Raw genomic sequence first — 57,671 nt, forward strand, 5'->3', positions numbered from 1 at the left:
AGAAGATGTCATTACCTGGGGAGGTCTCTGTAATCACGAGTTGATAAAGCAGAGAAGTCAGCAGAAGTCATAGTAGTCAGAAACCTGATAAACTGATGAAGGACAGAACGATAATGGTCTTTAATAGACAAAGGAGCGGTTTTATACCACGGATAGTTTTCCATTAAAATAGTAGCCTTTGATTAAGCGAGACAACAAGTCAATTATAGTATTAATGATTAAACAATTAACAAGTAAAAAGAATCTAAACGAAGCCTATTTGCAGGTGTATCGTAACAAAGGAGCAACAGGAGTAGATTGTATTGGGGTAACCGAGTAGAAATCTACTTTAAAAGCTCACGCAAGTTACTATACCTATCAAATAGAAAGGGAGCGCTATCAGGTGTCTCCAATACTAGGAGTTGAAATACCAAAGAGCAACGGGAAAACGAGGTTACTCGGTATTCCTACGGTTGTAGATAGGGTATTTCAACAAGCATTACATCAAGTATTGCAACCTGTATTTGAGCCAGACTTTCAAAGGCATAGTTACGGATTCAGACCAAACCGTAATGCTCATGGAGCTATTACACAAAGCCTAGAAAATATTAATTCAGGATATCAAGATATTGTAGATATCGACCTTAAATCATTTTTTGATGAAGTCGAGCACTATGTTTTACTAGAATTGATATACAAAAAGGTAAAGTGTAAAGCTACTTTGAAGTTATTGCGTTGTTTTCTACGAGCACCAATATTAATAGGAGGTAAATTACAAAAGCGAAGAAAAGGCGTTCCGGAAGGTTCACCGTTAAGCCCATTACTTTCTAATATTCTACTCAATGAGTTGGATAAAGGGTTAGATGTCCGATATTTAAGTTCTGAAACAAATGGAGGTTTTACGGGTGTATATTTAGGCCTATATGCAACTTCTAAAAACAAGACAACCAAAACATACGCCGATTTTGACTCATTTAATTACGTTCCAAAAATATAATTAAAACATTTTTAAGAATTAAAAAACCGTAATTAGCTTAAACTAGTTACGGTTTTTAAATGAAATTGTGGAACAGTTATTTCTGCATCTTTATCTTCTTTCAATAATTAAGAATTAGTATTCTATTAGATTCAACATGAAGCGCTGTCTCTATTTTTGTCACATGGCATGATTTAATAATTGGATTTATTACACCATACAATAGCGTTCATTTATCCGCCATTTATTAATAATTATTGAATTTTAAAATATGCGGTTATATACTTAATTGATCAAATAATTCTACTAATTCTTTTTCAGAAGGTCTAGGCGCATTTGCTTTAACAATTTTACCTTCAGGGTCTAAAAGAATAAATTGAGGAATACCCATGATTTTATACTCGCTAATAAAATCAGTGTTAAAATCGTTATCGGTTATTAACTGAATACCTCCTAATTTTTCATCGGCAATCATTTTTTTCCATTTATCTTTATCCTTCTGTTTATCTGTTGAAATACTAACAAACTGAATATTTTTTCCATGGTATGTTTCTTCTATTTTCTTAAGAAAAGGTATCTCAGCTTTACAAGGACCACACCAAGTTGCCCAAACATCTATATATACATACTTCCCTTTTAAATCATCTAAAGAAGTGGTACCTCCTGCATAATTCTCATAATTCTCAAATTTAGGAGAAGGCTGACCAGCATCTAATACTTTTAAAGACTCAAACAATTCTTTTGCTCTAGCAATATGAGTTTCATTAGTTGATGTTTTTAAAAATTCATTTAAGTCTTTCTCTTTGTCTTTAGACATTGACAATTTCATTGGCATGTTTTTATATAACTCTCCATTTCTTATAATTTCACTTTTCAATTCAGAAAGCGCTTTAGATTGAGCTTCATAGTAAGGCAGAGAATCCTTTTGATAAAACTCATAAATTTTACGTTGAATATCTTTTCCAACCATACCTTGGTAATCTGAAGAATACAAATAGTCTTCTCCATTATCAAAAGACAATTCAGTTAATTCCTTATTAAAATTCTCTGAAGTTTTAAATTCTCTATTACCACTTAAGTAACCATACATTTGTTTATAGTTGACTTTTTTTGCTAAACGCCCATAATTAATTGCACGAACTTCCTTTTCTATAATATCTTCTGGAATATTTTTTAATGCTTTTAAATTACTTTCTAAATCATTTTGAAAGTCCACTATTTTAGCTTCAAAGGCTGTTTCTTCAACATTATAATTTGCCTCTCTGTTCATCATAAAATCAAATTCTTTATTTGCTTTATAAGCGTAATAATTATTTAATTCTATATTATCTCCTGAAAACTTTAATGTTTCATTAAACTTTTTAGCATCTACATTAAAATGTATTTCGTTTCCTTTAGCCAAATAAGGTGCAATTCCACCTCGTTCAAAACGAATTTTATACAATCCATTCTCAGGAATATAAAGTGTATCGTTAAATATCCCGGTATCCATTACGTTAATGGTTTTTGCAAAACCATTTAAAGAACTAATTTTTAATTCTCCTCCGTTGGTATTACTAATATTCCCCGAAATAATAACATAATTAGCAGGTTCTTCTTGTTTGCATGCCCAAAGCACCAAAAGCGTTAAGCCAAATATTAAATGTTTTTTCATATTTATTATAAATTAAAGTTATAAGTGTTGATTAATAAGATTTTATAAATCCTTCGAGGAAGGTATTTGTGGAACTACATCTACTCTGATAAAAATTTTGTTTACCTAATAGCCTTTTTATAACTCCACGATTAACAATAAGTCCAAATCAATTATTCATTCATTTTTTAACTAAAAAAAATACTTGATAATACAATACAGTTAAAAATTAAAAATGTTACTATTGTTTATTAAAGTTTATTGTAATGGCCAATATTTATATAGTTGCTTAAAAACTAAAATACCCTTGCTTTGAAAATGTTAATTTATCGCCAAAATTAAGTCACAACCATCCGGTATCATTTGATTTTTAAACACTTACACGCAAGTACTAAATTAACATTAAATTTATTCCGATTATTAGATCTAATAAAAATTAACTGGAATAAAATAAATGTAATTTCTATAAACTTTCAATTGCATTAATAACTCTTGATATTGAGGGATGTGCATTAGTTCCTCCAGCTTCTTCATTTGTTTTAAAAAAAATGTTAAAATGATTTAAAGCCTTTTCTTTATCACCTTTTTTCAAGTAAAGTTTTGCCAATAAAAAATTACCCATAATTAAACCATCATTATTATCGTTTACAAGACTATGTCCAATTTCAAGAGCCTTTTCCAAAGATTCTTTAGAGCCTTCAAATTTAGGGTTTTTAACTACCTGATCACCAATATCATGAATGACGTATACATATTGAGGGGTTTCTTTTAATTTATCAGCTTCTTCCAACTTTACATCAAACCATTTATTAAATTCTTTCTTAGATAAATAGTAAGAATAAACAAGATTTTTTTCTAAATTATCTTGATAATTGGAAACATAATCTTGCTTACATTTTTCTATTGCAGCATTTAGTTCTTCTAAATTATTACAACTTTCAGCCACTTTGTTTAAATAATGTCGAATAGCACCTCCTAAAACACTAAAATATTGCATTGAATCTACTTCTTTAGTTAAAAGTTCTTCTTGATTCTTTAAAACATAGTTGTATTCCTTTGAATTATACGCTACATTAGAATTGGCTAATACTTTAAACATTTCTTTATTCCCAAATTTTTCAATAGGTAAACTAGAAACTAATGCTTTTGATACTTTTTCACTCTTAACTTTTTCATATGCAACATCTAATAAATCAATATAATTTAAAACAAAGTTTAGTTCTCTTTCTCCTTCATCATATTTTTTAGAAGCTACACTTATTCGTTTATTTGGATCAAGTGCATTTTGTGCTCCACTTACTAAATCTTCAGCAGATTTCCCTCCAACTATTTTATGAAGAATTTCACCATTAATATCAACAAATAATAAAGTTGGATATGCTTGCACACCATATTTTTTGGCAATATAAATACCTTCTCCTTTTTCACAATCCAATTTAAGACTTACAAAATTTTCATTAAAAAAATCCCCCACTTCTTTTTGTGGAAAAATTTCTTTTGTCATCCATTTACAAGGACCACACCAAGTAGTATAGCAATCTATAAATACAATTTTATTTTCTGTTTTTGCTTTTTCAATAGCTTCATTTAAAGAACCATGCTCAAACTTAACCCCTTGCGCAACTATTGTTGTAGACATAAGATTAACTATAAATAGAAATCCTATTAATTGTTTTACTTGTTTCATTTTTTATATTTTATTTAATCAAGTATTTTCTTTAACTCCTCTGTTAAAACATTATGATAATCATGTTTGTAAATGATTTCACCAGCTGGAGAAATTAATACTAAATGAGGAATAGCAGTAACTGCATATTTTTCAGACACATTAGCGCTGCTATTATCTAATAATTGAGTCCAAGGAAGTTGATGCTTTTTAACAGCTTCAACCCATTTATCTTTATCTGTACTAATACTTACAATAGATAATTGATCTTCTGTATAATATTTTCTTATTTCTTTTAATTCTGGAAAACCTTTTATACAAGGGCCACACCAATATGCCCAAAAATCGATAAGTACATATTTACCTTTATAGTCTTTTAAAGAAACATTATTTCCTTCAAAAGATTTTAAATTAAATATTGGCGCTTGTTGACCTAAAGCAACTTTTTCCAAATTATTTTTTCTGTTAACTAACATTTTTAAGTTGTAATTATTATAAACAGATTTATCAAAATCAGAAAGAATGGTTTTTATTGTTTCTAAATCCGCTCCCCAGAAATATTTTTGAATCATAACAGCCAATTGATGACTTTTAGGGTTTTCTTTTATAGCTTTTAATAAGTTAGAACTATAATTTTCTTTAAATATAGAGTCTGCTGCAGATAAAGACCTACTGTATTGAATTTTTTGAAATTTAGAATATCCCAATAAACTATCCAATCTTTCAAACTCATTTTGTAAAACATTATTTTTTACAATAATTTTGTTATCTACAATAGAAAGATCATATACGCCAGGACCAGTAAATAACTCAGTACTATACTTTTTTTTATCAATCAAAACATCTATAGCACGTAACACTTTTATAGTATCTAGTGTTATGCTTGTTAAATTTGATTTTATTGGCGTTTTAATTGATAAACGCTCAAATTCTTCTAAAGTAGATGCGTTTTGATATGGTTTAATAACAATTTCACCCGTTTGTACTGCATCTAAATTAAGATTAATAACACATGTGTCATTTATAACTTTATTTTCATTATTACAAGATGTAATAATAGCGCCTACTATTATTAATATTAATAATTTTATTTTCATTTTATTAAGATTATGAATTGATAATACACCACCATACTTTTTTAGTATAGTGGTGTGAAGTTTAATATAAGTTTTGTGGTAAATAATTAATCTCTGATATTTTCTCCTATATCAGGCGACGCAAAAATATACTTTTTAGCAATTGGAACTGCCCAATTATTACTTCCTGCGTTTAAAGTGTAAGTTTGTCCTTTAAGATTACGAGTTAAAGATATATTAGCGTTATCAAACTCATTATATCTCTTAAGGTCGAAAAAGCGCAATCCGTTACCTGCCAATTCTATTCTTCTTTCTTTTTTTACAAGATTTAACACCTCTGTTTTATCTGTACTAATTATAGGAGTATAAGTTCCTTCTTTAAATCTATTAATCCGTAAAGTATTAAGGTCGTTTACTGCATCTGCTACAAAATTTAATCTTGCATTACATTCTGCTCTTATTAATAAAATTTCTGGTACCGTAAAGCCTACTGGTCTATAATTATTAAAAAATGAATAACCTAAACAATTACCCGGTTCAGGAATACCGAAGAAAAACGAAATAGGAGCATATAAAGTTTGTCTAATATCATTTGCCTCATAAAGATTATATAATTCATCTGAAGCAATTAATAAATTATATGTACCTGTTGATCCTTTTAACCACAATACTTGTGCATCATCTTGTGGTTGATCTAAATAAAGTACATTATAAAAAAAACTATAATCATTATAATTATTAATGGCACTATGAATACTTAATGAGCTTGATGCAGCCTCTAATGCGTCTTCATAATTTCCCATATATAAATTCAAACGAGCTAAAAAAGCATAAGCACTAGCTTTTGTTGGCCTATGTTTGTAATCATTAGATTCTGGCTTATTTGGTAAATTTTCAATAGAAGTTCCTATATCATCTAGCATTAAGTCATAAATTTCTTGAACTGAAGCTCTAGATAAATCAGCTCCTTCTATTTGAGAGTCTAAACGTAAAGGCACAGCCAAATTAGTTGCTGCTGAACTTGGTCCATAATGTAAACCATATATATTTACTAAAGAAAAATAACTAAAAGCACGTTGTATTTTTGCTTCAGCTAAAAGTTGTAGTTTTGTTTCATTGGTTCCGTTTTCAGCATCCATTATTTCTTCAATTACAATATTAGCAGCATAAATTTGTCCATATAATTGCGCCCAATCGTTATCTTCCTCATTTTCTTGAAAAACATCATTGCTCCAAGTAAATTGATTAATTGAAGTTTGATTAAAACTACTAAGTGTATTATCTGCTATAACAAAATCATCAGACATGTAATCTGTATTTGCATAACATTCACCAAAACCTGGAGATATTTTTGGAAAACCATTTCCATTTCTATTCACTTGATCTAATAATAAACGATAATCTTGAACATTTGTTGGTATAATTAAGCCTTTTGGTTTTATATCTAACCATTCTTCTTTATCACACGAAGAGAAGACTAATAAGACTCCTAATAATATTAAGTTATATATATATTTCATGATTTTATTTTTTAAAAGTTAGCTGAAAAGTTTAACGTATAGGTAGGGTTGGTAGGTAATACTAAGCTTTCAGGGTCTTTATCCCATTTATTAAAATTAATTAACCCTAAATTTCTAGCTTGGGCACTAATACTAAGATTGTTAAGTCCTATTTGTTTTAAAAGTTTTGAATCAAAATTATAACCTAAAACAACTTCTTTAAATCGAATATGAGAAGCTGAATCTATAAATTGATTTCCGTTAGCATATGTAGAATAACCTATTGTTGCATCTCCACTAGTTGTAGGTATTCTTGGTATAATAGTAGTATTCTCATCTCCAGGATTCTGCCATCTATTCTCAAAATCTTTATGGATATTAGCATCTATATACTGATTTCGGTTGTATACAAGGATATCTGTATTTCTAAAAACATGTCCTAACTTATAAGTTATTAAAGATCTTAAATAGAAATTTTTATAAGATATATTATTTATCCAAGCACCATAATATTTTGGAGTAGTAGTACCTCCATAAACTAATGCTTCTGGATTTACTATTCTAGCATCTTCTTTTATTCCATTTACTTCAGTTTGGCCATTTACATCAATTAGTTGTCCATTTTCATCAATAGTTAATGGGTCTCCATTAGCATCTAAACCAGCAAACTGATAGCTGTATATATACCTTAAAGGCTTATTGTTTAAAGGTTGTGAATTTAAGTATGTATCAATAGTTTGTTCTGGAACATCCACTTCGGTAACCTCGTTTTTATTATAACTAAAGTTTAAAGTTGTATTATACTTAAATGCACTTTTATCAAGCACTTTAACATTTGCATTAAAATCGAAACCTTTATTTTCCATTTTACCTGCATTTATTATAGCCGAATTAAACCCATAAACAGATGGAAAAGAAACTGGAGCTAAAAGATCTTCACTTTTTCTAATATAATATTCTATTCCACCATTTACTATCCCGTTAAAAAGACCAAAATCTACACCTAAATTTGTTACATATACTTTCTCTAATCTTAAACCAGGATTTTTAACATCTGAAATAAAAGCAAATAGTATATCTGCAGGATAACCTCTAGATACTGTAGCTTGTAAAAAAGGACTTGTACTATTATCTGAATTTCCATTAACACCGTAAGATACCCTTAATGAAAGTCGGTCTACATTACTGGCATTGTTCATAAAATTCTCTTTGTGTAAATCCCATTTTCCACCAAAAGAATAAAGAGGCACTTTTCTATAATTGTTACTAGCACCAAATAAATTAGTATCATCTAATCTAATACTACTTGTAAAAGTATACTTGTTGTTATAAGTATAACCAACATTTGCATAGGAAGATATATATCTATCTTCATCTTCAGAAACCGTATTAGGGTTATTAATACTTCTTGTCCCTGTAGCAGGTGTTACAAGTACTCGTTCTCCAAAAGCTACATTAACAGATGATAATGATTGAGGATCGTAACCATAAAGACTTAAACTACTACCATTGTATAACTCTTGTCTTACTTCATAACCTAATAAAGCATTAACTTTATGCATACCATCGTTAAAAGATTTATCGAAATTCAATTGCAATCTACCTTGATGTGCCTTATCTATCCTATTTTGAGTTGAAAATAAGCTTCCCTTACCAACATGACTAACCAATCCGTTAGTGGTTGTATCAAAAGAAGTGTATGTATTTACCAAATTTCTAGCTGAATATGTGTTTTCGTTTGATAATTGAGTAGAATTAATATTAGACCACTCATATTGATAAGAACCTTTAAGAGATAAAAAGTCAAATATATCATATTCAATAGATGTTTGAATCCTCATTAAAGTGGTGCGACTTTCGTTATTCTTATTATCAAATTCTTGTTGAAGATTATAATCCCAATTATAAGGATATCCTTCTGCCACTTTTAAATCTTTAAAATCTTGGCTAATACCTCTTGGTTGTGGAATATAATTTCCTTGATCATCTAAAATACTTTGATATTGAAAAAGTGTTGAATAATCTGATGAAGTCATTCCATTTGAAGTTCCTTTACTTGTTGTAAAATTAATATCTGTATTAACCGTAAATTTCGAACCTAAATCAAAACTATTTCTCATACTAGCAGTTAACTGATCTGATTCGTTACCAGCAAAGAATCCTGAATTCTGATTCTTATTGTATGATATAGACCCTCTATAAGTGCTATTGTTTCCTCCTCCACTTACTCCAACATTATATTGAGACCAATATTCATCATCCATAAATAATTTTGAAAATTCTTTTCTACTATCAATTCCTCTCAAACCATCAATAATAGCATCTGCCTGACTTTGGGTTATTTGACCGTCATTAAGTAATAAATACGTTTCCAACCCTTTACTAAATGCAGGTTGACTACTACCCGTTGGTAAAATAGCCCATTCATAATCAGCTTTATGTTTTTCATATTCTAAAAAACTATTTGTTGAAGCATACGGCAAATCTTGTAAATTATCTTTAGGTGTTACAGAAAAATTTGTAGATACATCAATTTGAGGTTTGCCATTTTTATTTCCTTTTTTAGTGGTAATAACAATTACCCCATTTGCAGCTCTAATACCCCAAATAGATGCTGCAGCAGCATCTTTTAAAACCGTAACATCTTTTATATCATTTGCGTTTATAGAATTAAAATCCTGCGTAATTGGAAAGCCATCTACCACAATTAAAGGATCATTAATTGCATTAATTGTACTAACACCTCTAATTGTAGGTCCATCTTGATCGTCAAATAAAACTCCCGAAACCTCTCCTTCTAATTTAGATAAAATATCTTGTGAAATTTTTGTATCTAAAACTTCCAATCCAACTTGCTGAAAAGATCCAGTAGTTCGTTCTTTAGATATTTTTTGGTAACCTGTACTAATTACAACCTCTTCTAAACCACTTACATTTTCTTTTAAAACTATGTTAAATTCAGTTTGATTCTCAATAATAAACTCTTGAGTAATATAACCAATATATGAAAATCGGATATAACCTCCTTTTGACGCTCGTACACTAAATTTCCCATCAAAATCTGTTGCAACTCCTTTAGCTAATTTATCTCCAACATTTCCCGTAATTACGTTTACTCCAGGCAATGAATTACCTTCCATGTCTGAAACAGTACCAGTTATAGTAAGTTGTTGGATTTCAATTTCTTCTTCAGAATTATTTTTAATAGGTATTTTCTTATTTAAAACAATGGTATTATCATCTGTTAAATAGTAAGTATATCCACTATTCTCCAAACTAAGATTTAATAATTTTTCCGTTTTAATTATCCCCTTTTTTAGTTTAATTAAAGGTGAATTTGTAAACAAATCTGTACTATAAATGAATGTATAATCAGTTTGACTATCTATCAACTCAAATACCTGATCAATGGTTAATTCCATATTACGGTTAATATTAATCTTTGAATTTTGTGAAAAACCATTATTTGGTGTAATTGCGAAGGTAAGTGTGCAAAACAAGAATATAAATGCTCTCATAATTGATTTAAATATTTTCTTTCTTATAAAAAGAAAAAAGCTAGTAAAATTAATTTCCATAAATTTGTTTGTTAGTTATTGATTAATAATTAATACTTATTTAGGAATGAAGTTAAAGTTGTAGGAGACCACGACTTCATTCCTTCTTTTTATTTTAAATAAATTTTATTTTCTTTAATTTCATATTTTATGTTATTTGTGTTTTTAAATGATTGTAAAATATTTTCAATGTTTTGATTTTTACTTAACACCCCATTGAATTTTATTTTAAATAAATTTTTATTTTCAATAATAAATTCAACATTATACCATCTAGATAAAAGATTAATTGTTTCATTAAAAGACAATTCAGAAAAACTAAAATAGCCACTTTTCCAGGATACAACATTTTTAACATCCACAGTTTTAATTAAAAAAGCATCTGTTTCTTTCGTGAAGACAAGTTGTTGATTTGGAACAAGCAAACTCATTTCGTTATTAGTTTTTACAGCAACTTTACCCTCAACTAGTGTTGTGGTCGCAATTTTTTCTTCCTTATAGGCTTTTACATTAAACTCTGTACCTAAAACTTCAATTTCTTGCTCTAATAAGTTAACTATAAAACTATCTCCATTATGATCTGTACTTGGTGAAACATCAAAATAAGCTTCTCCATATAATAATTCTATTTTTCGAGGTTCTCCTTCTTTAAAAGCAATTGGATATTTCAATTTTGAATCGGCATTCAACCAAACCTTTGTTCCATCAGATAATTCTATAAAAAATTCACCTCCCCTAGGAATTGTTAAATAATTATAAGCAAGCTTTTCTGCTTGTTTATCAATTTCAGATTGATAAACTATTTTTTTACCGTCTGAACTCACTTTATTATTTTTGTAAACCTTACCCTTTTCTAAAGCAACAGTTGAACCGTCCTCTAATGTTAGCGTAGCTTTATCTGTTCCAATTGGAATTTTGTTATCAATTACTACTTTAGAAGTAGTTTTAACCTGATTTTTAGTTAAAAAATATCCTGTAGAAATTAAAAGAATAATAGCAGCTGCATATTTTAAATACTTATACATTATTAAACTTTTAGGTTTCGATTCGATTTTACCCATAACTTCGTCCAAAGTGTTATTATAGTCAAACTTAACTTTTGAATTTATTAAATAATTCAATTCAACATATTCGTCAAAATAAGCTCTATTTTTTTCTATTTCAAGAAATTGTTTTAGTTTAACTTGCTCATCTAAAGTTGCTGTATTTTCAACAAACTTAATTATCAATTTATCAATGTTTTTATCCAACATCTTCATATTATTTAGTTATATGTAGTAATAATTATAAAAAACCCTCTATTTAATAGTTTTTTTTTCCATTTTTGTAGTTAAATAATAATTAAATAAATCATAAAATAATTTTAAATCAAGACTTAAATAGTGTCCATAAAAATTTAAAAGAAGGTAACGTTCTTTATTTTAAAGAGTTATATACCACTTACTACGAAAAATTATGTATTTATTCTTTAAACTACACCAGTGATAAAGAACTTGCCCAAGATATTGTTCAGGATACATTTATGTACATTTGGGACAATAGAAAGAAAATTATTATAACAACTTCTATCAATAGTTTTTTATATAAAATTGTTTATAACAAAATTATGGATTCTCACAGGGGAAAGAATAAAATGGATAAAACTCTTTTATCATATTACAATGAAGCTATTGATAAAGTGGTAGAATCTAATAGTGATTACAAAGATTTAAGATTAAAAAAATTAGAAGAGTGCCTTCAATTACTCCCAAAAAGATGTCAATTGGTTTTTTTAGAAAAGAAAGTTTCCGGATTAAAGAATAAGGAAATTGCCAGTAATTTAAACATCTCCTTAAAAACAGTAGAAGGTCATGTTTCTAGAGGTTATAAGTTTTTAAAAAGTTGTATGAGTGAGTCTTTAAATTAGTTTATACATCTCCTAAGCGTGTGTTTCTAACTATTGAGTTTACTGAGGTTCTAGTGTGATGGAATTCGAAGTTGATTTTCAGTCTGATAATTTCCGTTATAATACAGGTTTAAAAAATGCAATACTTGGTGTTCATTATTATAATTTGGCCTTAGAAGAGAATTGTTTTAAGAAAAAGTTACCCTTATTAAATTGTATTGTACAACAGAATTTTAATGTTTTTAACCATAAGTATAGCGTACTTATAAGAGGTAGTGTTGCCTATAAAACAACAAAAAACAGGTTAGATGTTACTTTATTACAAAACTTTGCAAATGCATTTTGGTTGGGTCATACTCATTAGTTTTATCAAGATATGTTTTATGCTAATAATGAAAACGCAAGGTTAATGGCTGTAGCAAGATCTGTATCTGGAAGTCCTGTTTATTTGTCTTATGAAACTAAAAATATTGATACAACATATTTGACGCCACTTACTTATAAAGATGGTCATCTTTTGAGATTAAGTATTTCGTATAATTGCTCTACTTACCAGTGAGACAGCTATTATAATGGCTTGTCCATAATTGGTCGTCCTAATAAATATTTACCAGCTTCCGGATATAAGTTACTTAGAATTGATGAAGAAAAAATAACGGTAAAAATGATTGAAGATGGTCCATTAATGTTATGGTCCAAAACAAAAGTTCCATCATCCGATAATTTTAAATTCACAAAAATGTCAAATGGTTTATGGCTTGGTGAACTATTGAAATCTACTAGTAATATGGAATATACAATTGTTAATTTATAGAGGTCTTTTTTTTGATTTTAACATAGTTTTCAGTGTTTAAGATGTAAATTCTATGGGATAATTATGTTGAATTATATTGTTTTAATACTATTTAGCATATGTGCAACATTTGTGGGTGTCAAATGAGAATTACAGAACAAAGGAAGTTAATACCTTTGAGAAAAACTATGAAATAGGTTTGTAAATACAAATCAAAATTTAACGGAATTAAAATTTAACTACACAACTTTATATAATTTAAAATGATTAAAACTACCACATCCATTTTAATATTATTGTTTTCAATAGTATTAATGTCATTTAATTTTTCTAACAATAAGAAAAAAGATTCAGTCACTTCATCTATTGAAGGAACTATAAGTAAACCAAATATTATTTACATTCTTGCTGACGATCTTGGTTATGGAGATTTAAGTTGTTACGGACAACAAAAATTTTCAACACCAAATATAGATAAACTAGCTTCTCAGGGAATGTTGTTTACACAGCATTATTCAGGAAGTACGGTTTGTGCACCATCTCGTTCAGCTCTTTTAACGGGTATGCATACGGGGCACACCGTTGTTAGAGGAAATAAGGAAATACAACCAGAAGGACAGTACCCAATACCAGATAATACATATACTTTAGCTGAAGTAATGAAAAAAGCAGGTTATACAACTGGTGCTTTTGGAAAATGGGGTTTAGGTTTTCCTGGTTCAGAAGGAGATCCTGTAAATCAGGGGTTTGATACTTTTTATGGATATAATTGTCAACGATTAGGGCATAAATATTTTCCAGATCATTTATGGTCTAATAGAGATTCTATTGTTTTAAAAGGAAATGAAAATTTAGGAAACAAAATATATGCACCGAGTGTAATTCACGAAAAAACCATTCAATTTATTGAGCAAAATAAGGATAAACCATTTTTTGCTTACGTGGCTTCTATTATTCCTCATGCAGAATTGGCTGCTCCAGAGGTTCTTATGGAAAAATATAGAAATAAGTTTTTACCAGAAAAGGTTTATAAGGATACCAGTTCTGTTGCGGAGTTAAAGAACGGTGCGTACCAGTCTCAAAAAGAATCTCACGCCGCTTTTGCAGCTATGATAGATTTGTTAGATCAGCAAGTAGGTGAAATAATGAATAAAGTTGAAGAATTAGGTATTGCAGATAATACAATTATTATTATCACATCAGATAATGGACCTCATAAAGAAGGTGGTGCTGATCCAAAATATTTTAATAGTAACGGTGTTTTTAAAGGAACAAAAAGAGATTTATATGAAGGAGGAATTAGAGTTCCTATGATTGTGAAATGGCCAGGAAAAGTAAAAGAAAATAGTAAATCAAATCATGTTTCTGCTTTTTGGGATGTTTTTCCAACATTTGCTGATATTACTGGTGTTGAAAAACCTAAAAATATAGATGGTATTTCATTTTTGCCAGAATTATTAGGGAATACTAAAGAGCAAAAAGAACATGAATATTTATATTGGGAGTTTCATGAGAAAGGAGGCCGTCAGGCTGTAAGAATGGGAGATTGGAAGGCTGTAAAATATCAGGTGCTTAAAAACCCAAATGCTCCAATTAAGTTGTATGATTTATCTAAAGATCCAGGTGAAAAAAATAATATTGCTACTCAAAATCCTGAAATAGTTTTAAAAATGGAGACTATAATTAAGGAAGCAAGAACTCCATCAGATGTATTTACATTTAGTCAGAAAACTTTTTTAAACGTTGATTAAGCAAAATATTATGAACACAATAAAACGAGTTATATTATTTTTTATTTGTTTGGTTTTTCAATTATCTCATTCGCAAGTAAAGCAAGGTGTAATAAATATTGATACAAAAAACGGACACTCTATAAAAATCGGTTCTAGCGGATTTAATGTTAGAATAGCAGATAAAAGCTGGAGCTATTTACATCCAGATTTCAGAAAAGCAGTTCACGAGTTAAATCCAGGATGGTTAAGATATTTTTCGGGAACTATGGGAGATGCATTTAGTAGTGCAACTGGTCAATATGATATTGATTATGCAATGATGTTTGATCATTCTAAACAATATCTTAAAGGGTATAGGTTTACGGAAGTTAAAGGGCCACATCGTATTATTGACTTATACCAATTATTAGGAGAAATTAATGGTAAATTAATTATTACAATTAACGGTTTTACCGATACTCCTGAAATGACACGAGAGCTAGCGAGATTTTGTAAAAATAATAATATTGAAGTAGCTACATGGCAATTTTGTAACGAACCTTATTTTTATGTTCCTCATAGAGAGCGATATTGGTGGAATAATGGTTATGATTATGCTGCAAAGATGAAACCACATGCGGATGTTATTAAAGAGGTTTTTCCTGATGCATTTCTTACTTTAAATAATACTTGGGACGGTATTTGGGGGTTCATGAAAGAAATTAATAATTATCAAAAAGAGCAAGGCGCTTATTGGAATGTGTTTTCTAAACATTCTTACGCTCCACATACTGGTAAAAAAGAAACAATAGAGAAAGCTTACAAAAGAGCAAATACAAAGCTTTTAGAGGCGACTTCTATGGAAGCAATGCAAGAAATTGAAGATTATACGTGGGATAATGTACCTATGGTTATTACTGAATTTGGAGTGTGGAATGCTCCATTAAATGGTATTTATTCTAGTATTTATAATATAGAATATGTTATGCGTCAGTTGCAACATCCAAATACTTGGTATGTAGGAGCTCATGAGGTAAGTAGTAAGTACTCGCCTAAAATAAATATTAATAAGCAAATTGAAGAGGCTTATGAAAATGGGTCTAAACTTCAAACCGATAGTATTTTAACGGGGATAAATAGAACGTTAGAAGGTAAAGCTTATGAAATTTATCATGATGTAACCAATCATTCAGATTTTATTTTTAATTCTAATGTTACAAATGGTTTTGAAGCTCCAGGATTAAAAAACACTATTGAAACTGGTTTTTTTACCCAATCATATCGTGGGATTAATGGTTTCGATTATTTAGTTTTTACTAACAGAACAGCACAATCAAAAGATTTTGATATAATTATTGATGGTGTTTCCTTAAATAAGGAGATAGAAGTGAATTATATTTCTGCAGATTCATTAAAGGTTCTAAATACAGAAATACAAAGTACAGTTTATAGTAAAGGAAAAATTAATATCCCACCGTTTAGTGTATCTATTGCCAAATGGAGTTCTAAATTGGTAACTAAGCCGGCAAAACCTACTATTTATAAAGGTGAAATATTAGCCTCAGGTGTTAAATTAACTTGGGGAAAAATAGAAAATGTACAACGTTATACTATTTTTTATGGTGAAGGTGCTAACAATTTAATTCAAAAAATTAAGGTTGAAGATCCTTCTGTAAATTCAATAGAAATTGACAAGTTGAAAAAGGGAACTATATATTATTTTAAAATAAACGCCGAAAATAAACAAGGTTTAAGCGAATTTTCAAATGAAGTTGTTATAAAAAACAGTATTCCAACAACACCAGAAATATTTAAAACTTCTAGGAGGAATACAACGGCTACTATTTTTTGGAAAAGTGTACCTAATGCTACTGGATATAAACTTAAATATATAAACGAAACCAATAATAAAGAGACCTTAGTGGAGACTAACAATGTTTTTGGTTTTAGAGTAGAAGGGTTGGATTATAATGTTAGTTATAAATTTTCCGTTGCGGCATACAATGGTCTAGGTCTTGGTGAGTTTTCAAAAACGGAAACACTTGTGTTATCAGAAAAAGTGCCGTTAAGTCCACGGAATGTATCTGCAATTAGAGATTTAGAAGGACATGTGTCTGTAAAATGGATAGAACAAGACTCAATTCTTCCAGAAACTACCTATAATGTTTATAGAGGAGAGGAACTTCATAAGTATCAAAAAATAGCAAATGGAATTAAAGGAGCAACATTTAAAGATATTTCTGCAGAGAAAAATAAAATTTATTTTTATACGGTAAAAGCTGAAACATCTGCAGGTGAAAGTAATTTTTATCCAAACACAGCTACGTTATTTGGTGCAGATGAAGAGTATTTAATTGATATAATGAATGTTGAAAAGCAAGAAAATGGCTATTTGTTTAAAGTAGCATTTAAAAATATTTTATTAGACGGAGAATATTCTTATGGTCTTAAAATTGAGAATATTTCATATTTAACAGTTGAAGAGCAAATAGTAAAAGGTAAAAACTTGTCAAATAATTCAAAAACTTTTGAGGTATTTGTCCCTAATTCTGAATTAGTGAAAAAATCTAAATACTCAATTAAGGCATTTATTAACACCAACGGTAAAAACCTTTTTAGCAATTTACCAGATAAAAATATTCAAACAGATTAAATTTTATTTTACCGACATAAATGTTCTAAATTAAAAAACACCAAAGAATGAAAACAATAAAATTTCTTTTAATATTGGTTTTAATTACCTCTTGTCAGGCCAATAAAAATAATAAAAAAGAAACTGTATCAACTAAAAGTGCAACTCCTAATATAGTTTACATTTTGGCTGATGATATGGGTTATGGAGATATTTCTTCTTTAAATTCAGAATCTGGTATTCAAACACCTAATATGGATCAATTAGTTAAAGAAGGAGTTCATTTTACAGATGTACATACTAACTCTTCAGTATGTACACCAACTAGATACGGAATTCTTACAGGGCGTTATGCCTGGAGAAGTAGATTAAAAAAAGGAGTTTTAAATGGTTATGATGAACCTTTAATTGAAGAAAGTAGACCTACAATTGCTTCCTACCTTAAAACCAATGGTTATAAAACAGCTTGTATTGGAAAGTGGCACTTAGGTTTAGGTTTTCAACCAAAAAATGGTGAGGTGTCTATAACTGAAAAAAAGGGAGTTAGTAATGTGGATTTTAATAAAAAAATAAAAAGCCCAAGTGATTTAGGGTTTGATTATTCTTACGTTATTCCTGGATCTTTAGATATGCCTCCGTATGTTTATGTTGAAAATGGAAGGGCTGTAGAATTACCAACTGAATATACTGAGGGGAAAAATCAAAATAAAGAAGGTCGTGGTATTTTTTGGAGATCAGGAGAAAAGTCTCCAAGTTTTGTGTTTGAAAATGTACTAGATAATTTCACAAAGAAATCAGTTTCTTTTATTAGTGATCAAAAAGAAGTTGATACACCTTTTTTTCTTTACTTCCCTTTAACCGCTCCTCATACTCCTTGGTTACCAACAGGTAATGCTGTTGGTAAATCTAAAGCGGGACGTTATGGAGATTTTGTTACAATGGTAGATGATGCTGTTGGTGCAGTTGTTAACGCTTTGGAAAAAGCAGGTAAAATGGATAACACATTAATAATTGTTACATCAGACAATGGATCTCATTGGAAACCAGAAGATAAGAAAAAATACGCACACCGTGCTAATTATATTTATAGAGGTCAAAAGGCAGATATTTATGAAGGAGGGCACAGAGTGCCATACATAGCTAAATGGAAAGGTGTTATTCCAGCTGGTCTTGAATCTAATCAAACAATGTGTACAACAGATTTATTTGCCACACTTGCAGGAGTAATAAATAAACCAATGGTTAAAAAAGGAGCAGAAGATAGTTTTAATTTATGGTCTGCTTATACTTCAACTGAAAACCTAGCTAAAAGAGGTGCAATTGTTCATCACTCATTTAATGGAATGTTTTCTATTAGAAAAGGAGAGTGGAAATACACACCAGATTTAGGTTCTGGAGGTTTTACTAAGCCTAAATCTATAATGCCAAAAGAAGGTGAAGCACCAGGTACCTTATATAATATTGTAAAGGATCCAACTGAGAAAAATAATATGTATAGCGAACATCCAGAAGTGGTAAAAGAATTAAATCAAATTTTGGAGCAATATAAAAAACAAGGATATAGTAGAGAACTTTAATTTTTTTCAAACTAAAGATTATTAAACAGCATAATATTTTAATAAATGATGTTAAGCAGAATTTTTAAGTTATTGCAAAAAGCGACATATAAACTATTTCTACTCAGTCTAGTTTTTGTAATAAATGCATGTGAAGGCAAGTCTTCAAATTTTTCAATTAAATCTCCAAACGAAAAATCGTCAGTTAATATAAGTAGTGAAAATGGTGAAATTACGTATACTCTTTTTAGCAATGGTGAAACGCTGGTAAATTCATCACAAATTTCTTTATTAGATAGTGTTTATTCTGAAATTAAAGGTTCTTCTTTAAATTCTAAAAATGAAACTTGGCAACCAATTTGGGGTCAGTTTAGTGAGGTTAGAAATGAATATAATGAGCTTATTCTTGATATGAAATTGGGTGAAGCTGATGCTAAACTTTATGTACGTGTTTTTAATCATGGAGTTGGTTTTAGATATGAAATAGAAGGATATAAAGAAGGAACTGAAGCAACCCTTTATTGTGAATACAATTTAAATAGTAAAGATGTATTGTATTCTCCAAATGGTGAAAATCCTCCTTTAGGGCCAATTTCTATTGATAAATTAAATAATATTAAAAAGCAACCAAGATTAATGACACCTTTGGTTGTTGAGAATTCTGATAAATCATATTTATCCATATTAGAATCAGATTTATATGTTGCACCAGAATTTGGAACAATAAAATTTAAATTTAATAATGATAAAAAAATACTTACCTCTGTAAATAAAACAAAACTTATAGGAGGAAAAGTAACTACACCATGGCGTGTTGTTTTAATTAATGATAAAATTGGTGATTTAGTAACAAATACGGTTCCAATTAATTTAGCAACCTCTTGCCAAATAGAAGATACTTCCTGGATTAAACCTGGTAAGTCTCTTTGGGATTGGAGAGTTCATGATTATAAAACTAAAGATGGTTTTATTTATGGTGTAGATACAGAAAGTTACTTAAGATTTATTGACTTTGCTTCGAAAAAAGGGATTGAGTATTTTTTAATTGATGCACATTGGTTTACAAAGGTTTCCAAAGGGAATTTTGAAATTTCAGATAAATTAGATATTGAAAAAGTTTCTAAGTATGCAAAGGGAAAGGGGGTTAAACTCATACTTTATTACGATAGACATAAAGGGGATTTTGGAGATGAAGAATTGTTTTCTTACTTCGAGTCATTAGGCATGAGTGGTATCAAATATGGTTTTATGGGGAATAACGTTTCATTTACAAGTAACGCAATTCAACAAAGTGCAAAAAATCATTTATTAGTAGATTTTCATGATTCACCTGTACCCTTTACAGGTATGGAAAGAACATTTCCTAATGCAATAACTAGAGAATATTGTCATGCGCAACAAGATTCCCGAAAAGCCTTTACACCAGAAACTTTCATAAAAATGGCGTTGATTAATGCAATTCAAGGGCCTTTAGATATGAATAATGGAAATTTTGATTTAGAGGGTATTAACAATGGAGATAGACTAAAAGGGCCCAAAAAGAAAAATACGTATTTCTCTACAGTGGTTTCAGAAGCTGCAAGAACTTTAATAATTTATAGTGGATTAGTTTGTCTACCTGATGCTCCTGAATCATATGAAAAAAAATCAGACCTTTTCGAGTTTATTGAAAAAATGCCTGTTGGGAAATGGGATGAAAGTAAAGTTTTAAATAGTAAAATGGGTGAGTATATTTCAACCGCTAGAAGATTTGGGGAAGAATGGTTTATTGGTTCTGTTTCAAACAAACAAGGTAGAGTACTTGAGATTGATTTGAACTTTCTTAAAGAAGGACAAAATTATGAGGTAACCTATTATGAAGATACAAAGGAGACTCATGGTATGAAAAACCCTGAAGCTTATCAGGTAAGAAAAGGAATTGTTAATAAAGGAGATATTATAAAAGCAACAATGGCTCCAGGTGGAGGACATTGTATGTGGATTAGATCAGAATTAAATTAAAGACATGAAAAATATAGTTTTAATACTTACAGTATTATTGTTGTTCTCATCTTACAATAAGGATGATAAAAAAGTTCCAACTACAAAAAAACCTAACATCTTATTTATTTTGGTTGATGATTTAGGGTATGCAGATTTAAGTGTTATGGGAAGTAAGTATTATGAAACCCCAAACATTGATAAAATTGCGAAAACTGGAACAATTTTTACAAATGGATACGCCGCTTGTACGGTTTGCAGCCCATCAAGAGCCAGTTTAATGACAGGACAATTCCCAGTAAGACATGGAATTACTCAATTTGAAGGACAAAGAAATAGTGGACAATCGTGGAAAGAACGTAAACGTTATACTAAATTATTACCACCAGAATATAAACATCATTTAGATTCTAGCGCTACTACATTGCCAGAAGCTTTTAAAGAACAAGGTTATGCTACTTTTTTTGCAGGAAAATGGCACTTAGGTAGTAAAGAACAAAGATCACTACCAACAGATCATGGTTTTGATATTAATATAGGAGGAAATCATGCCGGAGGTCCAAGTGGAGGATACTTTTCACCTTTTAAAAACCCAAACTTACCAAATTTACCAGAAGAAAAGGGAAAGAATTTATCTATGATATTAGCTAAAAAAACGAGTGAGTTTATAACATTAAATAAGGATGGTCAGTTTTTTGCATACCTTTCTTTTTATGCTGTTCATAGTGGAATACAAACAACTAAAGAAAAATGGACAAAGTATAGAAACAAAGCAGAAAAGATGGGAATTCATGAAAAAGGATTTGAAATGGAACGTGTTCTACCTGCTAGAAAATATCAAGACAATCCGGTATATGCAGGTTTGATAGAACAGGTAGATGATGCTATTGGAATTGTAATGAAAACATTAAAAGATTTAAATTTAGATAAAAATACTATCGTTGTTTTTACTTCGGATAATGGAGGTGTTACTTCTGGAGATAACTTTTCTACCAATCAGCTTACTTTAAGAGGCGGTAAAGGATATCAATGGGAAGGTGGTGTAAGAATCCCTTATTTTATTGATGTTCCTTGGATAGAACAGAATGGTGTGGCTATAGATGTACCAGTTTCTGGAGTAGATTTATACCCAACATTGTTAGATTTATCAGGCTTTCAGTTAAAACCAAAAGCACATATGGATGGTGTTAGTTTAAAACCTCTTTTAGAAGGAGGAAATATTGATGAAAGACCATTGTATTGGCATTATCCTCATTATGGAAATCAAGGAGGAGAACCAAGTTCAATTATCAGAAAAGGAAAATGGAAATTGATTTATTATTGGGAAGATCTTCATGCCGAATTATACAATTTAGATACCGATTTAGGTGAGCGTAATAATGTTGCAGAAAGTAATTCTAAAATTACAAAACAAATGAAAACTCAGCTCTTAGATTGGTTAAAATCAATGGATACGCATTATGCAGACGTAGATCCTGAATGGGATAAAGCAGCTCGTAAAAAATGGTTAGAAAAACAGAAAACTGTGACATTACCAAATCAAGAAAAACAACGTGAAAAGATGCTTTCTCCAGATTGGAAACCGAATAAAGATTGGTGGGGCAGCGAGTTAAATAAAAACAAGTAATAGAAATAATTAAGCTTTATAGTTTTAATAAATAATTTAATATTGAATAAAATGAAAAGTAATATTAAAATTAGTAGTTTGTTAATGTTAACCTTTTTAGTAACACTTTCATGTAAAAAAACTATTGAAGTAAATACATTAAAAAACTTAGAAAAACCAAACGTAATTGTTATTCTTATTGATGATGCAGGTTACGCAGATTTTGGTTTTATGGGAAGTGTAGATTTGGAAACACCTAATATTGATAAACTTGCTAAAAATGGTGTTGTTTTAACAGATGCTCATGTGAGTGCTACTGTTTGCGCACCTTCAAGAGCTGGTTTAATTACAGGTAAATATCAGCAACGTTTTGGTTTTGAGGCAAATAATACGGGTTATGGTGATTCTGGTGATATTGGGCTTTCTGATGATGTAGTTACAATGGCAGATGTGTTTAAAACTAATGGCTATAAAACAATAGCTTTAGGGAAATGGCATTTAGGAAAGGACAAAACAGACCACCCAAACCAAAGAGGATTTGATGAGTTTTTTGGTTTTGAAACTGGAAGTAGATCTTATTTTCCTCTGGAGAGCCCTTCAAAATATAATATGTTACAGCATAATGGTGAACGAGTAGAGTTTGAAGGTTATATGACAGATGTTTTAGGGGATCAATCTGTAAAGTATATTGAAGAAAATAAAGATAAACCGTTTTTTATGTACTTAGCATATAACGCAGTACATACTCCAATGGATGCCAAAGCAGAGCATTTAGAAAAATATAAAAATCATCAGAGAAAGAAGCTGGCTGCTATGACTTGGTCTTTAGATGAAAACATTGGGAAACTTCAACAAAAATTGCAAGACTTAGGTTTGGAAGAAAACACATTAATTTATTTTTTAAGTGATAATGGAGGAGCAGCTAATAATACTTCAAGTGGAGGTGTGTTAAAAGGGTGGAAAGGAAATAAGTTTGAAGGTGGTCATCGTGTACCATTTATTGTCAGTTGGCCTAAAGAAATTAAAGTAGGGCAAAAGTTTAACGGTTTATCTTCATCACTAGATATTTTCACAACTTCTTTAGCAGCAGCAAAAATTACAAAAACAGATGATTTAGTTTTAGATGGAGTTAATTTATTACCTTATTTAAAGGGTGAAAAAAAAGGAAATCCTCATAGTAAATTGTTTTGGAGAAAACTAGAAGAAGCAGGGGCTAGAGTAGGAGATTATAAAATGGTTAGGTTACAAAATTATGGGGCAACACTATATAATTTAAAAAACGATATAGGAGAAACTACAAATATTGAGACTTCACATTCTAAAGAATATAAGTTATTACAAAATGAATTAATAAACTGGGAATCTAAAATGATGAATCCATTATGGGGTGAAGAACGTGATTGGATGGATGTAACTTCTCATATTCATAAACGATTAATGCAAAATAAGAATGTGCTTTATTCGAACCCTCAGAAAATGAAGGAAGTATTAATGAACGATTAGAATTGAGGTAGACAAGATGTACTTTTAAATATTAATTAATCATCAGAAGACAAGAGTCTAGATTCAGATCTTAAGCTGAAGATATGTGTAAAAATTTTAATCAGTACTTATTATCAAAGGAAAAGGCGGATTTTTTTCTGGTAAGATGAAACAATAGTTTTCACAGTCAAGGAGAAATAAAAATAATAAATAGCATTCAGATGAAGCAGTCATTTTTGCAATTAATAAAAAATAATATTTAAGAAATTATGAATAACTATAAAATTAAATTGAAGTTTGTTCTATTATTAATGTTGTTTTCTTGCATTTGGAGCAAGGCTCAAAATGTAGATAGGCCTAATATCTTGTTTCTTGTTGTAGAGGATACTTCCCCTTATCTTTTTCCTGCCTATGGCAATAAAACAATCAAAACGCCAAATCTAGATTATTTGGCAAAAAATGGGGTGGTTTTTAACAATGCATTTGCCAATGGACCGTATTGTTCTCCGGCACGTTCATCTTTAATAAGTGGATCGTATGCTACCACCTACGGAAACGATTGGCATCGAAATAGTCACATTGTACCACAACAATACTTTTTTCCTCAGTACCTGCGTGAGGAAGGATATTTTTGTGTAAATGCTGGTAAAACCGATTACAATGTTACAAAGGAAGTTCAAAAGAAATACTATCCATTGGTTTGGGATAAAATGAGTGGATACCTGTCTGATGATAAACCCAATGTTAGTTATAATGATGCAGATAGAAAGGGTAAGCCATTTTTTGCACAATTCAATAACATGACTACACACATGAGTCGCATTACTTCAGTGTCTGTAGATAATCGAGAACCATCAAGAATTAAACCAAAAGATGTGGCTCTTCCACCTCATGTGCCCGATATTCCAGAAATGCGTGCAGATTATGCATTACACCTAGATGGTGTGCAAGATGCTGATAAATGGGTTGGTTTTTTTATCGATGATTTAAAGAAGCGCAAATTACTAGAGAACACTATTATTTTTTTCTTCTCCGACCATGGTGGTTGTTTGCCTAGGGGAAAAGCTTTTCCTTACGAAACTGGTTTTCGTTCTGCATTAATCATTGCTGCACCAGAAAAGTGGAAACATTTATTACCTACTAAACAAGGTCAAAAAAGCGATCAGATTGTTGAATTTGTAGATTTTGGCCCTACTTTATTGAATGTTTCCGGAGCCAAAATACCAGAACACATGCAAGGGAAACCTTTTATGGGACCTAACGCTCAAAAACGTGCATACGCCCATTGCTTTAGAACTAATACAGAAGTTCATTTTGATCCATCTCGTGCAATTAATGATGGTGAGTTTCATTACATAAAATTTTATACACCTTATAAAGTACATGGCTTAAAACAATCATTTCAATGGGGAATGCCATCTCAAAATGCCTGGGATGATTTATATCACAAAGGAAATTGTGAGCCAGAATACAAATCTTATTATGAACCAAAAGCTAACGAGGCTTTATTTGATTCGAAAAAAGACCCTTGGAATATGAATAATTTGGCTGATGATTTGGCTTATACCGAAACTTTAAGCAATTTACGAAAGGAAGCTTCAAAGCACATTAGAAAAACCCGAGATTTAGGTTTTTTTCCAAAGGCTGTGAGAGATGAATTTGTGCGTAGTGGTATTTCACTCTATGAATGGGTAAGAACGGAAAATTACCCTTTTAATGAGCTTTATGATTTGGTAGAGAAAGCATCTTTGGGTAAGGCTTCTGATCAATCTGTCTTTCTAAATTATTTAAAACATAAACGACCTGAATTCCGTTTTTGGGCAGCTTCTGGATTCACTACTATGGCGTATCATGGAAATTTAAAAACCATTCCAAATCAATTAGTGTTGGCATGTGATGACAAGTGGGATTCAGTAGCAGCAACAGCTGCAGAAGGGATTGCTTTAGCGGGGCAAACAGAAAAAGGTATTTCGATTCTGATTCAGCAAGCAAATGGAGGAAACAAACTTTCCCTTTCGTCACTGGAGGAATTAGGAGATCGAGTTGCTCCATTCATTGATGATATTAAACACATTGCAGAGCATGGTAAAAATAAAGATATTAAGTTTTTAGCTAGAGGAATCCTTATAAATCTTGGAGAACTGCCAATGAGTCAGTTGTTTGATTCTAAAACAATAGATAATTTCATGAAAGTTCAAAGGAAAAGAATTGATGATTGGGCACCTACCTTGCCCAACTAAAGGATATACTTTAATAGGGTTGCTTATTTAGTTATGGAAACACTAACAAACAGAGGTATATTTATAACCTGAGATTTTTAGCGTAAAAGAAGGAGCAAAAACCAAATAATGGTCGGGTGCAAACCTTAAAGAAGGAGATGTCTTTATCCGTATTGGAAATCATAAAGTGAAAAACATCTCAAACTTTTTGGATGTTTTAGAGAAAAACTCGCATAAAGAAAGTACAAAGTTGATGATTATTAGAAACCAGAAAGAAATTGAAATACAATTAAGAAATACTTTTTTATAAGCAATTAATTAAAAATAAAATTGAATGCTTTCGAGCAAAAATCAATAACATGAAGAGTAAACAACAAAAATTATGAACCGTCTAATTATTCTAATCATTCTATTAACTATTTCTTGTAACTCTATTAAACAAGAAAATGAAATTACAGACGAAAAACCGAACATCATTCTAATTATGGCTGATGACATGGGATTCTCTGATCTGGGTTTTATGGGGTCGGGTATTGAAACACCAAGTATTGATCAATTAGCTACTAATGGCATGGTTTTTAGTCAGTTTTATAATGCAGGAAGGTGCTGTCCTACAAGAGCATCTTTATTAACGGGTTTGTATGCTCATAATGCTGATTTAGGTTGGATGACAGCTTCAGATTTTGGACGTTCAGGATACCGAGGAGCTATTAGTGAAAATAGTGTAACACTTGCTCAAGTTCTTAAAACTGCAGGCTATGAAAATTATGTGACGGGAAAATGGCATGTAGCCTATGATAAAAACATGGAACCTGATATTGACAATTCAAATTGGCCTATTCAAAGAGGTTTTGATAAATATTATGGAGTCCTTTCAGGCGGTGGAGGTTATTATCTGCCAACAACCTTAACCAAAAATAATGAAAGGTTAATCCCATCAAATGATTTTTATTTAACCGAAGCTATAAATAATTCTACAATTGAAATATTAGAAGAACATTTTAAAAATGAAAAAGAAACACCTTTCTTTTTTTATGTTGCTCATTTTGCACCACATAGACCCTTACACGCTTTAGAAGCTGATATTAAAAAGTATAAAGGAAAATTCAGTAAAGGATGGGATTATTTTAGAGAACAACGTTTTAATAAAATGACAGAAATCGGATTGTCTAATTCTTGGGTGTTGAGCCAACGACCAAAAGATATTCCAGCTTGGAATAGTTTGTCAGACAAGGAAAAAGCCATGTGGGAAATACGTATGGAGGTATATGCCGCTCAAATAGACCGAATGGATCAGGGTATTGGTAGAATAATAAAGTTGTTAGAAGATAAGAAGCAATTAGATAATACAATTATACTATTCTTATCAGATAATGGAGGGAACAAAGAGTCTCAAGGGAAAAACTTTGATACAGATAGCATTGTCAACCCTGGTGACAATAAGTTTAATCAAAGTTATAGAAGAAATTGGGCAAATATGAGTAATACACCGTTCCGTTTGTATAAAAGTTCTAACCATGAAGGCGGAATTAGTACCCCTTTAGTAGTTCATTGGCCTAAGAAAATTAAAAAAGCATCTATTTCAATTCAACAAGGACACGTGATAGATTTTATGCCAACTTTTATGGAGCTTTCTGGGGCTAATTATCCGGAATCTCTTGATGGAAATGAGATAAAACCGTACCAAGGGAAAAGTTTGGTTTCTGCTTTTAAAGGTTCAGTTTCAGAAAGAGGCCCCTTATTTTTTGAGCATGAAGCAGACAGAGCTGTTATTGATGGACACTGGAAACTTGTTGCTACCAAAGATTTAAAACCACCTTACACAGGAAAATGGGAATTATACGATTTATCGGTAGACCGAGCCGAAGAAAATAACTTAATTGAAAAATATCCTGAAATTGTTACTGAACTTGAAGAAAAATGGAATGTATGGGCAAAAAAGAATAATGTTTTTCCATTAGACGCTAGAGGTTGGAATAAAAAAGTGCAAAACGATATTAATAGGGAGGAAAAGTAAAAGAATTTAAGAAATATATTTTTATAAGCAATTAGTTTAAAAGGAAATTAGATTTGAGTGTTATAGAAATGAAGGAAGTATTAATGAAAGACTAAAATTAAATTAATTCTAATGAAAAAAATTGTTGTAATAATAAGTATGCTGTTTTTAGGATTAGGTAGTTCTTTTTCTCAATCAAATCTAAAGTCAGTAACGGCATTATATTCTCATATTGAGGCCCTTGGCCCCGAAGAAGGTATTAAACGAGGGGATCCAAGCGATGTTATAAAAGTTGGGGCATTGTATTATGTTTGGTATTGGAAAGTAGGAATTAATGTTAGATGGGCAACATGGTATGCAACTTCACCAGACGGATTTATTTGGACGGAAAAAGGAGAAGCGCTACCGCCAGGAAAAGATGGTAGTTGGGATGATGAAGGTTGTTTTACTCCGGGTATATTAATTGCCAATGGTAAGTATTATTTATTTTATTCAGGGGTAAACAATCCATATAGAACTAAAGATCTTGAAAAATCGAAAACTAGAATAGGGATAGCTATTTCTAATTCACCAGACGGTCCTTGGACAAAGTTTTCAGCCAATCCAATAATGGTTCCAAGTAATGATATTACCGAATTTGATAGTCACCGAATTGATGATGCAAGCATAATTGTCCGTGATGGAAAGTATTGGCTATATTATAAAGGTCGCCAATGGGGAAAATCACCACGAGAAACTAAAATGGGTATTGCTATTGCCAATAAGCCTGAAGGTCCGTATGTGAAATATAAAAATAACCCAGTTGTAAGAGGTGGCCATGAAGTGCTTGTTTGGCCTCAAGGAAAAGGAGTTGCAACAATGATTGGTAAAGAAGGAAAGGAAGATGTTCACAAGTCCATTATGTATGCTGAAGATGGTTTAAATTTTAAAAAGACACACAATTTTACAAATAAGAATGTGCCACATGCTCCTGGTGCTTACCGGCCTGAAGCATATACTGATAACGGTAATGGTAAGATAATAGAATGGGGAGTTCATAGGGTAATTAAAAATGGAGTTGAATTTCTCGAAAGGTTTGATTTAAAGGAAGTGAAAAAATAAAATATTTATTCAATAACTAATTTAAATGGGAAATAGATTACTAAAAATAGTATTAGTATCACTAATTATATTTTGTTGGAGTTGTAAGCCTTCTGAAGAGAAAAATGAAAATTTACAAACCACTGTTAAGATTGATAATGGAGAAATAGTTTCAATTTCTGGAACAAGAAAAATAAGTGGTGTTTATCCGCATTTAACAAGTTATTCGCACGCAAGAGCAAACGGAACCTATAGTTTTGGGAATGAATGTGGAATTGGAGCCTTGGCAGTTTGGAATGAGAAACTGTATATGATTAACTATGCAGCACATGAGCCAGAAGGTAGTGAGCACAAACTGTATATTATCGATAGAGATAAGAATATACAAGTGTTTAAAGGGAGTATTGGAGGTACACCAGCGGCTAGAATGATTCATAAAGAATCTAACCAACTACTAATTGGGCCTTATGTTATTAGTAGTTCTGGAGAAGTACGAGTGATTCCTATTAAAGATATGAAAGGTCGTTTAACAGCCATTGCAAGACATTTAAAAGATCCTAAGAATTTGGTGTATTATTATGATATGGAAGGTATGTTGTATGAGGTAAATGTACATACACTAGAAGTAAAAAAACTATATCACAATCCCTTACCTGGTTGGCATGGTAAAGGTGCTTACACAAGTCAGAACATATTAGTGTTGGCAAATAATGGAGAGCATAAAAATGAAAGTAGCAAAAATTGGAAAATAACTTTAGAAAATAAAAATAACAAAGAAGATAATGGAATTTTAGCTGAATTTGATGGTGAAAATTTTAAAGTTATTGAAAGAAGACAATTTACAGATGTTACCACAAAAAACGGTATTAACGCAGTGCCAAACGATCAATACCCTCTATGGGCAATGGGATGGGATAAAAGATCGGTAAGGTTAAAGGTTTTAGAAAATGGTGAATGGAAAACGTTTTTATTACCAAAAGCAACCTATAATAATGATCCTTCTCACGGTTGGTTTACAGAATGGCCAAGAATTAGAGAAATTGGTAATGGAAAAATGATGATGGATATGCATGGTATGTTTTATGATTTTCCTTCAACATTTTCTCATAAGAATACTGCAGGGATTAAACCAATGGGTTCACATTTAAGGTATGTGCCAGATTTTTTAAGTTGGAATGATAAAGTTGTTTTAGCTACTGATGAAACAAGTATACAGGGTAACCCTTTTGCAGGTCAGCCTCAATCTAATCTATGGATTGGTAAACGTGAAGAGCTTGCCAATTGGGGGCCAAAATCGGCTTATGGAGCAATTTGGTTAAATGATGAGGTTGTTGCGAATCAACCATCACTTCCTTTTTTAATAGCTGGTTTTGATAACAGAATATTACATTTAAATAATTTAGATAAAATACCAGTTACAGTTACTATTCAGGTTGATGAAGATGGAACAGGAAACTGGAAAGAGTTAAAAAAGATAACTTTAGAAAAAGAAGGTTATCAATATCATATGTTTAAAGAAGATTTAAAAGCAGAATGGGTACGTTTGGTTGCTGATAAAACCAGTAAATTAACAGCTACTTTTCATTTTACAGATCGTAAGCTAAAAAATAGTTCTGATGGAAAAGAATTGTTTACAAGTCTTGCTGGTATAGATGAAAACAGTAAAGTATCTCACGCTAAATTGTATAGTAATAAAATCAACTATAACTTAAGTGTTTATGCAGGTGAAATAGAGAATAACAATTTTAAAAACACGAACTCTTATGAGTTTTTAAAATATGATTTTAAATTTATAGAAGGTATAAAAGATAGCACATCAATAAGAGCTTTAAAGAATAAAAAAGTTGGAGAAGAAGTTGATTTCTTTAATAAAGATTCAGCTGATATTTCTGAAATAAAAGAAAATGAAAAAGAAATCTGGTCAGAAGATGAGGCATCTGTTATTTTACATGCTGAAAAGTATCAGTTAAGATTACCAAAAGGTAATGCAAATTACTCAAGTCAATTTTCGGCAAAAACAGCTCGAGTAACTAGAGAGCTTGAATCTGAAAGAGAATTGGCAAATATTTCGGGTACTTTTTATGAATTACCGCTTTATAAAGTGGGGAAAGAACCTTTGTATAAAATGATGCGCCCGGTTGCAACACACAATAAACAAATTACAGAGTTTAATACTTGGAATGGTTTATTGGTTTTAAGTGGCGTTAAATTAGATGCTAAAGAATCAGAACATATTTACAAATCTGAGGATGGTAATGTGGCACTTTGGTTTGGAGGTATCGATGATTTATGGAGTTTTGGAAAGCCTGTAGGAGAAGGTGGCCCATGGAAAAATACCCAAATAAAAGCAAACCAATTATCAGATATGTATTTGATGACGGGTTATGACGAAAAAACAGTCGTTTTAGAATCGGATGTTGATACACAGTTTGAGTTATACATCCATATAAATCATTATTCAGACCATCCTGTTTTGTTTAAAACATTTGAGTTGAAAGCAGAACAAAAAATAACGTATAAATTTCCAAAAGGATTTAGTGCACATTGGGCACAATTAAAATCAAGTAAAGATTGTAAAGCAACAGCTTGGTTTGTGTATAAATAACAAAATATATGATGAAAATTTCAGTAATTTTTAGAAAATTAATTCTTAAAACTCCTATTATAATAGGACTTTTATGTTTTATTGTAGCCAATTTTAGCTATGCACAAGGCAATCAGAAAATAGCATTAAATGGCAAATGGTCTTTTAAAACAGATCCTTATGCAGAAGGAGAGTCTTCTGGATGGACAGCAAAAGATGTAGATACCGCTTCTTGGGATACTATGGCGGTTCCTGGAAACTGGGATTTGGTAAATGAATATGCTGAATATGTAGGCGATGCTTGGTACACAAGAACTTTTACTGTTGATGAAATACAAAGTACAGAACAACTACGTTTGGTTTTTCAATCCGTTTATAACGATGCTAAAATTTGGGTAAATGGGCATTTAGTTGGTGAAAATAATTTAGGATTTTTACCTTTCCATTTCAATATTACCCAGTATCTAAATCTAGGAAAAGAAAACAGGTTAACCGTATTGGTTAATAACGTTTTTAAAAGTGGTGCCATGTGGAATTGGGGAGGGATTAGAAGACCTGTTTGGTTAGAATTAACACCTAAAACGCGTATTGAATTTCAGCATATAGATGCAGTGCCCGACTTAAAAAAGGGAACGGCTCAATTAGGTGTAAAAATTGTGAGTAGCAATTCTAGTAATACTCCTAAAAAGGTACTATTTAATATCGATATTAAAAGTAATGGAAAGATAGTGGCAAAAGGGAAAGTAAAAGCCACAATTACAGCAAATACTAATAGATGCATTGTAAACTGGTCTTATAAATTACCTAAGTCTAAAGTGAATTTATGGCATTTTGATTTTCCTAATTTATACGAATCTACCGTTACCTTATCAGAAAACAAAGAGATTTTACATACAAATTCTGATAGATTTGGTATTCGAAAATTAGAAATTGACGGTTTAAAATTACTATTAAATGGAGAAAGTATTAGACCTGTTGGGTTTAATGTAGTACCAGAAGATAGGTTTACAGGTAACACATTGCCTATAGAACGTATTAAGGAAGATATCGATTTAATGAAAAGTTTGGGTGCAAATATGGCACGATTAAGCCATGTGAATTTACCAAAAGAATACATCGATTATTTGGATGAAAAAGGGATTCTAATTTTTGAAGAAGTAGGCCTTTGGGGAAAAGATGTTTTAGTAGATCCAGAGCATCCGAAACCAAAAGAATGGTTGCAACGAATCATCGAAAATAATTATAATCATCCAGCAATTGTGGGGTGGAGTGTAGGTAATGAATTGGGGATGGCGTCTAAAAACCCAAAAGTAAATGACTATGTAAAAGGAGCTATAGAAATGGCGGAGAAATTAGATCCAAATAGAATAGCAGTTTGTGTGTCTAATTCGGCGAATAATTCACCTAAAGAAGCTACTAGGTATGCCGATTTAGCAATGTTAAATGGGTATCAAAATTGGGGTAAAAAGGCAGATGGTACTTGGAGAAATCATAAGAAACCAATTTTTATGTCTGAGTTTGGTAAAGAACTAAATTCCGAAGACCCAAGCTTAGGAGATATTCCAGCCGAAAAAATGATGAATCAATTACGAAATAAAGAATATGTTTTAGGAGGTTCTTTATGGGCATTTAACGATTACAGAAGTACCTATCACGGTAAAGATGGGTGGAAAACACCTCCGTCACAAAATAGAGCTTGGGGAGTTGTAACTTCTTTTAGAGATAAGAAAAAAGGTTTTTATAGTATTCAAAAAGAATTTAGTCAGATAAGAAATCTTACTGTATCGAATTTTAATACAGTAGAAGGAAAGGCAAAAGTTACTATTCAGCCAAGAACAAAATTAGATATTCCTGCGAATATATTGAGAGAGTATAAAGTACAGTATACGCTGTTTGATTCTGATTTTAAAGTTGTTGAGACAAATACACAACTTGTTAAAACTATTTTTCCTGGAGATAAAGCATTTGATGTTTTCTTAAAATGGAATGCTAAAGACAACTTAAGTATGATAGAAGTTAGTTTCCTAGACCCACAAGGTTATAAAGTTCATACAGATCTAGTTAAGTTTCAGGTTCCAAAACAGCCTGTTATAACATTTGCAAATACAGCTAACAGTGGTATTCGTGTTTTTTTCGAAAAAAGTAAAGATGCAGAGGGGTATTATGTTCGATATGAAAAAGAAGATTTGACTTTCAATACTAAAGAAACAACAAATAATTTTATTGATATTGAGGATAAAAAAGTAAAACAAGGTCTTGTTTGGAAATATCAATTGATCGCGGTGAACAATAAAGGAGAAAGTATTCCTTCTAAAACAAAAGAACTCACAAAAGATGAAGATGAATTGCCGCCAATTATTTGGAATACAAAACATACTGATAATGGTGTTTTTATTGCTTATAGTGTAAGTCCATATGATTATTTGTATGAAGTAATTTATGGTACTAGCTCTAACATTTATGATAAAAAATTAACAACCAAAGTAAAAGGAGTACTTAACATTCCTAATATTAAAAAAGGAACTCCAATTTATTATAAGATGAGGGTTATAAAACAATGGGGATTTGCTAGTGAGTGGACACAAGAGTTAAAGAGTGAGTAAAAACTTGAAGTAGCATGAATTTAATAAAGTCAATTTTAGGTAGTTTGTTGTTGATGTTGTTTGGTGGTCAATTTTTAATCGCACAGCAAAATCAAACAGAAATAAAACCTGCGCAACAATGGTTAGATACCAATGGTAAAGGCATCAATGCTCACGGTGGTGGTGTTCTTTTTTATGAAGGTGTTTACTATTGGTACGGCGAACATAAACTAGATGGCAAATCAGAAGCTCAATTTGCAGATGGTGGTATACATTGTTATTCTTCTAAAGATTTAACAAATTGGAAAAATGAGGGTCTTGTTTTAAGTGTAGATTATAAAGATGAAAAAAGTGATTTAGCTTACGGATGTATTTTAGAAAGACCTAAAGTAGTTTACAATTCTAAAAACAAGCAGTTTGTAGCCTATTTTAAGCTATACTTAAAGGGAGTTGGGTATGATAGTAATTATGTTGGAGTAGCCGTGGCTGATAAACCAAATGGTCCATTTACCTATCATCACAAGTTTCGTGGCGGAGGAACCAACAAAGGTTCTGGAGATTTTTCTATGTTTAAAGATGATAATGGTAGTCTTTACCATTTAGCAGTTCGTAAGCCCGATAAGGCATTTGTTATTGGCAAAATGGATACTGATTATTATTTTCCTGAAGGAGATTATCAAGTTTGTAAAGGAGTTAAAGTACATTCTGAAGCACCAGCAATTATCAAAAGAAAAGGAGTGTACCACATGTTAGGTTCTGGATCAAAAGGTTGGAATCCAAACCCGGCACGTTATCATACAACAACTAATCTTTTAGGAACGTGGACTTATCACGGGAATCCTTGTAATGGCTATAATAATATAGATAAACTTGGTGTAGAAAAAACGTTTGGAGGACAAGCATCTTATATCATCCCTGTTCATGGAAAGGAAGATGCTTACATCGCTATGTTTGATATTTGGAAACCCAAGAAACCAATAACAGGAAGGTATATTTGGCTCCCAATTGAATTTTCTGATGATAAAATGTCAATATCATGGCGAGATAGTTGGAAACTATCAACTTTAAATGATTAATAATAAGCTAATGTTGTTTCAATAATTAACTAACGAGTATGTATTATCAATTTTAATTTAGAAGATAAAATTTATTCTTATATATGAGAAAGCTTATGGATATAGAGTTGTTTTGTTGAATAGTTATCAATATTACCCCTATTTATAGTCAAAAACACCCCATTTTTTGAGGTAAGAATAAGTAGTTTTATACTTTAGTTTTTTTTTGAAATTTTATTGATTAAAGAATGGAGTTTTTCAAGATTAGAGAAATATAAATACTAAGGTTGGTGATTGAAAAAATCTTATGCGTTGATAATTTGAAATTAAACATAAGGATTGGAAATAAGAGTTAATTAACTTAGTGAACTAAATATAATAATAGAGATAATAAAGATGAAATTACAAAAATTTACATTATTCGTACTAGTACTTTTATGTCTAGCTTGTAATGATAAGACTAAAAAAAATAAAGTTGAAAAAGCTAATACAGAATCAAAGATTCATACGGGAAATATGAAGATAGAATATGTAGGTAGAGCAGCTGATAATGAAGGGATGCATGTATGGGGTTCTTCTCCAATACAAGATAAGGAAGGGAAAACCCATCTTTTTGCAGCGCAATGGTCTACAAAAACGCAACCTGGAAATTTTAGTGGATGGTTTAAAGATTGTGAAATAGGGCATTACGTGAGTGATAGCCCAGAAGGTCCATTCAAGTATTTAGGAGTAACAGTTGAAGATAAAGATGGTTTATTTAATTCACCACATAACCCAACCATTAGTAATATAGATGGTAAATATCAACTTTGTTTTATTGTAAATGAAAACAATGATTTAAAAACCCAACGTATTATTATGTATGTTGCTGATGATTTAAATGATACTTGGAGACCTGCAAAAGGTGCAGAAGCCGATGGTACAATTTTACGTCAAACAAAAGATTCTACAGTTTGGAATTATACAGCTAGGTTAGGAGTTTCTAATCCGTCATTAATAAAATACAAAGGTAAATATCTGTTATATCATAAATCGGTTGTTAGAAAAGAACCGAAAGGATATGTTTACTCTTATGGTGTTGTAGTTGCCGATAATGTAGAAGGACCGTATATACATAACCCTACAAGAGTAACTGAAGAAAAAATGCCGCTTGAAGATGCTTATGCATTTACAATGAAAGATTCAGTATACCTTATGAGTCGTGATTTTAGAGGAACTCTTGGAAATAATGGTGGTGGATTGTTATGGAAGTCTGGAGATGGTTTTTCTTTTCCGGCTGAAAAAACAGTAAGAGCTTATGAAGATTTACAACATTATGTTGGCGAAGAACATTTAAAAGATGCTGTTTCTTATAGAGGAAAAAAGGATGGTCATCTGGAGCGGGCACAAATACTTTTTATAGATGAGAAACCGGCTTATTTGTATCTGGCTACAGGAGTTCAAGCTAAACCAGGTTATGGTAGTAGTTCGCACGTTTTTAAAATTACTTTCTAGTAAAATAAAATTGGTAAAAAGAATTGAAATTGGAGATTTAAATTAAAAAAATGGGAAAAGAGTTTAGGTTTAAGAATTTTATTTTTTACGGTTTTACAATACTATTCATGTTACTTATTGGTAACTCAAGTTTTGCGCAAACAAATATTTCAAAAAAAATAACTTCCAAAACTATATTTCAGCTAGGGTCTCTTTTTAAAGACCATATGGTGTTGCAACGAGATATGCCTATTTCTATATGGGGAAAAGCAAAAGTAGGATCTACAGTTAATATCCAATTTGGTTATTCTGAAAAAAGTACCGTTGCAGATTCAAATGGTAAATGGAGTATAAAATTAGATGCTTTAAAAGCAAGTTTAGAACCCAAAACTATGATTGTGTCTTCTTCACTTGAAGAGAAGACAATCAAAATTTCAGATATTTTAGTAGGCGAAGTTTGGATTTGTTCAGGTCAATCTAATATGCAGTTTTCTGTAAACGGGGCACCAGAAGTAAAAAAGTTAGTTTCTTCAACAAAAAATATTAGAAGTTTTAAAGTTAAAAATACGGTTGCATTTGAACCTCAAGATACTTGTGAAGGTGTATGGGAGGTAAAACATCCAAATAGTGCTGTTGCATTTTCATTTGCTTATTTTTTAGAGAAATCTGCAAATGTCCCTATCGGTATTATTTTAACATCTTGGGGAAGTTCATCTATTGAAGCTTGGATGCCTCGTGATATGACAGAAACGGTACCGCATTATAAAATTATGATGGATGAGTTTGATGCTGATACAATAACTAAAAATAAAATAAAAGCTATTTTAAAAGGTCCAAAACCTTGGCGAAATACGGATGATATTTTTTTACGGAGACAATCAAATATTCTGTATAATGCTATGATGTATCCATTAATTCCTTATGCTTGTAGAGGTTTGGTTTGGTATCAAGGAGAACGTAACACACAATCCATGTATGGTATGGTTAAAGAACCATGGTATGCTAGAAATTCAGGGATATTAAAGTATGGTGATGTACTTAAAGAATGGATTCAACGCTACCGAAAAGGTTGGGATAATGAAAAATTACATTTTCTAGTGGTAATGCTTCCTGGTTATGGAAAAGTTTTGGATTCAGAAAAAGATATGAATCCAAAAAATCCAGATGCTCATTCTTGGGCTTGGATGCGAGAATCTCAATTAAAAGCTCTTGAGCTATCAAATACATCAGTAATAAATACTATTGATTTGGGTGATGTAAAAAATATACATCCAAAAGATAAATTACCAGTTGGTAAACGTTTGTCTTTAATGGCGCTTCATAATGTTTTATATAAAAAAGTGAAAGCATTTGGACCAACAATGAAAAGAGTGAAAATAAAAGGAAACTCTATAGTTGTGAATTTTGATAATGTTAAAAGCTTAAAGACAATAGATGGTAAAGCGCCAACTGGATTTTGGTTGTCAGATTCATCAGGGAATTGGATTCCTGCCGAAGCAAAAATTAAAAGGAAATCAGTTAAATTGAATGCTCCAGGTTTAGGAAAACCCCTTTATATACGTTATGCTTTTATAGGTAAACCAAATGTGAACTTGGTGAATGAAGCTAATTTACCTGCTTACCCGTTTAGAACTGATACATTTAAACCTTAGATTTTATAGTTCTATTGCTTAAATAATTAGTGTATTTAATTAGAAAAAAATTATAATAATAAAATGAATTCAAAAAAAATAATAGGTGTTTTTTTAATTTTAGTTTGTACAATATTTAGTATTGAAGCACAGGATATTACTCCTGATACTAAAATTTTATATAAAGAAATAAATCAAGATAGTTTATACCTTCATGTTTTTAAACCTCAATTATCTAAAAAGCCAACTGCTGCAATTGTATTCTTTTTTGGTGGAGGTTGGACAGGGGGTAATCCAGAACAATTCTATCAGCAAAGTGAATATTTTGCGTCTAGGGGTATGTTGGCAATTGCTGCAGAATATAGGGTGAAGAATACACATGGAACTTCTCCTTTTGAGTGTGTTGAAGATGCTAAATCTGCTATTCGTTGGGTACGAGAACATGCAAAAGAATTAAATATAGATCCTAATAAAATTGTTGCAAGTGGAGGTTCTGCAGGAGGCCATATTGCAATAACTACCGCTTTAATAAATGGATTTGAAAATCCTAATGAGAATTTAGCTGTAAGCTCAGTTCCTAATGCTGTAGTTGCATATAATCCTGTTTTAGATACAACTAAAAAAGGTTATGGTTATAAAAAAGTTGAGGGTCGTGAAACAGAAATATCTCCATGTCATCAAGTGAAGAGAGATATGCCTCCAATGCTATTATTTCACGGGACAAAAGATAAAACGGTACCTTTTGAAAATGCAAAACGTTTTACCAAATTAATGAATAAAGCTGGAAATAAGTGCGAATTAGTTGCAGTTGAAAATGTTGGGCATGGATTTTTTAATGGAGATTTTTTTAGAAAAGGATCTGGAAATAAATACTTCAACTTAACCGTATATAAAACAGATGTGTTTTTAAGAAAACTGGGTTATCTTAAGAAGAAACCAACACTTTCTGAAAATTTAAAGTATGTTTCTTGCATTGGAGATAGTAATACTGAAGCTACATACCCTAAATTTTTACAAGAAAAATTAGGTGAAAAATATCAAGTAAAGAATTTTGGCAAGGGAGGAGCAACATTAATTGGAGGTACAAATCATCCATATTTTAAAAAAGATGAATACAAAAATTCATTAAAATATACTCCTGAAATTGTTTTAATAATGTTTGGGACAAACGATGCAAATGTTAAGTGGTGTTTAGATAAAACAAGAAAAACTGATTTTGTAGGCACACCTCAAGAAGAGTTTAAAAGTGAATATATAAAATTGATAACCTCTTATAAAAGTAAGAATGAAAAAGCGGAGATATTTATTTTGACACCGCTACCTATTTACGAACATAAAAAAAGTAGAGACCCCAAAATAAAACAACGTATAGAGCATTTAAACCAATGGGTAATTCCAATAGTTAGAGAGATTTCACAAGAAGAAAATATAAAACTTATAGATGTAAACACCTTAATGAAAAAGGCTTATAAATACACTGTTGATGGGGTACACCTGAATAATAAAGGATATAAAATATTAGCAAAAAAAATAGCTAAAGAATTAAAATAAAATCAAATTCAAAACAGGTGTTAAATGAAATTAAAATTAGGTGTTGTAATTATATTAGCTAGTTTAATCACTTCCTGTAATACTACAATAAAAGACAAAACGGAAAAGAATGTTGTAAAATTTTCATATCAAAAATTAACAGGAGTTGGAGAAGATTCAGTATATAATAGAAGAGATAATAGCGATATTATTAAAGTAGATCATACTTATTATATGTGGTATACACGTATGGATAGTCCAGTAACATCTGGTTATTGGGGTACTATTTGGTATGCAACATCAAACGATGAAGGAAATACATGGAAAGAAGAAGGTATGGCGCTGGGCTTAGGTAATGAAGGAGAGTTTGATAGTCATTCTGTTTTTACGCCAAATATTTTAGCTTATAAAGGAAAATATTATTTGTATTACACAGGCGTAAAACCAACTCTAGGTAATAAAAATAAGGAGTTTGAAGGTAATTCAATAACTGATATAACTGCAATAGGTCTTGCTGTTTCGGATAGTCCAGATGGACCATTTATAAGAGTGGAAAATAATCCTATTTTAGAAATTAGCGATATAGCTTCAGACTTTGATAGCTTTAGAATTGATGATGCTAGTTTATTAGTTAGAGATGATAGAATATGGTTATTCTACAAAGGAAGATCTATTATTGATGGTAAAGATGGACCTAAAAGAACAAAAATGAGTGTTGCTTATGCGTATAAAGTAGAAGGTCCATATAAAAAACATGATGGACCTTTATTAGATAAAAGCCATGAAGTATTAATTTGGCAGAAAGATGGAGGAATTGCTTCTTTAGCATCTATTAATTCAACAATAAATTATGCAAAAGACGGAGAGTGTTTTTCGGTTCTTCAAGATAGTTTAAAGGAATTTCCAAAAGCGCCAGGTTTGTATCGTCCACATTTAGAAAATGGAAACCCAAATACTGAAATTCCTGGTTGGGGAATTTCAATGATTCAAAAGAAAGGATTAGCATATTTGGTTCGTTTTGAAATGAAATAATAATAATATGAAAATAAATAATAGTTTAAACTTACTTGTATTAATTCCTTTACTGTTGTTCTTGTCTTGTAAAAATAAGCCTGAAACTGATAAGGGGATTTCGGAAACAAACACTCACTATGATGGCAGTTGGGAGGCATTACAAAAAATGCCAGTTCCTACTTGGTTTGATGATGGGAAGATTGGTTTGTTTATTCACTGGGGGCCTTATAGCGCTATTGGTTATAAAAAAGAAGGGCGTGGTTATGCAGAGCACGTACCAAAACAAATATATGAGCAAAAGGAGCATTATTATCCTTATTTGAAAGAACGTTGGGGAGCCGCTCCACCTGATTTTGGGTAAGGATATCATACCAGAATTTAAGGCCGAAAAATGGGATCCAGATGAATGGGCATCCCTTTTTGCTGAGGTTGGTATTAAATACGTGGTATTAACTGCTGAACATCATGATGGTTTTTCTAATTGGGATTCAAAAATAAACCCTTGGAATTCAGTGAATATGGGGCCTAAAAGAGATCTTGTTGGAGATTTGGGAAAAGCAGTTAGAAACTATGGACTTAAATACGCACCTTCATATCATCGTGAAAGACACACAGGTTTCTTTGCTAAAGAAAAATACGTAGTTCATAGTGAACCGAGAGATGATATTGTAGAAGAAATAAAAAGAGCTCCAGAAGCAGCAGTACTTTATGGACCATTTGAGTATAGTAAAGAGTTTGTAGATGATTACGTGGCTCGTTGGAAAGAAATTCAAGATAAATACCATCCAGATTTTTTGTGGATTGATGATGTTCCTATTTTTACACGTGATGGTAATAATCCCAAAACTGGTTTCAGACCAGAAATTCAATATTTTTATGACCAGTATAGAAATATGATTACTAATTTTATGAATAATGGATTAGATAGGAAACAAGATGTATATGTAAATAACAAAGGAGCCAACCGAAATTGGCCAGATGGAGTAGGTTGTTTAGAAAAGGATAATTTAAAACTTAAAGTTATTGGACCTAAATGGCAGAGTTGTACAACTTTTGGAACTTCTTTTGGCTATTTAGAAAACGATACATATAAAAGCGTTCAACACATTATTAAAGAAATGGTGGAGGTAGTTTCTAGAAATGGTAATTTTTTAATCAATATTGGTCCAAGAGCAGACGGTACCATTCCCGATGAACAAGTTAAGAGATTGCGTGAAATGGGAAATTGGTTGAAGATAAATGGTGATGCTATTTATGGGACTCGATATTGGAAAGAAAATCATCAAAAAGAAGGAAATTTGGCTTTTACCACAAAAGGAAAAGTACTATTTGCTATTGCTTTGGAAAAACCTGAAAAACCATTTGTAATAAAAGGTACTAAAGGTTGGAATAGAGAAAATATCAAATCTGTTCAACTTATAGGTTCTAAAGAAAAGATATCTTGGAAAATGTTAGAAGAAGGTTTAAGAATATTACCCCCTGAAAATTTGGGGAAAAGTGAATATGCTTGGTCGTTTAAGATTCTTACAAGTAGTAATCAATTCCATCCTAATGCTATCGAAGTTGATGCGGATAAGGTTTTAAAAGGAACAAAAAAAGTAAATTTAGAAGGGTTTTAAGTACTTGTTTTTTTATTTGGTTTGTTTTGAAATGAAATAATAAAAAGTTAAACAATAAATTTAGATAAGATAGGGAAATACTATAAATGAACTTGTAGATAATATTAGAACTCATAAAAAACAAAAAAGACCATTACATATAAGGACCAAAATGCTAATAAAATGAAGTATTTATAATGAAAAACATCAGAAAAGTATTTTTAGTAATTACGGTTTTCTTTATTCTTTTTATTTCATGTAATGGGACAAAAAGTAATAAAGAAGAAATTACAAATCAAACACGCACAAAAGAGCATATACCTAATGACATGGCTGATCAATGGAAATTTATTGGTGAAGCGATAAATGAATCTGGTTATGACATTTGGGGAAGTTCTCCAATAAGAGATGACCGAGGTAATGTTCATCTTTTTTGTGCAAGATGGTCTTCAGAAACCCCTTTTAGAACAGCTTGGCGTTATAATAGTGAAATTGCGCATTATGTTTCTAAAAACCCAGAAAACCCATTTCAGTTTGTGGAAGTTATAGGTAAAGGAAAAAATAATGGTAAATGGAATTCTGCCGGTTTTCACAATCCTAATATTAAGAAAATTGATGATAAATATGTTTTGGTATATATAGCTAATGATGGAGCAAAAAAACACGGGCCAAGTCAAAGAATAGGAATGCTTTTAAGTAATACTATTAATGGTCCTTGGGTTGAAGTTCCAAATGAAAATGAGCCATTACTAAGTCCGCCTAATAATAGTGCTATTTGGTGTTTTAATAGTGATCTTGGTGTAAATAACCCTAGTTTAATAAAACATCCAAATGGGAAATATTATTTATATTTTAAAGCAAAGGCAGGCGCTAAAGGAAATGTGAGTATGGGACTTGCTATTTCAAATAAATTGGAAGGTCCGTATATTATACAACCAAATCCAATTACTACCAATAAAGCTCGAATAGAAGATGGATATGCATTTCTATGGAAAAATAAAGTATGTTTATTAACTACAGATAATCATGGCATATTGGAAAAAGGCGGAGGTTTACTTTGGGTATCTGATGATGGACTTAAATTTGAATCTCAACCATTATCTGGATTCCATAACTGTCAAGATTTTTACCTTAAAGGCAATATTCCAGAAGGAGCTAATGCACGCTATGGTAAGAAAGTGAAATTTGAGAGACCTCAATTATTAATGGATTCAAATAATGAACCTGAATACCTTTATTGCCCTAGTGGAATAGCATTAGATGGTAGTGATGGAACGAATAGTTACGTGCTGAAATATGAGAAATAAAAAGGATTTAAATAATTCAAAGTTTTAAGAAAGGACTAAAGTATATTAATATTTGAAAGTTAGAAAAAATGAAAAAAAATATTTTAATTTTGTTAGTAACAGTATTTAATCTGTTAATTCTACAACCAGTTAAGGCGGAGGTTAAGCTTCCTGCTATTGTATCGTCAAATATGGTTTTGCAGCGCAATACTACAATTGTACTTTGGGGATGGGCAGATGCTAAGGAGAAAATTACCGTTAACACCTCATGGTTAGATAAATCCATTAACATTCAAGCAAACAAAGAAGGTAGTTGGAGGGTTGAAGTAAAAACAACCAATAGTAAAGAGCCTCAATCTATTACAATAAAGAGTAAAGCTTCAGATATTTTATTAGAAAATATTTTATTTGGTGAAGTTTGGCTATGCTCTGGTCAATCTAATATGGAACAACCTATAAGTGGGTATAATGGTCAACCAATATTTGGGTCTAATATGGCAACAACAAAATCTAATAATAAAAATTTACGTTTTTTTAGTGTTCATAAAATTGCTTCAAAAACGCCTTTAGAAAAGATTGAAAAATTTTCTGGTTGGGAGCAATCATCTCCACAAAGCGTTTCAAAATTTAGTGCAATTGCTTATTTCTTTGGAAAGCAACTTCAAGAAGTTTTAGATTGCCCTGTAGGAATGATTCATACGTCTTGGGGAGGTAGTACGGTACAAGCTTGGATGAGTAAAGAAGTGTTTAATTCATATAAAGAAGTTAATTTAGATAATGTAAATCTTAAAAAAAGACCTCAATACATACCAACAGTATTGTATAATTCAATGATAAATCCTTTAATTCCTTATACAATAAAAGGAGCATTGTGGTATCAGGGAGAAAGCAATCGCAAGGAAGTCAATGATTATAAAAAGTTTTTTCCTGCAATGGTAAAAGATTGGAGAACACGTTGGGGAATTGGAGAATTTCCATTTTACTATGTGCAAATTGCTCCATTTTTATATGGAAATAATAATGCATTTCAAACAGAAGACAATTCTGCTTTTATTAGAGAAGCACAGTTAGAATGTTTAGATTTAATTCCAAATTCGGGAATTGCTATTACGATGGATATTGGTGATGAAAATAGTATTCATCCACCAAAAAAGAAAGAAGTGGCAGACAGATTATTATTTAATGCGCTAAACCAAACATACGGTTATAAGGCAATAGATTATGCGGCGCCAATTTATAATTCACTTCAAATAGAAGATGGTGGAATCACATTGAATTTTAAAAATGCTGAGAACGGATTATATGCATATGATGGATTATCAGGTTTTGAAATTGCAGGAACTGATAAAGTATTTTACCCTGCCACAGCCAAAATTGTGAATAAAAAGAACGTATTTGTGAAAAGTGATAAAGTACTGAATCCTGTGGCTGTTAGATATGCGTGGCGTAATTGGATAGTAGGAACTCTTTATGATACAAATCTTTTATCGGCGTCATCTTTTAGAACAGATAATTGGAATAATGCAACTCAATTTAAGAAATAAGGGTATTTAAATTATTTAGAAATGAAAATAGTTGGAGTATTATTTTTGTGTGTAATTACACAGTTTGCATTTGCTCAAACTTCATATTCAGATACTATATCTTCTGAAAACAATGATAATGTTAAGCAGCACGAAAGGATTTTCTACGAAGAAAATTCAAAGGCCTATGTATATACCAATGAAAACGGTGAGGAAATGTCATATAGGTTATTTTTTCCACCAGAATATAATACCAAAAGGAAGTATCCTTTGCTTCTTTCTTTTCACGGAGCAGGATCAAGAGGAAATGACAATTTAAAACAATTACGCCCTTGGGTTGCTGGATGGATGGATAAAAAGTTTCAAAAAGAACATCCATGTATTATCCTTATGCCGCAATGTCCTATCAAACATAAATGGGTAGATGTTCCTTGGAAAAAAGGTTCTTATTTATTGGAAGATATTCCGCTTAGTAAACCAATGAAACTTGCAAAAGAAATATTTGACAAAGTAGTTCAGGAAAATTCGGTAGATAAGAAACGTATTTATGTGATGGGAGCTTCAATGGGTGGTTATGGTACATGGAATTTTGTAATGCGTTATCATAAACTTATTGCAGCAGCAGTTCCAATATGTGGTGCGGGTGATCCATCAATGACAAAGAAAATTAGAAAAATACCAATTTGGGCTTTTCATGGAGATAAAGATCCTACAGTTCCACTTTCTGGTTCAATAGAAATGATTGAATCGTTGTATAAGCAAAAAAACAATAAAGCTCGTTTAACAGTTTATAAAGGAGTAGGGCATAATTCATACGAATTTGCCTGGAAAGAACCTAAATTAATAGATTGGATTTTTAGTCAGAAAAAATAAGATAGTTCTGTTGTATACATAAACACTTTAAATAGCATTAAATGAAGAAAAATAATATTAAAATACTTTCAGAAGTTTTATTCATATTATTAATATGTTATTCAGTTTGTGCTGTATCACAAGAAAAAAAAGACAACCTAAATATTAATAAAATGATTAAACCTTTGAAAAAAGAGGGGGTTTTTCGTGATGCTGTTTATTACAATTGGGGAGGCTCTATAATTAAAGGTGAAGATGGAAAATATCATTTATTTTATTCACGATGGAAGAGAGAATATACTTTTAATGGATGGTTAACTTTTTCTGAAATTGCTCACGCCATATCAAATACTCCTGCAGGACCTTGGGAGTTTAAGGAGACAGTTTTAAAAGGTAGAGGCAATGGATATTGGGATGCAATTACAGCTCACAATCCTAAAATTAAATATTTTGAAGGTAAATACTATTTATATTACATAGCAACAAATTTAGGGAGTAAACCACATACCCATCAAGATTTAATTTATTTAAGTACAAAATCTTTAAAAAACAAAGACAGAGGTACACTTCGTGAAAATCAAAGGACTGGGGTAGCAGTTTCAAACTCAATTAATGGACCTTGGAAAAGAATGGAGAGAGCATTGTTAGAACCTTCAGGGCCAATTGCAACAATAACTGTTAACCCAGCGATTGACAAAGGAAAAGATGGTAATTATTATTTAATAGTTAAAGGGGATAAACCCAATGAAACAAGATTTATTAGAAACCAAGCAATTGCTATTTCTAAATCTCCAGTTGGGCCTTTTGAAATACAGCCAAATCCTGTTATAGGAAATTTAGATACAGAAGATGTATCAATGTGGTATAATCAAAAAGGAGCTATGTTTTATGCTGTTTTCCACGCTCATACTTTTATAGGGTTAATGACATCAATTGATGGCTTAAATTGGGCTAAAGCACAGAACTATAATATAACTAACAAAAAAATAGTACTTGAAAATGGGTCCTTTTTAATTCCTAATCGTATGGAGCGACCGTTTATTTATTTGGAAAATAATAATCCTAATGTTTTATGCCTTGCAATAAAAAAAGGAGACGATTCTTATACTATTTTTATACCACTAGTAAACATAGATTAGTTTTATACTTAAAGATACTTTTATTGCTGTTCAGTAGTAATTATAATTATATATGCTATTTTTGTATTATATTTATATTCAATTTTTAGCTTATGAAGCTCCACCTTTTAGATAGAAGTAGCATTAGTAATAGTTCATTTACAACTAAGGTAAATGAGTATCCCTATTTTTTGAAAATATGGCATTATCATCCTGAACTAGAGCTTGTTGTGATTCTTAAAAGTGAAGGTACTTGTTTTATTGGAGATAGTATAGAAAAATTTGAAGTTAATGATGTTGTTTTAATTGGTAAGAATTTACCACATATGTGGTTAAATGACGAAAATTATTTTGATCAAAATTCTAATCAATCAGCAAAAGCCATTGCTATCCATTTTAAACAAGATTATTTAGGTAAAGATTTTTTCGAAACTCCTGAAATGATTCATTTATTGGAACTTTTTGAAAGGGCCCGTTTTGGACTTAAATTTTTAAATATTAGCAAAAAACTTATTGGTGATGTTCAAAATATGCTAGAATTAAAAGGGTTTGATAAGACTGTTTCTTTTTTACATATTCTTAATAAATTAGCAAAACACACACAAACTAAGAGATTGGCAAGTCAAGGTTTTGTTAATTCTTTCAAATCTACAGAAAGTGATACTCAAAATAAAGTACAAGCCTATATTTTTAAAAATTTCAATAAAGACATAAACTTAGAAGAGGCAGCTAATATAGCACATATGAACACATCTGCTTTTAGTCGGTATTTTAAGCGTGTTAATAGAAAAACATTTTCTCGTTATGTAACCGAAATACGAATTGGTTATGCCTGTAAATTACTCATAGAGAATAAGTTTAATATAGCTGCTATTTGTTACGAATCTGGTTTCAAAAATATTTCAAACTTTAATCGTCAATTCAAGATAATAATGAATTGTACACCTTCCGAATATTTGAAAAGTTATAAAATAAAAGCTTCAATAATCTAATTACATTTTAGAATTTTTTTTATCAATTTTTATTTAAATCATAGATCTATTTTGCAATTTTAACACTTGTAAATTACATAGGGCAATAATAGTATTGTAATAGGTCAAATATTTGTAAGATATATAATTATTTTGCGTGTACTATTGTACTACTAAAGCTTATGATTTAATTGTACATGGATAATCAAAAAAAAATTTTAAAAATACATACTAAAGATAACCTTTTAGTAGCATTAACTGATTTGAAAAAAGGAACAGAAGTTTCCTTGAATTCAGAAAAATATGTTATTCAAGATGATATTGGTGCTAAGCATAAATTTGCGTCAGAAAGCCTTAAAAAAGGTGATGCCGTTTATATGTATGGTGTTCTAGTGGGAAGAGCCAAAAAAGAAATTAAGAAAGGAGGGCTTATAAGTACCACAAATATTGTTCATGATACAGAGAAGTATAGTGCAGGTGATTCTTCAAATAGAATAGAGTGGACAACTCCAAACATTTCAAGATTTGTAGATAGAACTTTTAACGGTTATCATAGAGCTGATGGAAAAGTTGGGACTGAAAATAATTGGCTAATTATTCCTCTGGTATTTTGTCAAAATAGAAATGTAGAGGTATTAAAGCAGGCATTGGTTGAAAAATTAGGTTTTGGAAAACAACAACACTTAAATTTAGATGTAGATACCTTAATTGAAGATTATAAAAATGGAGCTTCTACAGAAGATATTTTAAACAGGGATATTTTAAGAGCTGATAATCAGCAATATAAAAACCCTTTATTTCCTAATGTTGATGGTATCCACTTCTTAACACACGAAGGTGGTTGCGGTGGAGCTACTTCAGATTCTATTGCGCTTTGTAATTTGTTAGCAGGTTATATAAACAATCCAAATGTTGCTGGTGCAACAATTTTAAGTTTAGGCTGCCAACATGCACAAGCGAGTATTTTAGAAAATGCATTATCTAAAATGTCTCCAATTTATAAAAAACCAGTTTTTGTTTTTGAGCAACAACAAAGTGAATCTGAACAAGAGTTACTCGCCGAAGCAGTAAAAAAGACTTTTACGGGTTTAATGAACGCTAATAAAATTGAACGTAAGCCGGCTCCATTAAACAAGCTAGTTATAGGATTAGAATGTGGTGGTTCTGATGGGTTTTCTGGCATATCAGCAAATCCAACCTTAGGTTATATTTCCGATTTAATTGTTGGACTAGGTGGAGCAACTGTTCTTTCAGAATTTCCAGAATTAAATGGAGTGGAGCAAGAATTAATCAACAGGTGTGTAAGTTCAGAAAAAGCAAAAAAATTCTCTAAAATAATGTCCGTTTATAGCGCAAAGGCAGATGCTTTAGGTGCAGGGTTTTATGCAAATCCATCGCCTGGCAATATAAAAGATGGCTTAATTACGGATGCTATTAAATCTGCTGGAGCAGCAAAAAAAGGTGGAAGTTCTCCCATACAAGATGTTCTAGATTATACAGAACAAGTTGAAACTTCAGGATTAAATTTATTATGCACTCCTGGGAATGATGTAGAGTCTACAACTGGTTTAGCAGGCTCGGGGTGTAATGTTATTTTGTTTACAACGGGCTTAGGAACACCAACAGGTAACCCAATTACTCCGGTTGTAAAAGTGTCATCAAACACAAAACTATTTAACAAAATGCCAGATATTATAGACTTTAATACAGGTGCTATTATTGAAGGAACAGCTTCTATAGAAGAAACTGGCGAAGATTTATTAGATTTTGTTATTAAAGTGGCCAGTGGAAAATTAACGAAAGCAAAACAATTAAGACAAGATGATTTTATTCCGTGGAAACGAGGAATGTCATTATAATAATTAGATAAAGAAAATCAAATGACAAAATTTAGTTTAAAAAATAAAGTAGCCATTGTAACAGGTGGTGGAAGTGGCATAGGGAAAGCTATTGCTTTAACCTTTGCAGAGCAAGGAGCTAAAGTTCATATTTTAGATTTTAATTTAGATGCGGCCAAAGAAACCGTTGCTGAAATTAATAAAATTAACGAAAAAGGTGAAGCTCATAAATGCGATGTTTCCAATCAAAAAAACGTTAACGAAATAATTGGAAATATCACTAAAACCGAAAAAATCAACATATTAATCAATAATGCTGGTATTGCACATGTTGGTAATGTTGAAGTTGTTGAAGAAGAAGATTTAGACCGTCTTTATAATGTAAACATTAAAGGTGTTTATAACTGTATAAAAGCATCGATACCATCTTTAAAAAATGGAGGAGGAGTTATTTTAAACTTAGCCTCAATAGGTTCTTCTGTTGGATTAAATGACCGTTTTGCTTATTCTATGAGTAAAGGCGCTGTATTAACCATGACGTATTCTGTTGCTAAAGATTATGTAAACGATGGTATTCGTTGTAACTGTATTGCTCCAGGTAGAGTACATACACCTTTTGTAGACGGGTTTATAAATAAAAACTATCCTGGAAAAGAAGAAGAAATGTTTGATAAATTATCAAAAACGCAACCTATTGGTAGAATGGGAAGTACACAAGAAATAGCAGATTTAGTACTTTTCTTGTGCTCTGATGAAGCAGGTTTTATAACAGGCTCTAACTATCCTATTGATGGGGGGTTTGTTACATTAAACGGAAAATAACAATTAATAATACTTAAAAGCAATTATATGAAATTAATAAGATTTGGAGCTGCAGGAAAAGAAAAACCTGGTGTTCAATTAGCAAACGGAACAAAAATAGATGTATCTTCTTTTGGAACAGATTACAATGAAGAATTCTTTGGGAATGATGGTATTGCAAAACTAAAAACTTGGTTAGAAACAAACCAATCAAGTTGTCCAGAGATTGATGATAGCGTTCGTTTAGGTGCACCGCTAACAAGACCTTCTAAAATTGTTTGTATAGGACTTAATTATGCACAACATGCTGCAGAAGCTGGTATGGATGTGCCAAAAGAACCTGTTCTTTTCTTTAAAGCAACTTCTGCAATTGTAGGTCCTTTTGATGATATTATGATACCAAAAGGCAGTAAGAAAACAGATTGGGAGGTAGAATTATCTGTTGTTATTGGTAAAAAAGCATCTCATGTAGAAAAGGAAGATGTAATAGATCATATTGCTGGTTATGTTTTACATAACGATGTTAGCGAAAGAGCATTTCAATTAGAACGTTCTGGGCAATGGGTAAAAGGAAAAAGTTGTGATACTTTTGCTCCAATTGGTCCTTTTATTGCCACTACGGACGAAATTGAAGACCCAAATAATTTAAACTTATGGTTAAAACTTAACGGGAAAGTAATGCAAAATAGTTCAACTTCTGATTTTATTTTTAATATACAAGAAGCTATAAGTCATATTACTCAATTTATGACTTTATTACCGGGAGATATAATTTCTACAGGAACACCATTTGGTGTAGGAATGGGCTTAAAACCAGAATTATATTTAAAACCGGGTGATGTTGTAGAGTTAGGAATTGAAGGCTTAGGAACATCAAAACAAAATGTTATTGCTTATAAAAAATAGTTTGTTATTTTATTAAAACGAGAGATGTTTAAAATGTTTAAGTTTTAATCATATCTCGTTTTGTAATTCTTACTACTCTTTTATTTTCCTTTTTATTTAAATGATTTGAATTTTTATACAAGTCAATTATTGAATAGTTATATTGTTTCAACTGCTAGATTACAAGTATAACATACATTACTAATATATACATGAAAGTAGGTTTATTTATCCCCTGTTATATCAATCAATTATATCCACAAGTGGCTATTGCAACTTTGGAATTACTTGAAAAATTAAATGTTGATGTTTATTATCCATCAACCCAAACTTGTTGTGGGCAGCCGTTAGGGAATTCGGGTTATGAAGATGATTCTAAAGGAGCTTGTCAATTATTTGTAGAAAATTTTAAAGAATATGATTATATAGTTGGCCCTTCAGGAAGTTGTATTTATCATGTAAAAAAGCATTTCGATATTTTAGAACAAACAGAAGATGTAATTAAGGTTCGTAACAATGCTTATGAGTTATGTGAGTTTATTGTTAAGATCTTAGGCAAAACGGATTTAGGAGCTAAATTTCCATATAAAGTAGGCTTACATAAAAGTTGTCACGGATTGAGAGGTTTAAACTTAGGATCTTGTTCAGAAAAAATGGATGAACATTTTTCTACAGAAGAAGAATTATTAAATGCTGTTGAAGGATTAGAATTAATGTCTTTAAACAGAAAAGATGAATGTTGCGGTTTTGGAGGAACATTTTCTGTATTTGAAGAAGCAATTTCTGTAAAAATGGGAAAGGATAGGATTCAAGATCATTTAGATAGTGGTGTTGAAGTTATCACAGGAGCAGATCATTCTTGTTTAATGCATATGGAAGGTTTAATTAATAGAGACAATAAACCTTTAAAAGTAATGCATATTGCTGAAATTTTAAATAGTAGTATTTAGTTATGAGCCATTCAGAAAAAGCAGAAATATTCAACAAAAATGAGGCTAAAGTAAATTGGCATGATAAAGCTTTGTGGTTTGTTCGTGAAAAAAGAGATACGGCAGCTCATAAAGTAAAAGGTTGGGAAGAACTTCGAAATTTAGCTTCTGGAATAAAAGCAAATGTACTGTCTAATTTAGATGAATATTTAATAGAATTTGAGGAGAATGCTCAAAAAAATGGGATAAAAGTACATTGGGCATCAGATGCTGAAGAGCATAATACTATTATTCATAAAATATTAGAAGATAATAAAGTTGAAAAAGTGGTAAAAAGTAAGTCAATGTTGACGGAAGAATGCCATTTAAATCCATTTTTAGAAGATAGAGGTATTGAAGTAATTGATACCGATTTAGGAGAGCGTATTGTTCAATTAGCAAAAGAAACTCCAAGTCATATTGTATTGCCTGCAATTCATAAAACCAAAGAAGAAGTAGATACATTATTTCAAGAACATTTAGGAACAAAACCAAGCAATGGAAATCCTGAATATTTAACAAATGAAGCAAGAAAGCATTTACGAGATAAATTTTTAAAAGCGGATGCAGCTATTACCGGTGTTAATTTTGCCATAGCAGAAACAGGAGGAATTGTTGTTTGTACCAATGAAGGGAATGCTGATATGGGTGCTCATTTGGTAAAAACTCATATTGCTTGTATGGGAATTGAAAAAATAATTCCGAATGAAGAGCATTTAGGAGTCTTTCTACGTTTACTAGCACGCAGTGCAACCGGACAACCAATTACAACATATTCATCCCATTTTAACAAGCCTGCTGAAGGCAAAGAAATGCACATTGTAATTGTAGATAATGGTAGAACAGAGCAGTTGAGTCGTAAAGAATTTAGGTCTTCTTTACATTGTATTCGTTGTGGTGCTTGTATGAATACTTGCCCAATATACAGAAGAAGTGGAGGTCATAGTTATGATGCTACAATTCCAGGTCCAATAGGATCCATTTTATCACCAGGAAAAGATTTAACAAAACATAGTTCACTACCTTTTGCTTCAACCTTATGTGGTTCATGTTCAAATGTTTGCCCAGTGAAAATTAATATTCATGAGCAGTTATATGCTTGGCGACAAATTGTTACAAAAGAAGTTAAGCAACCTGTAGTTAAGAAAACTATATTAAAAATTACTGGAGTAGCTCTTTCAAATAGATTATTATTCAATATAGCAGGTAAATCGGCGCGGTTTATGTTAAAATATGCACCTCGATTTATGGTGTATTCTAAATTAAATGTTTGGGGAAAAGCACGTGAACTTCCAGAAATAAAGAATCAAAATTTTGATGATTGGTATAAAGTAAAAAGAAAGAATAATGGGTAGAGAATCAATTTTAAAATCAATAAAAAGTAATAAGCCAGAGTTAGTAGAGCTGCCTGAAATTGACCTAAATTTATTTGCAGAAGAAATTGATATTTTAGAAGCATTTAAAAGTAATGTTAAATTGGTAGGAGGTAAATTAAAAGAGTTAGGAGATAATGAAGATATAGACTCTGTTATTAGAGAATTATACCCAAAAGCAGAAAGAATAGTTTCTCAACTACCTGGTTCAAATCTAAGGACAGTTTTAATAACAAAAGAAACAGAACCACATTCTCTTGAAAAAATTGATTTAGCAATAATAAAAGGCGAATTTGGTGTCGCAGAAAATGGATCTGTTTGGGTTTCTGAAAATCAGTTTTCAGTACGAGTTTTACCTTTCATAACAAATGATTTAGTAATTGTTTTATCAAAGAAAGACCTATGTTTACATATGCATGAAGCCTATAAGAAAATTGCTAATAGAGATCGTAATTTTGGCCTTTTTATTTCAGGGCCATCAAAAACAGCAGATATTGAGCAGTGTTTGGTGATTGGGGCACAAGGAGCAATGAGTTTAACAATTGTATTAATTTAAAAATTAGAAAAAATCGTTCATTTTCAAAAATTCAGGTCTTAATTTAATAATGCCTTAAAATCGAAGTAATGCGCAGTAGACAAAAATAAAAAGATCTTTAAATTTTTTTATAAGTTTGCAGTTCAAACCGCTTATCTTTTTGTAATTTTAAAAGATTAGAATTAAATAAAAAGAATTTGCAGGCAAAAGAAGACATTCCATTTCATCAATTTTCCGACACATATAAAGATGTAAATATAAAGGATGGACATCCTGCGCTTGCAATTGATCCAAGTTTTCCATTTATAATAACTCAATTTGGTATTATGAGCCGAAAGGCACAAGCTACAATTCCTCATAGACATGATTATTATGAAATTTTATTTATTGAAGAGGGAGCTGGACAGCATATTATTGATTATGAGTCCTATAAAATAAAAACACCTGCTTTTTATTTCCTATCTAAAGGACAAATACATTTTTGGAAATTAGAAAAAGGGTTGGAAGGAAAGGTGCTGCTTTTTCCAAGAGAATTTTTGATACCTCCTGCAACAGCATTTAATCATGAAGGCGATTTGGCAATTTTTAATACTTTAAGTAAAGCTCCATTTGTTAATATTAATAATGCTAATTGCACTAAAATACAGGAATTATTTAAAGGTATTAATGAAGAGTTTTTGAGAAAATCAGACAGTAGCCTTTCTATGCTTCGTGCTTATGTACATATTTTATTGGTGAGTCTATTTCGTATTTATGCAAAGGAGCAAAATCAAGATATTTTAGATACAACCAATGCAATGGTTCGTAAATTTAGACAACTAGTTTCCGAAAATTATTTAACTATTCGTTCTGTTCAGGAATATGCAGATCTTATAGGGATAAGTTCAACTCACCTAAGAGATACAGTTAAAAAAATAACAGGATATTCGCCAGGACAACTTATTAGACAAGAAATTATTTTTGAAGCTAAACGAAGATTAGCTAATACAGAATTAACAACAGCTGAAATTGGTTATACGTTGAATTTTGAAGATACTTCTTACTTTAGTAGGTTTTTTAAACGAGAAACAGGTAAAAGACCTTCAGAATATCGAGAAGAAATTAGAAAAAAATACCAAATTACAGTTTAATAAATCCCCCCACTTGTGTTCAATTAATTCAATTACAATCTAACTAGTTGTAATTCTGAATGTAATTAATCAAAAAATTTCTTTTTATTAAGTCTTAATTTTTATCAGTTTTTACTGGAATTTAAACATTTAGATATTTAATCATTGAAAAGTACCATGCTTTCAGTATTTAGTACTCTAATTATCAGGTGTAAAACCCATAATTTCGTTTCATAATAAATCATTCACTTTATTTAAGTGAAATTTAAAAGATTATAAAGATGGAAATGAAAAAAAATGAGAGCATATTAATTATGTTAATTACTCTTTTAATTAGTAGTGTGCCAGTTTATACCCAGAACATTGTAAATAGTGCAAAAAAAAATCAAGGAATTTCAACCAATTATAATGTAATATCTAGAAGTAATATTGGACCAAGGCCAGCGGCATTTCAGCCAACAAAACCAACGCCTATAAATGGTACTTATACTGAAAGCGTTGCTACGGCGTCAACAAGAGTGTTAAATGAAGAAACGGTTATGCTAAAAAAAGTGAATGTACAACCTATAGGCGAAAAAGACTTTAGCGCATGGGAGTTTTTATGTGATGAAGGTGGTCATACCTACAAGCAATCGGCACCAAACCCATTAAGTTATATGGTTGGCGGTATATCTTCTAGTTTATTAACACGCGTGGAGCAAGCTATAAAAATTATGGATTTAGATGTTGCTAGCGCAAAAGTAGAAACTAAAGTATTTTTTAGATTCAACGATCCTTTTTCACCTAGTTGGACAGGCTATACCGATAAAGTTATTGCCAATGTTCTTATTGAAAGTGATGAACCTGCATGGAAAATTTCTGAAGTAAAAAAAATGGCGGTTCAGGCTTGGGCTATAGGGGAATGCATTGCAAATCCAACACCTGTAGATGCACAATTTACATTTAACACCAAAATATGGGAAACTGAATCTGCCCGTTCTGGAAAAGTTATAGATTCTAATTCATTTGATAATGGTTTGAGAATTACTTCAAAAGGAATCCAACCAGAGCCTGAGAGTTTTAAGATTTCAGCTGATGTTAGTATGGAGAAGTTTACAAACCCATTTAAGTTTGAAGTAGTAGGTATTTCGGAGTCGGCCAATAATGATCAACGACCTTACCTGCATAAAATTAAAATTAGAGCTATTCAAGAAAACTACCTAGCATGGGATATTTATGCCGATGATAGTCGTGGATTTAAAGGTATTGATAAGGCTCCAACTTCAAGTGATTATTTTACAGGAGGAACTTCATTGTGTCTTATGAGTCAACTAACCGGATGGTCAGAGTTTTACAAACAGCAAGGTATTAAATTTGATGATTATCGTGTGGAGCACCAATTCAATTATCAAGTAGATAACTATATGACTCCTTCAGCAATAGGGCATGTAGATAGTGTAATTACAAGAATCTTAATAAAAAGCGATAACAGCGAAAAAGTAATGAGTGATTATGCCAAGCATGCACTTAGTACCTGTTTTGCAGGTGAGGCTGTTACAGGAGCAACTAAAACAGAAATAGGTGTTTATTTAAACGGAAAATTAGTTAAATAAAAAAACTAAACACAAAGTTAAGTCGC

At 31.1% G+C, this 57,671-nt stretch carries 42 protein-coding genes; 35 read left to right on the plus strand and 7 right to left on the minus strand.

Going from position 1 to position 57,671, the window contains the following annotated elements:
• Positions 1-382 precede the first annotated feature (382 nt).
• Entirely contained in the window at positions 383-976 is a 594-nt protein-coding gene (locus DAD81_RS17345; RefSeq protein ID WP_245949343.1) for a reverse transcriptase domain-containing protein, read from the plus strand.
• Positions 977-1,232: 256 nt separating this feature from the next.
• Here DAD81_RS17345 and DAD81_RS17350 read toward each other — a convergent pair whose 3' ends face one another.
• From DAD81_RS17350 to DAD81_RS17375, 6 genes are all read right to left on the minus strand, one after another.
• Complete coding sequence (locus DAD81_RS17350; protein WP_111709581.1) at positions 1,233-2,609, minus strand: TlpA family protein disulfide reductase; 1,377 nt, start codon at positions 2,607-2,609, stop codon at positions 1,233-1,235.
• A gap of 442 nt (positions 2,610-3,051) precedes the next feature.
• Entirely contained in the window at positions 3,052-4,275 is a 1,224-nt protein-coding gene (locus tag DAD81_RS17355) for a thioredoxin domain-containing protein (protein WP_111709582.1), read from the minus strand.
• Positions 4,276-4,289: 14 nt separating this feature from the next.
• On the minus strand, positions 4,290-5,351 hold the full coding sequence (locus tag DAD81_RS17360; protein ID WP_111709583.1) for a TlpA family protein disulfide reductase: 1,062 nt from the start codon (positions 5,349-5,351) through the stop codon (positions 4,290-4,292).
• An 86-nt stretch (positions 5,352-5,437) separates the two neighbouring features.
• Positions 5,438-6,850, minus strand: coding sequence for a RagB/SusD family nutrient uptake outer membrane protein (locus DAD81_RS17365; RefSeq protein ID WP_111709584.1), 1,413 nt, complete (start codon positions 6,848-6,850; stop codon positions 5,438-5,440).
• Between the two features lie 11 nt (positions 6,851-6,861).
• Positions 6,862-10,347: a SusC/RagA family TonB-linked outer membrane protein gene (locus tag DAD81_RS17370; RefSeq protein WP_157961171.1), complete on the minus strand. Its 3,486-nt coding sequence runs from the start codon at positions 10,345-10,347 to the stop codon at positions 6,862-6,864.
• Positions 10,348-10,496: 149 nt separating this feature from the next.
• Positions 10,497-11,645, minus strand: a complete 1,149-nt coding sequence (locus DAD81_RS17375; protein WP_111709586.1) for a FecR family protein — start codon at positions 11,643-11,645, stop codon at positions 10,497-10,499.
• A 101-nt stretch (positions 11,646-11,746) separates the two neighbouring features.
• Between DAD81_RS17375 and DAD81_RS17380 the strand changes: the two genes are divergently transcribed.
• Genes DAD81_RS17380 through DAD81_RS17390 form a run of 3 tightly spaced genes read left to right on the plus strand, consistent with a single transcriptional unit; the run spans position 11,747 to position 12,830 of the window.
• Positions 11,747-12,292 (plus strand): RNA polymerase sigma-70 factor, encoded by a 546-nt coding sequence (locus DAD81_RS17380; protein WP_262511285.1) that lies wholly within the window; start codon positions 11,747-11,749, stop codon positions 12,290-12,292.
• Between the two features lie 58 nt (positions 12,293-12,350).
• Positions 12,351-12,635 carry a hypothetical protein gene (locus tag DAD81_RS17385; RefSeq protein WP_111709588.1) on the plus strand — a complete coding sequence of 95 codons (285 nt, stop codon included), beginning with the start codon at positions 12,351-12,353 and terminating at the stop codon, positions 12,633-12,635.
• A gap of 45 nt (positions 12,636-12,680) precedes the next feature.
• Positions 12,681-12,830 (plus strand): hypothetical protein, encoded by a 150-nt coding sequence (locus DAD81_RS17390; protein WP_157961172.1) that lies wholly within the window; start codon positions 12,681-12,683, stop codon positions 12,828-12,830.
• 8 nt (positions 12,831-12,838) lie between these two features.
• Here DAD81_RS17390 and DAD81_RS20750 read toward each other — a convergent pair whose 3' ends face one another.
• Positions 12,839-13,006 (minus strand): hypothetical protein, encoded by a 168-nt coding sequence (locus DAD81_RS20750; protein ID WP_157961173.1) that lies wholly within the window; start codon positions 13,004-13,006, stop codon positions 12,839-12,841.
• 321 nt (positions 13,007-13,327) lie between these two features.
• On the opposite strand from DAD81_RS20750, the gene DAD81_RS17400 reads away from it, so the two are divergent.
• The 31 genes from DAD81_RS17400 to DAD81_RS17545 all read left to right on the plus strand — a co-directional run bounded on the left by DAD81_RS17400 (position 13,328) and on the right by DAD81_RS17545 (position 57,645).
• Positions 13,328-14,815, plus strand: coding sequence for an arylsulfatase (locus DAD81_RS17400; protein WP_111709591.1), 1,488 nt, complete (start codon positions 13,328-13,330; stop codon positions 14,813-14,815).
• 10 nt (positions 14,816-14,825) lie between these two features.
• Positions 14,826-17,429, plus strand: a complete 2,604-nt coding sequence (locus DAD81_RS17405) for a fibronectin type III domain-containing protein (protein ID WP_157961174.1) — start codon at positions 14,826-14,828, stop codon at positions 17,427-17,429.
• A gap of 47 nt (positions 17,430-17,476) precedes the next feature.
• Positions 17,477-18,985: a sulfatase-like hydrolase/transferase gene (locus DAD81_RS17410; RefSeq protein WP_111709593.1), complete on the plus strand. Its 1,509-nt coding sequence runs from the start codon at positions 17,477-17,479 to the stop codon at positions 18,983-18,985.
• Between the two features lie 45 nt (positions 18,986-19,030).
• Positions 19,031-20,965 (plus strand): glycoside hydrolase family 97 protein, encoded by a 1,935-nt coding sequence (locus DAD81_RS17415; protein ID WP_218939727.1) that lies wholly within the window; start codon positions 19,031-19,033, stop codon positions 20,963-20,965.
• Between the two features lie 4 nt (positions 20,966-20,969).
• Positions 20,970-22,571 (plus strand): sulfatase, encoded by a 1,602-nt coding sequence (locus tag DAD81_RS17420; RefSeq protein ID WP_111709594.1) that lies wholly within the window; start codon positions 20,970-20,972, stop codon positions 22,569-22,571.
• Between the two features lie 51 nt (positions 22,572-22,622).
• Positions 22,623-24,053 carry a sulfatase-like hydrolase/transferase gene (locus DAD81_RS17425; protein WP_111709595.1) on the plus strand — a complete coding sequence of 477 codons (1,431 nt, stop codon included), beginning with the start codon at positions 22,623-22,625 and terminating at the stop codon, positions 24,051-24,053.
• Between the two features lie 269 nt (positions 24,054-24,322).
• Positions 24,323-26,272 (plus strand): sulfatase family protein, encoded by a 1,950-nt coding sequence (locus tag DAD81_RS17430; protein WP_157961175.1) that lies wholly within the window; start codon positions 24,323-24,325, stop codon positions 26,270-26,272.
• Positions 26,273-26,633: 361 nt separating this feature from the next.
• Positions 26,634-28,268 carry an arylsulfatase gene (locus DAD81_RS17435; protein ID WP_111709597.1) on the plus strand — a complete coding sequence of 545 codons (1,635 nt, stop codon included), beginning with the start codon at positions 26,634-26,636 and terminating at the stop codon, positions 28,266-28,268.
• Between the two features lie 111 nt (positions 28,269-28,379).
• Positions 28,380-29,348, plus strand: a complete 969-nt coding sequence (locus DAD81_RS17440; RefSeq protein ID WP_218939728.1) for a family 43 glycosylhydrolase — start codon at positions 28,380-28,382, stop codon at positions 29,346-29,348.
• Positions 29,349-29,373: 25 nt separating this feature from the next.
• Positions 29,374-31,932 (plus strand): hypothetical protein, encoded by a 2,559-nt coding sequence (locus DAD81_RS17445; RefSeq protein WP_111709599.1) that lies wholly within the window; start codon positions 29,374-29,376, stop codon positions 31,930-31,932.
• Positions 31,933-31,940: 8 nt separating this feature from the next.
• Positions 31,941-34,514: a sugar-binding domain-containing protein gene (locus DAD81_RS17450; RefSeq protein ID WP_111709600.1), complete on the plus strand. Its 2,574-nt coding sequence runs from the start codon at positions 31,941-31,943 to the stop codon at positions 34,512-34,514.
• Between the two features lie 14 nt (positions 34,515-34,528).
• Entirely contained in the window at positions 34,529-35,569 is a 1,041-nt protein-coding gene (locus DAD81_RS17455) for a family 43 glycosylhydrolase (protein ID WP_111709601.1), read from the plus strand.
• Positions 35,570-35,944: 375 nt separating this feature from the next.
• A complete protein-coding gene (locus DAD81_RS17460) occupies positions 35,945-37,042 on the plus strand; it encodes a glycoside hydrolase family protein (protein WP_111709602.1) in 1,098 nt (365 codons plus the stop codon).
• A 50-nt stretch (positions 37,043-37,092) separates the two neighbouring features.
• On the plus strand, positions 37,093-38,673 hold the full coding sequence (locus DAD81_RS17465) for a sialate O-acetylesterase (protein ID WP_218939729.1): 1,581 nt from the start codon (positions 37,093-37,095) through the stop codon (positions 38,671-38,673).
• 63 nt (positions 38,674-38,736) lie between these two features.
• Positions 38,737-40,203: a DUF459 domain-containing protein gene (locus tag DAD81_RS20755; protein ID WP_157961176.1), complete on the plus strand. Its 1,467-nt coding sequence runs from the start codon at positions 38,737-38,739 to the stop codon at positions 40,201-40,203.
• Between the two features lie 24 nt (positions 40,204-40,227).
• Positions 40,228-41,214 carry a family 43 glycosylhydrolase gene (locus DAD81_RS17475; RefSeq protein WP_111709603.1) on the plus strand — a complete coding sequence of 329 codons (987 nt, stop codon included), beginning with the start codon at positions 40,228-40,230 and terminating at the stop codon, positions 41,212-41,214.
• 7 nt (positions 41,215-41,221) lie between these two features.
• On the plus strand, positions 41,222-41,557 hold the full coding sequence (locus DAD81_RS21155) for an alpha-L-fucosidase (protein ID WP_218939730.1): 336 nt from the start codon (positions 41,222-41,224) through the stop codon (positions 41,555-41,557).
• Positions 41,550-42,815 (plus strand): alpha-L-fucosidase, encoded by a 1,266-nt coding sequence (locus DAD81_RS21160; protein WP_218939731.1) that lies wholly within the window; start codon positions 41,550-41,552, stop codon positions 42,813-42,815. Before DAD81_RS21155 ends, DAD81_RS21160 begins: the two co-directional genes overlap by 8 nt.
• 176 nt (positions 42,816-42,991) lie before the next feature.
• Complete coding sequence (locus tag DAD81_RS17485; RefSeq protein WP_111709604.1) at positions 42,992-44,101, plus strand: glycoside hydrolase family protein; 1,110 nt, start codon at positions 42,992-42,994, stop codon at positions 44,099-44,101.
• Positions 44,102-44,169: 68 nt separating this feature from the next.
• Positions 44,170-45,624, plus strand: coding sequence for a sialate O-acetylesterase (locus DAD81_RS17490; RefSeq protein WP_111709605.1), 1,455 nt, complete (start codon positions 44,170-44,172; stop codon positions 45,622-45,624).
• 21 nt (positions 45,625-45,645) lie between these two features.
• Positions 45,646-46,476 carry a carboxylesterase family protein gene (locus DAD81_RS17495; protein WP_111709606.1) on the plus strand — a complete coding sequence of 277 codons (831 nt, stop codon included), beginning with the start codon at positions 45,646-45,648 and terminating at the stop codon, positions 46,474-46,476.
• Between the two features lie 41 nt (positions 46,477-46,517).
• Positions 46,518-47,594, plus strand: coding sequence for a glycoside hydrolase family protein (locus tag DAD81_RS17500; protein ID WP_218939732.1), 1,077 nt, complete (start codon positions 46,518-46,520; stop codon positions 47,592-47,594).
• 92 nt (positions 47,595-47,686) lie between these two features.
• A complete protein-coding gene (locus DAD81_RS17505; protein ID WP_111709607.1) occupies positions 47,687-48,565 on the plus strand; it encodes an AraC family transcriptional regulator in 879 nt (292 codons plus the stop codon).
• 176 nt (positions 48,566-48,741) lie between these two features.
• A complete protein-coding gene (locus DAD81_RS17510; RefSeq protein WP_111709608.1) occupies positions 48,742-50,403 on the plus strand; it encodes a UxaA family hydrolase in 1,662 nt (553 codons plus the stop codon).
• Between the two features lie 21 nt (positions 50,404-50,424).
• On the plus strand, positions 50,425-51,204 hold the full coding sequence (locus DAD81_RS17515) for an SDR family NAD(P)-dependent oxidoreductase (protein WP_111709609.1): 780 nt from the start codon (positions 50,425-50,427) through the stop codon (positions 51,202-51,204).
• 27 nt (positions 51,205-51,231) lie between these two features.
• Complete coding sequence (locus tag DAD81_RS17520; RefSeq protein WP_111709610.1) at positions 51,232-52,089, plus strand: fumarylacetoacetate hydrolase family protein; 858 nt, start codon at positions 51,232-51,234, stop codon at positions 52,087-52,089.
• 191 nt (positions 52,090-52,280) lie between these two features.
• Positions 52,281-53,018: a (Fe-S)-binding protein gene (locus DAD81_RS17525; protein ID WP_111709611.1), complete on the plus strand. Its 738-nt coding sequence runs from the start codon at positions 52,281-52,283 to the stop codon at positions 53,016-53,018.
• A gap of 2 nt (positions 53,019-53,020) precedes the next feature.
• Complete coding sequence (locus DAD81_RS17530; protein WP_111709612.1) at positions 53,021-54,391, plus strand: lactate utilization protein B; 1,371 nt, start codon at positions 53,021-53,023, stop codon at positions 54,389-54,391.
• Complete coding sequence (locus tag DAD81_RS17535; RefSeq protein ID WP_111709613.1) at positions 54,384-54,965, plus strand: LutC/YkgG family protein; 582 nt, start codon at positions 54,384-54,386, stop codon at positions 54,963-54,965. Before DAD81_RS17530 ends, DAD81_RS17535 begins: the two co-directional genes overlap by 8 nt.
• 176 nt (positions 54,966-55,141) lie before the next feature.
• Positions 55,142-56,074: a helix-turn-helix domain-containing protein gene (locus DAD81_RS17540; protein WP_111709614.1), complete on the plus strand. Its 933-nt coding sequence runs from the start codon at positions 55,142-55,144 to the stop codon at positions 56,072-56,074.
• Between the two features lie 260 nt (positions 56,075-56,334).
• The gene (locus DAD81_RS17545; protein WP_111709615.1) at positions 56,335-57,645 is read left to right on the plus strand and encodes an OsmC family protein; all 1,311 of its coding nucleotides are present in this window, start codon (positions 56,335-56,337) and stop codon (positions 57,643-57,645) included.
• Positions 57,646-57,671: the final 26 nt, after the last annotated feature.

This window comes from Lutibacter citreus, assembly GCF_003260195.1.
Lineage (GTDB): Bacteria > Bacteroidota > Bacteroidia > Flavobacteriales > Flavobacteriaceae > Lutibacter > Lutibacter citreus.

Excerpts from the sequence above, each read along its gene's own strand:
- DAD81_RS17350 (WP_111709581.1), bottom strand. The coding sequence starts at position 2,609 with ATGAAAAAACATTTAATATTTGGCTTAACGCTTTTGGTGCTTTGGGCA.
- DAD81_RS17355 (WP_111709582.1), bottom strand. The coding sequence starts at position 4,275 with ATGAAACAAGTAAAACAATTAATAGGATTTCTATTTATAGTTAATCTT.
- DAD81_RS17360 (WP_111709583.1), bottom strand. The coding sequence starts at position 5,351 with ATGAAAATAAAATTATTAATATTAATAATAGTAGGCGCTATTATTACA.
- DAD81_RS17365 (WP_111709584.1), bottom strand. The coding sequence starts at position 6,850 with ATGAAATATATATATAACTTAATATTATTAGGAGTCTTATTAGTCTTC.
- DAD81_RS17370 (WP_157961171.1), bottom strand. The coding sequence starts at position 10,347 with ATGAGAGCATTTATATTCTTGTTTTGCACACTTACCTTCGCAATTACA.
- DAD81_RS17375 (WP_111709586.1), bottom strand. The coding sequence starts at position 11,645 with ATGAAGATGTTGGATAAAAACATTGATAAATTGATAATTAAGTTTGTT.
- DAD81_RS17385 (WP_111709588.1), top strand. The coding sequence starts at position 12,351 with ATGGAATTCGAAGTTGATTTTCAGTCTGATAATTTCCGTTATAATACA.
- DAD81_RS17390 (WP_157961172.1), top strand. The coding sequence starts at position 12,681 with ATGGCTGTAGCAAGATCTGTATCTGGAAGTCCTGTTTATTTGTCTTAT.
- DAD81_RS17400 (WP_111709591.1), top strand. The coding sequence starts at position 13,328 with ATGATTAAAACTACCACATCCATTTTAATATTATTGTTTTCAATAGTA.
- DAD81_RS17405 (WP_157961174.1), top strand. The coding sequence starts at position 14,826 with ATGAACACAATAAAACGAGTTATATTATTTTTTATTTGTTTGGTTTTT.
- DAD81_RS17410 (WP_111709593.1), top strand. The coding sequence starts at position 17,477 with ATGAAAACAATAAAATTTCTTTTAATATTGGTTTTAATTACCTCTTGT.
- DAD81_RS17415 (WP_218939727.1), top strand. The coding sequence starts at position 19,031 with ATGATGTTAAGCAGAATTTTTAAGTTATTGCAAAAAGCGACATATAAA.
- DAD81_RS17420 (WP_111709594.1), top strand. The coding sequence starts at position 20,970 with ATGAAAAATATAGTTTTAATACTTACAGTATTATTGTTGTTCTCATCT.
- DAD81_RS17425 (WP_111709595.1), top strand. The coding sequence starts at position 22,623 with ATGAAAAGTAATATTAAAATTAGTAGTTTGTTAATGTTAACCTTTTTA.
- DAD81_RS17435 (WP_111709597.1), top strand. The coding sequence starts at position 26,634 with ATGAACCGTCTAATTATTCTAATCATTCTATTAACTATTTCTTGTAAC.
- DAD81_RS17440 (WP_218939728.1), top strand. The coding sequence starts at position 28,380 with ATGAAAAAAATTGTTGTAATAATAAGTATGCTGTTTTTAGGATTAGGT.
- DAD81_RS17445 (WP_111709599.1), top strand. The coding sequence starts at position 29,374 with ATGGGAAATAGATTACTAAAAATAGTATTAGTATCACTAATTATATTT.
- DAD81_RS17450 (WP_111709600.1), top strand. The coding sequence starts at position 31,941 with ATGATGAAAATTTCAGTAATTTTTAGAAAATTAATTCTTAAAACTCCT.
- DAD81_RS17455 (WP_111709601.1), top strand. The coding sequence starts at position 34,529 with ATGAATTTAATAAAGTCAATTTTAGGTAGTTTGTTGTTGATGTTGTTT.
- DAD81_RS17460 (WP_111709602.1), top strand. The coding sequence starts at position 35,945 with ATGAAATTACAAAAATTTACATTATTCGTACTAGTACTTTTATGTCTA.
- DAD81_RS17465 (WP_218939729.1), top strand. The coding sequence starts at position 37,093 with ATGGGAAAAGAGTTTAGGTTTAAGAATTTTATTTTTTACGGTTTTACA.
- DAD81_RS20755 (WP_157961176.1), top strand. The coding sequence starts at position 38,737 with ATGAATTCAAAAAAAATAATAGGTGTTTTTTTAATTTTAGTTTGTACA.
- DAD81_RS17475 (WP_111709603.1), top strand. The coding sequence starts at position 40,228 with ATGAAATTAAAATTAGGTGTTGTAATTATATTAGCTAGTTTAATCACT.
- DAD81_RS21155 (WP_218939730.1), top strand. The coding sequence starts at position 41,222 with ATGAAAATAAATAATAGTTTAAACTTACTTGTATTAATTCCTTTACTG.
- DAD81_RS17485 (WP_111709604.1), top strand. The coding sequence starts at position 42,992 with ATGAAAAACATCAGAAAAGTATTTTTAGTAATTACGGTTTTCTTTATT.
- DAD81_RS17490 (WP_111709605.1), top strand. The coding sequence starts at position 44,170 with ATGAAAAAAAATATTTTAATTTTGTTAGTAACAGTATTTAATCTGTTA.
- DAD81_RS17495 (WP_111709606.1), top strand. The coding sequence starts at position 45,646 with ATGAAAATAGTTGGAGTATTATTTTTGTGTGTAATTACACAGTTTGCA.
- DAD81_RS17500 (WP_218939732.1), top strand. The coding sequence starts at position 46,518 with ATGAAGAAAAATAATATTAAAATACTTTCAGAAGTTTTATTCATATTA.
- DAD81_RS17505 (WP_111709607.1), top strand. The coding sequence starts at position 47,687 with ATGAAGCTCCACCTTTTAGATAGAAGTAGCATTAGTAATAGTTCATTT.
- DAD81_RS17510 (WP_111709608.1), top strand. The coding sequence starts at position 48,742 with ATGGATAATCAAAAAAAAATTTTAAAAATACATACTAAAGATAACCTT.
- DAD81_RS17515 (WP_111709609.1), top strand. The coding sequence starts at position 50,425 with ATGACAAAATTTAGTTTAAAAAATAAAGTAGCCATTGTAACAGGTGGT.
- DAD81_RS17520 (WP_111709610.1), top strand. The coding sequence starts at position 51,232 with ATGAAATTAATAAGATTTGGAGCTGCAGGAAAAGAAAAACCTGGTGTT.
- DAD81_RS17525 (WP_111709611.1), top strand. The coding sequence starts at position 52,281 with ATGAAAGTAGGTTTATTTATCCCCTGTTATATCAATCAATTATATCCA.
- DAD81_RS17530 (WP_111709612.1), top strand. The coding sequence starts at position 53,021 with ATGAGCCATTCAGAAAAAGCAGAAATATTCAACAAAAATGAGGCTAAA.
- DAD81_RS17535 (WP_111709613.1), top strand. The coding sequence starts at position 54,384 with ATGGGTAGAGAATCAATTTTAAAATCAATAAAAAGTAATAAGCCAGAG.
- DAD81_RS17545 (WP_111709615.1), top strand. The coding sequence starts at position 56,335 with ATGGAAATGAAAAAAAATGAGAGCATATTAATTATGTTAATTACTCTT.